Source organism: Paramesorhizobium salinisoli (assembly GCF_003335045.1).
Lineage (GTDB): Bacteria > Pseudomonadota > Alphaproteobacteria > Rhizobiales > Rhizobiaceae > Paramesorhizobium > Paramesorhizobium salinisoli.
In genome coordinates this window covers 225809-283479 of record NZ_QOZG01000006.1, presented here as the reverse complement: position 1 = coordinate 283479, position 57671 = coordinate 225809, and the positions used below count along the sequence as shown (strand labels likewise).

Annotated in this window: 45 protein-coding genes and 1 pseudogene (2 of these 46 running past the window's edge); 18 read left to right on the top strand and 28 right to left on the bottom strand. The window is 60.4% G+C overall.

The window, feature by feature from the left end:
- Both DUT91_RS16065 and DUT91_RS16060 read left to right on the top strand, forming a co-directional pair.
- Positions 1–865 carry the 3' portion of a GAF domain-containing sensor histidine kinase gene (locus DUT91_RS16065; protein WP_114441530.1) on the top strand. Its footprint begins 359 nt before the window's first position, so 865 of the gene's 1224 nt are visible here — the last part of the coding sequence; the start codon falls outside the window, past its left edge; its stop codon occupies positions 863–865.
- A 22-nt stretch (positions 866–887) separates the two neighbouring features.
- A complete protein-coding gene (locus DUT91_RS16060) occupies positions 888–1622 on the top strand; it encodes a response regulator transcription factor (RefSeq protein ID WP_114441529.1) in 735 nt (244 codons plus the stop codon).
- A 7-nt stretch (positions 1623–1629) separates the two neighbouring features.
- On the opposite strand, the gene DUT91_RS16055 is transcribed toward DUT91_RS16060, so the two are convergent.
- The 5 genes from DUT91_RS16055 to DUT91_RS16035 form a co-directional block, all read right to left on the bottom strand.
- Positions 1630–2364, bottom strand: coding sequence for an aspartate/glutamate racemase family protein (locus DUT91_RS16055; RefSeq protein ID WP_114441528.1), 735 nt, complete (start codon positions 2362–2364; stop codon positions 1630–1632).
- A gap of 9 nt (positions 2365–2373) precedes the next feature.
- Positions 2374–3195 carry an ABC transporter permease gene (locus tag DUT91_RS16050; RefSeq protein ID WP_114441527.1) on the bottom strand — a complete coding sequence of 274 codons (822 nt, stop codon included), beginning with the start codon at positions 3193–3195 and terminating at the stop codon, positions 2374–2376.
- Position 3196: 1 nt separating this feature from the next.
- The gene (locus DUT91_RS16045) at positions 3197–4087 is read right to left on the bottom strand and encodes an ABC transporter permease (RefSeq protein WP_245419760.1); all 891 of its coding nucleotides are present in this window, start codon (positions 4085–4087) and stop codon (positions 3197–3199) included.
- Positions 4088–4186: 99 nt separating this feature from the next.
- A complete protein-coding gene (locus DUT91_RS16040) occupies positions 4187–5485 on the bottom strand; it encodes an ABC transporter substrate-binding protein (protein WP_114441525.1) in 1299 nt (432 codons plus the stop codon).
- Positions 5486–5525: 40 nt separating this feature from the next.
- Positions 5526–6614, bottom strand: a complete 1089-nt coding sequence (locus tag DUT91_RS16035; protein ID WP_114441524.1) for an ABC transporter ATP-binding protein — start codon at positions 6612–6614, stop codon at positions 5526–5528.
- Positions 6615–6877: 263 nt separating this feature from the next.
- Between DUT91_RS16035 and DUT91_RS16030 the strand changes: the two genes are divergently transcribed.
- Complete coding sequence (locus DUT91_RS16030; RefSeq protein ID WP_245419753.1) at positions 6878–7594, top strand: GntR family transcriptional regulator; 717 nt, start codon at positions 6878–6880, stop codon at positions 7592–7594.
- Positions 7595–7633: 39 nt separating this feature from the next.
- On the opposite strand, the gene DUT91_RS16025 is transcribed toward DUT91_RS16030, so the two are convergent.
- The 3 genes from DUT91_RS16025 to DUT91_RS16015 form a co-directional block, all read right to left on the bottom strand.
- Positions 7634–8659 carry a glycoside hydrolase family 25 protein gene (locus DUT91_RS16025; protein WP_114441523.1) on the bottom strand — a complete coding sequence of 342 codons (1026 nt, stop codon included), beginning with the start codon at positions 8657–8659 and terminating at the stop codon, positions 7634–7636.
- Positions 8660–8816: 157 nt separating this feature from the next.
- The gene (locus DUT91_RS16020) at positions 8817–10145 is read right to left on the bottom strand and encodes a four-carbon acid sugar kinase family protein (protein ID WP_114441522.1); all 1329 of its coding nucleotides are present in this window, start codon (positions 10143–10145) and stop codon (positions 8817–8819) included.
- Positions 10142–11398: a ribulose-bisphosphate carboxylase large subunit family protein gene (locus tag DUT91_RS16015; protein ID WP_114441521.1), complete on the bottom strand. Its 1257-nt coding sequence runs from the start codon at positions 11396–11398 to the stop codon at positions 10142–10144. The genes DUT91_RS16020 and DUT91_RS16015 overlap by 4 nt, the downstream gene beginning before the upstream one ends.
- A gap of 190 nt (positions 11399–11588) precedes the next feature.
- Here DUT91_RS16015 and DUT91_RS16010 point away from each other — a divergent pair, with 190 nt between their 5' ends.
- From DUT91_RS16010 to DUT91_RS15970, 9 genes are all read left to right on the top strand, one after another.
- Positions 11589–12413 carry a phosphogluconate dehydrogenase C-terminal domain-containing protein gene (locus DUT91_RS16010; protein ID WP_114441520.1) on the top strand — a complete coding sequence of 275 codons (825 nt, stop codon included), beginning with the start codon at positions 11589–11591 and terminating at the stop codon, positions 12411–12413.
- Positions 12414–12501: 88 nt separating this feature from the next.
- Positions 12502–13443 carry a D-ribose ABC transporter substrate-binding protein gene (locus tag DUT91_RS16005; RefSeq protein ID WP_114441519.1) on the top strand — a complete coding sequence of 314 codons (942 nt, stop codon included), beginning with the start codon at positions 12502–12504 and terminating at the stop codon, positions 13441–13443.
- 70 nt (positions 13444–13513) lie between these two features.
- On the top strand, positions 13514–14191 hold the full coding sequence (locus tag DUT91_RS16000; protein ID WP_114441518.1) for a DUF2291 family protein: 678 nt from the start codon (positions 13514–13516) through the stop codon (positions 14189–14191).
- Complete coding sequence (locus tag DUT91_RS15995; protein WP_114441517.1) at positions 14188–15738, top strand: sugar ABC transporter ATP-binding protein; 1551 nt, start codon at positions 14188–14190, stop codon at positions 15736–15738. The genes DUT91_RS16000 and DUT91_RS15995 overlap by 4 nt, the downstream gene beginning before the upstream one ends.
- Positions 15735–16799, top strand: coding sequence for an ABC transporter permease (locus DUT91_RS15990; protein WP_114441516.1), 1065 nt, complete (start codon positions 15735–15737; stop codon positions 16797–16799). Before DUT91_RS15995 ends, DUT91_RS15990 begins: the two co-directional genes overlap by 4 nt.
- Before the next feature lie 2 nt (positions 16800–16801).
- Entirely contained in the window at positions 16802–17842 is a 1041-nt protein-coding gene (locus DUT91_RS15985) for a Gfo/Idh/MocA family protein (protein WP_425373807.1), read from the top strand.
- Positions 17839–19752, top strand: coding sequence for a D-apionate lactonase (apnL, locus tag DUT91_RS15980; protein ID WP_200834983.1), 1914 nt, complete (start codon positions 17839–17841; stop codon positions 19750–19752). The genes DUT91_RS15985 and apnL overlap by 4 nt, the downstream gene beginning before the upstream one ends.
- A gap of 107 nt (positions 19753–19859) precedes the next feature.
- Entirely contained in the window at positions 19860–20582 is a 723-nt protein-coding gene (locus tag DUT91_RS15975; protein WP_114441514.1) for a transcriptional regulator NanR, read from the top strand.
- A gap of 91 nt (positions 20583–20673) precedes the next feature.
- A complete protein-coding gene (locus tag DUT91_RS15970; protein WP_114441513.1) occupies positions 20674–22668 on the top strand; it encodes a PhoX family protein in 1995 nt (664 codons plus the stop codon).
- A gap of 56 nt (positions 22669–22724) precedes the next feature.
- On the opposite strand, the gene DUT91_RS15965 is transcribed toward DUT91_RS15970, so the two are convergent.
- The 8 genes and pseudogenes from DUT91_RS15965 to DUT91_RS15930 form a co-directional block, all read right to left on the bottom strand.
- Positions 22725–23825 (bottom strand): NAD(P)-dependent oxidoreductase, encoded by a 1101-nt coding sequence (locus DUT91_RS15965; RefSeq protein ID WP_160113662.1) that lies wholly within the window; start codon positions 23823–23825, stop codon positions 22725–22727.
- The gene (locus DUT91_RS15960) at positions 23785–26463 is read right to left on the bottom strand and encodes a nitrate reductase (RefSeq protein WP_114441511.1); all 2679 of its coding nucleotides are present in this window, start codon (positions 26461–26463) and stop codon (positions 23785–23787) included. The genes DUT91_RS15965 and DUT91_RS15960 overlap by 41 nt, the downstream gene beginning before the upstream one ends.
- Positions 26460–26798: a nitrite reductase small subunit NirD gene (gene nirD / locus DUT91_RS15955; RefSeq protein ID WP_114441623.1), complete on the bottom strand. Its 339-nt coding sequence runs from the start codon at positions 26796–26798 to the stop codon at positions 26460–26462. Before nirD ends, DUT91_RS15960 begins: the two co-directional genes overlap by 4 nt.
- A gap of 5 nt (positions 26799–26803) precedes the next feature.
- Positions 26804–29251, bottom strand: a complete 2448-nt coding sequence (gene nirB, locus DUT91_RS15950; protein ID WP_114441510.1) for a nitrite reductase large subunit NirB — start codon at positions 29249–29251, stop codon at positions 26804–26806.
- Positions 29252–29270: 19 nt separating this feature from the next.
- Positions 29271–30512, bottom strand: a complete 1242-nt coding sequence (locus DUT91_RS15945) for an MFS transporter (protein ID WP_114441509.1) — start codon at positions 30510–30512, stop codon at positions 29271–29273.
- Positions 30513–30983: 471 nt separating this feature from the next.
- Entirely contained in the window at positions 30984–32228 is a 1245-nt protein-coding gene (locus DUT91_RS15940) for a CmpA/NrtA family ABC transporter substrate-binding protein (RefSeq protein ID WP_114441508.1), read from the bottom strand.
- A 13-nt stretch (positions 32229–32241) separates the two neighbouring features.
- Entirely contained in the window at positions 32242–32832 is a 591-nt protein-coding gene (locus DUT91_RS15935) for an ANTAR domain-containing response regulator (RefSeq protein ID WP_114441507.1), read from the bottom strand.
- A 127-nt stretch (positions 32833–32959) separates the two neighbouring features.
- A pseudogene (locus DUT91_RS15930) lies at positions 32960–33621 on the bottom strand (ABC transporter ATP-binding protein).
- A gap of 221 nt (positions 33622–33842) precedes the next feature.
- On the opposite strand from DUT91_RS15930, the gene DUT91_RS15925 reads away from it, so the two are divergent.
- On the top strand, positions 33843–34118 hold the full coding sequence (locus DUT91_RS15925) for a DUF982 domain-containing protein (RefSeq protein WP_114441506.1): 276 nt from the start codon (positions 33843–33845) through the stop codon (positions 34116–34118).
- Between the two features lie 66 nt (positions 34119–34184).
- Here the strand turns inward: DUT91_RS15925 and DUT91_RS15920 are convergent, their stop codons facing one another.
- From DUT91_RS15920 to DUT91_RS15895, 6 genes are all read right to left on the bottom strand, one after another.
- A complete protein-coding gene (locus DUT91_RS15920; RefSeq protein ID WP_114441505.1) occupies positions 34185–35459 on the bottom strand; it encodes a TRAP transporter large permease in 1275 nt (424 codons plus the stop codon).
- The gene (locus DUT91_RS15915; protein ID WP_114441504.1) at positions 35456–35926 is read right to left on the bottom strand and encodes a TRAP transporter small permease; all 471 of its coding nucleotides are present in this window, start codon (positions 35924–35926) and stop codon (positions 35456–35458) included. The genes DUT91_RS15920 and DUT91_RS15915 overlap by 4 nt, the downstream gene beginning before the upstream one ends.
- A 77-nt stretch (positions 35927–36003) precedes the next feature.
- Entirely contained in the window at positions 36004–36978 is a 975-nt protein-coding gene (locus DUT91_RS15910; protein ID WP_114441503.1) for a C4-dicarboxylate TRAP transporter substrate-binding protein, read from the bottom strand.
- 91 nt (positions 36979–37069) lie between these two features.
- Entirely contained in the window at positions 37070–38092 is a 1023-nt protein-coding gene (locus DUT91_RS15905) for a zinc-binding alcohol dehydrogenase family protein (RefSeq protein WP_114441502.1), read from the bottom strand.
- A gap of 27 nt (positions 38093–38119) precedes the next feature.
- Positions 38120–39679, bottom strand: a complete 1560-nt coding sequence (locus DUT91_RS15900; protein WP_425373806.1) for a UxaA family hydrolase — start codon at positions 39677–39679, stop codon at positions 38120–38122.
- Positions 39676–40410 carry a FadR/GntR family transcriptional regulator gene (locus DUT91_RS15895; protein ID WP_114441501.1) on the bottom strand — a complete coding sequence of 245 codons (735 nt, stop codon included), beginning with the start codon at positions 40408–40410 and terminating at the stop codon, positions 39676–39678. Before DUT91_RS15895 ends, DUT91_RS15900 begins: the two co-directional genes overlap by 4 nt.
- Positions 40411–40591: 181 nt before the next feature.
- Between DUT91_RS15895 and DUT91_RS15890 the strand changes: the two genes are divergently transcribed.
- Entirely contained in the window at positions 40592–41713 is a 1122-nt protein-coding gene (locus tag DUT91_RS15890; protein WP_114441500.1) for a mannitol dehydrogenase family protein, read from the top strand.
- A 266-nt stretch (positions 41714–41979) separates the two neighbouring features.
- Here DUT91_RS15890 and DUT91_RS15885 read toward each other — a convergent pair whose 3' ends face one another.
- The 3 genes from DUT91_RS15885 to DUT91_RS15875 all read right to left on the bottom strand — a co-directional run bounded on the left by DUT91_RS15885 (position 41980) and on the right by DUT91_RS15875 (position 51679).
- A complete protein-coding gene (locus DUT91_RS15885) occupies positions 41980–45786 on the bottom strand; it encodes an RHS repeat domain-containing protein (RefSeq protein ID WP_245419752.1) in 3807 nt (1268 codons plus the stop codon).
- Positions 45783–50972 carry a CshA/CshB family fibrillar adhesin-related protein gene (locus DUT91_RS15880; RefSeq protein ID WP_114441499.1) on the bottom strand — a complete coding sequence of 1730 codons (5190 nt, stop codon included), beginning with the start codon at positions 50970–50972 and terminating at the stop codon, positions 45783–45785. The genes DUT91_RS15885 and DUT91_RS15880 overlap by 4 nt, the downstream gene beginning before the upstream one ends.
- Before the next feature lie 287 nt (positions 50973–51259).
- On the bottom strand, positions 51260–51679 hold the full coding sequence (locus tag DUT91_RS15875) for a helix-turn-helix domain-containing protein (protein WP_245419751.1): 420 nt from the start codon (positions 51677–51679) through the stop codon (positions 51260–51262).
- Between the two features lie 288 nt (positions 51680–51967).
- Between DUT91_RS15875 and DUT91_RS15870 the strand changes: the two genes are divergently transcribed.
- Positions 51968–52282: a hypothetical protein gene (locus DUT91_RS15870; protein WP_114441498.1), complete on the top strand. Its 315-nt coding sequence runs from the start codon at positions 51968–51970 to the stop codon at positions 52280–52282.
- A 92-nt stretch (positions 52283–52374) separates the two neighbouring features.
- Here DUT91_RS15870 and DUT91_RS15865 read toward each other — a convergent pair whose 3' ends face one another.
- Entirely contained in the window at positions 52375–53586 is a 1212-nt protein-coding gene (locus DUT91_RS15865; RefSeq protein WP_114441497.1) for an MFS transporter, read from the bottom strand.
- Between the two features lie 118 nt (positions 53587–53704).
- Between DUT91_RS15865 and DUT91_RS15860 the strand changes: the two genes are divergently transcribed.
- A complete protein-coding gene (locus DUT91_RS15860; RefSeq protein WP_114441496.1) occupies positions 53705–54310 on the top strand; it encodes a TetR/AcrR family transcriptional regulator in 606 nt (201 codons plus the stop codon).
- Positions 54311–54350: 40 nt separating this feature from the next.
- Here the strand turns inward: DUT91_RS15860 and DUT91_RS15855 are convergent, their stop codons facing one another.
- Positions 54351–55649: a PQQ-dependent sugar dehydrogenase gene (locus tag DUT91_RS15855; RefSeq protein WP_114441495.1), complete on the bottom strand. Its 1299-nt coding sequence runs from the start codon at positions 55647–55649 to the stop codon at positions 54351–54353.
- Between the two features lie 166 nt (positions 55650–55815).
- On the opposite strand from DUT91_RS15855, the gene DUT91_RS15850 reads away from it, so the two are divergent.
- Positions 55816–56232, top strand: a complete 417-nt coding sequence (locus DUT91_RS15850; RefSeq protein ID WP_114441494.1) for a group III truncated hemoglobin — start codon at positions 55816–55818, stop codon at positions 56230–56232.
- On the opposite strand, the gene DUT91_RS15845 is transcribed toward DUT91_RS15850, so the two are convergent.
- Positions 56229–57143: a lipid kinase gene (locus DUT91_RS15845; protein ID WP_200834992.1), complete on the bottom strand. Its 915-nt coding sequence runs from the start codon at positions 57141–57143 to the stop codon at positions 56229–56231. The two genes, DUT91_RS15850 and DUT91_RS15845, sit on opposite strands and share 4 nt — an antisense overlap.
- A gap of 281 nt (positions 57144–57424) precedes the next feature.
- On the opposite strand from DUT91_RS15845, the gene DUT91_RS15840 reads away from it, so the two are divergent.
- Positions 57425–57671: the 5' portion of a carboxymuconolactone decarboxylase family protein gene (locus DUT91_RS15840; protein ID WP_114441492.1), read on the top strand. It continues 212 nt past the right edge of the window; 247 of the gene's 459 nt are visible here — the first part of the coding sequence; the start codon lies at positions 57425–57427; its stop codon lies off the right edge, out of view.

Here is a 57671-nt window from a genome sequence, read left to right as displayed (position 1 = left end):
AAGCCGGTTGCATGTGCCGTTGAAGGTGCAAGGCGATGTCATCGGCGCGCTGAGCTGTTCCAGCCGCGCGGCCGACCTCTATTCCATAGAGGATGTCAACAACGCCCAGTCGATCGCCGATCTGCTGGCGCCGTATTTCTTCGCGCTCAGGGCGGCGGATCAGGCCCAGCGCTCGGCGATCGTCGAGGCGGAAGCGCGGGCCCGCGAGGAAGGTTTGCGCCTCGGCGCGTTGAAACTGACCGAAGCGCTCGAAACGGAAAGACAGCGCATCGGCATGGATCTTCATGATCAGACGCTCGCCGATCTCACCCGGCTGGCGCGGCGGATCGAAAGGCTGACACATCTGCCTGAAGTGACCGGCGAAACGCTTGAGCCATTGTCGCGGGGATTGCAGCAATGCATGCAGGATCTTCGCCAGATCATCGAACAGGCGAAACCTTCGATCCTGCAGCTTTTCGGTTTTGCGCAAGCGGTTGAAAACCATCTCGACCGCTCGGTCAGCGAGAGCGGCGCCGTGATCGATTGGCAATTGACGGACGATACCGGCGGGGCGATCGACAGTCTCGACCAGACCGTCAGCATCGCGCTTTTCCGGATCGTCCAGGAAGCCATCAACAATGCCGTCCGCCATGCCCAGGCGGGTCGGATTTCGGTGCGCCTTCATCTCGTGAAAAGCAATATCGTGATTGAGATCAACGATGATGGACGGGGCCCCGGAATATCCGGCAAGCGAACCGGCAGCGGCCTGGAGAACATGCGTACGCGTGCCCGGCTGATCTCAGCTAAATTCGATATCAGGGAAAATATCGAGGGCGGTGGAACCTGCGTCACGGTCCTGTTCCCGATGATTTCGCGGCCCGCCTGAAGATGAGATATGGGAGATGAAAATGAAGGTTCTGATCGTCGAGGATGATCCGCTGCATCGCTCCTATCTGAACGAGGCCGTACGCGCGGCACTGCCCGAATGCGACGGAGTCATAGAGGCGGAGAACGGGATCGCGGGAGAGCGCATCGCGCGTGAATATAAATCGGCCCATATCGTCATGGACCTGCAGATGAGCACGCGCAACGGCATCGAGGCGGCGCGCACGATCTGGAAGGAGCGACCGGAAACCCGCATCCTGTTCTGGTCGAACTATTCCGACGAGGCCTATGTGCGCGGCGTTTCGCGAATCGTGCCCGACGGCGCGGCCTTCGGCTATGTCTTGAAGTCCGCTTCCGACGACCGGCTCAAGCTCGCGCTCCGCAGCATTTTCATCGAGGCGCAATGCGTCATTGACCGCGAGGTGCGCGGCATGCAGCAAAAGAGCCTTGGCCACACCAATGGCTTCAGTGATTCCGAATATGAGATCCTTGTCGATATCGCGCTTGGCCTCACCGACCGCACCATCGCGCGCCGCCGCAATCTTTCATTGCGCAGCGTGCAGAACCGGCTGCAACATCTCTATGAGAAACTCGATGTCCACCATCCATCGGCAAAGCATGATGGGCCGGAGCACGAGGAAGAGCGGTTCAATCTGCGCTCACGCGCGGTAACGGTGGCCTTTCTCAGGAAACTTTTAAACTATAGCGCGCTGGAGCGCGCCGAGGCGGAGCTTGGCGAATGGTTGCGCGACCGTTGACCCGGCATCAGCCGCCGGGCGCAAATTGCGCGAGTGCGCCTTTGTAGGTCTTGGCGCCAGGCGTCGCATAGGCACCGCGCTTGGCGGTCCTCAGGCCCAGCGTTACCAGCATTTCGGCCTGTTTGACGGCGGCACTGACGCCATCGACAACCGGCAGCCCGTATTCCCCCTGCAGGGTGCGCGCGAGATCGGCCATGCCGGCGCAGCCAAGCACGATCGCCTCCGCCCGGTCCTCGTTAATGGCACTATCGATTTCCTGCTTTAAGCGGTCGATAGCACCGGAGGCGGGGTCTTCGAGGGAGAGAACCGGAATATCGGCGGCCCGCACCTTTGCCCGTCCCTCCATGCCGTAGCGGCGAACCAGTGCCTCGATTGGAATGCGGGAGCGCTCCAATGTGGTGACGATGGTAAAACGCTGGGCAATGAAGGATACAGCCGTAAGCGCGGCCTCGCAGATACCAATGACCGGAATATTGGCCAGCGCGCGCGCCGCGTCGAGGCCGGTATCGTCGAAACAGGCGATGATTGCGGCCTCGGCACCCCGGCTCTCGCCGTCGGCGAGCCGCTCCAAGAGACCGGGCACGGCAAGCGCCTCGTCGTAATAGCCTTCGATCGAGACAGGCCCCATCAGCGAGGTCACCGCTTCGATCTCGGTGTCGCGGCCCGCCACGCCGATAGCAGCCTTGCGGATCGTTTGTGTCATGCTGGCGGTGGTATTGGGATTGATGACGAGAATGCGCAAAATGAATTCCTAAGCCATGCGGGCGTTGCGACGGCGCAGGATCACGATGATCGCCAGCGCCAGAAGAATGATCGTGAAGGAAAAGAGCGTCGTCACCGTGCCGAGCGCATAAAGCACCGGCGTCGTGACATTGGTTGTCATGCCATAGATCTCCAGCGGCAGCGTGTTGTAGCTTCCCGCGGTCATTAGGGTTCGCGCGAATTCGTCATAGGAAAGCGAGAAGCCGAACAGGCCGACGCCGATCAGGCTTGGCGCGATCATCGGCAGGAGGACGTGGCGGAAGGTCTGCCAGGAGCTTGCGCCCAGATCGCGCGCCGCCTCCTCATAGGATGGCGAGAACCGGTTGAAGACGGCGAACATGATCAGAACGCCGAAGGGTAGTGTCCATGTCAGATGCGCGCCGAAGGCGGAGGAATACCAGGCCGGACGCAGACCCAGCTGCTGGAACACAACGCCGATGCCGAGACTGACGATGATCGAGGGTACGACAAGACTGGCGACACTTAAATAGAACAGCGCCGACGCACCCTTGAAGCGGCGGCGGAAGGCCAGGCCGGCCAGGAGCGAAACCGCAACCGTCACCACCATTACCATCACGCCGAGCAGGAATGAGCGTGTGAAGGATGCGCCGAAATCGCCGACGGCCTGGCGCTCGAAAAGATTACCAAACCAGTGCAGCGAAACGCCGTTCAGCGGAAAGGTCAAGCCGCCGTCCGGTCCCTGGAAAGACAGGATGAGGATCGCCGACAGGGGGCCATAGAGGAACAGCACGAAAAGCGTGAAGAAGGCGGCAAGGATATAGAAGCCGAGAGAGCGTTTCTCATGATGCATCTCAAAGCTCCTTGCGGATATCGACGACGCGCAGGATAGCGGCGACCATCATGAGAACGAGAACCAGAAGCACGACGGCATTGGCGGCAGCGGCGGGATATTGCAGCAGCGACATCTGGTTCTTCATCATCAGCGCCACAGATGCGCTCTGGCCGCCCGACATCACCTGTACGGTGGAGAAATCGGCCATCACCAGCGTGACCACGAAAATGGTGCCGATCGCCATGCCAGGCTTTGCCAGCGGGATGACGACATTCCAGAGCGTCTGCCAGCTGGATGCACCGGCATCGCGCGCAGCTTCGATCAATGAGCGGTCGATGCGCATCAGCGTGTTGAAAACAGGCGTCACCATGAACAGCGTATAGAGATGCACCATCGCCAGAACCACGGCGAAATCCGAATAGAGCAGCCATTCTATCGGCGCTGGAATAATCCCCGCCTGAACCAGCGTCGAATTGACGAGGCCGTTGCGGCCGAGGACCGGAATCCAGGAGATCATGCGGATGATATTGGAGGTGAGAAAGGGAACAGTGCAGACGAGAAACAGCACCATCTGCATGGAGGCGGTACGCACGTGAAAGGCGAGGAAATAAGCGACCCAGAAGCCGATCACCAGTGTCAGTGCCCATACGATGGCAGCATATTTGAGCGTATTCAGATAGGTCTTCCAGGTAACCCATGAACCGAGCGTGTCGGTATAGTTCATGGTCATGAAATCCGGATAGATGCCGGCGAAATCATAATCCCAGAAACTGACGATAATGATGGTGAGAATGGGCAGGACGAAGAAGAAGCCGAGGATCAACGTCAGCGGCAGCGCCTGCAGATAGGAAGCGGCAGCAGAGACAAGCCCGCCGATCCTGTCGGTCAGCGGCTTTTTCGTTATTTCCATCTGCGCCTTGTCTTCCATGGTGGCTGCGGTCACGCCATGTTCTCCGTACTTTTGGACGGGCAAGCCCCTCTCTCGATCCAGAGAGAGGGGCCGTTTGCATCAAGCTGCGATGAATTCGTTCCAGCGGCGGACCATGTAGCGGTCCTCGTCCATGACGGAATTCCAGCAGGCGACCTTGCCCATGCGCTCTTCGAACGAGCCGCCGTCGCGCACCGCACCGGCCTTTTCCATGATCTTGCCTTCCGGCGACATGATATCGCCCTGCGCCGGCTTGCCCTCGACCCAGTAACCCCACTCATCGGGCGACATGAATTCCTTGGCCGTCTCCATCGCCGCCGAATAATAACCCTGGCGGTTGAGATAGGCGCCAACCCAGCCCGAGAGATACCAGTTGATATATTCATAGGCCGCATCGAGCTTGGCGCCTTCCAGATGCCTGGCAAGCCCCAGGCCGCCGCCCCAGGCGCGATAGCCCTCCTTCAGCGGCTGGTACTTGCAGGCGATGCCCTTCGAACGCACAGCGGCAACCGCCGGCGACCACATGGACTGGATGACCACTTCGCCCGACGCCATCAGATTGACGCTCTCGTCGAACGACTTCCAGAAGGCGCGGAACTGGCCGTCCTGCTTGGCCTTGATCATGAAATCGATGGTCTTGTCGATTTCTTCCTTCGTCATGTTGCCCTTGTCGGCATATTTGATGTTGCCCATCGCTTCCATGATCATGGCGGCATCCATGATGCCGATGGACGGAATATTGAGGATCGCGGTCTTGCCCTTGAAGGCCGGGTCCATGATGTCGGCCCAACTGGTGATGTCGCGGCCGACGAGATCCGGGCGAATGCCGAGCGTATCGGCATTGTAGATCGTCGGGATCAGCGTCATCCACTTGGTCGGTTCCTTGGCGAAGGTCTTGGCGTCGGGCGTTTCGACGAAGCCGACCGTGTGAGGCGCCGTCCCCTGCGCGATCACGCTGTCCGGCTTGAGCTTGCCGTCGATGAACAGCGGCACGATCTTGTCGTAATATTTGATCTTGCTCACATCCATCGGCTGCATCACGCCCGATGGAAAAATTTTCTTGGCAATCCAGTATTCGATATCGGCGATGTCGTAGGAGTCCCGCTGGGTGACGGCGCGCTGGGCGGCGGCGTCGGAATCGGTGGCCGTCATTTCCAGTGTGATGCCAAGATCTTCCTTGCACTTGTCGGCAATGGCGTTGATGTTGGAAACACCGGTGCCGAACTGGCGCAACGTGATCGGATTTTGCGCCCAGATTGTTGGAAAGCCGGTGATGATGCCCGACCCGGCGGCGAGACCTGCCGCAGCCGCACCCGTCTTCAGCAAGGCGCGGCGGCTGATGCCTGAGCCCTGCGTGTTCATTCCCGTTTTCTTTGTCATGTCCTTTTCCCCTTGATTGATTGGTTTTCGGTGTTGATGGTCATGAATCGAGCCGGCCCAGAACCAACGCATCCCTGGCCGCCCATGACAGCGGAATGGCTTCGCCGATGACAATGGGCCTTGCGAAGAAGGCCGTGTCGTCAGCGATCACCGTGAAGTCCTCGATGCCCGCCCCCGCGGCAGAGATTTTCACTGAAGCACCCTGATATTCGATATTGGAAACGATCCCGGTAAAGCCGAAACCCTCCTGTTCGGGTGCGCCAATGCGCACGCGATCCGTGCGTATGGCGACGTCTACCGCCCTTCCGGCTTCCATCGGCCTGCCGACTGCCGCAAGCTCCGGCCCGCCGGGAACTTCGAACGTCACCAGCCCGTCCCTGTGCCCGGTGACCCGGCCTGAAACCACGTTATGATCGCCCATGAAACGGGCAACGAAGGCTGTCGCCGGACGCTCGAAAACCTCGCGCGGATGCGCCGCCTGCTCAATCCTGCCGTCATTCATCACGACAATCAGATCGGCCAACGCCATTGCCTCGTCCTGGCTATGCGTGACGTGGACAAAGGTAATGCCGAGGTTTTTCTGCAGCCGTTTCAGTTCAGCCCGCATGCGGATCTTCAGGAACGGATCGAGCGCGGAAAGCGGCTCATCGAGAAGCAATGCCTCCGGATCGGTAATGAGCGCACGGGCCAGAGCGACACGCTGCTGCTGGCCGCCGGAAAGCTGGGCAGGACGCCGGGACGCATAGGGCTCCATCTGCATCAGCTTCAGCATGTCCAACGCCCTTGCGCGGCGCTCGCCCTTCTCCACGCCCTTCATCTTCAGGCTGAAGGCGACATTGTCGATCAGGTCCATATGGGGAAACAGCGCATAAGACTGGAACATCATCGCCGTACCGCGCTTTGCCGGCGGAAAATCCGTCACCACCTTGCCGCCCAGGCGGATATCCCCTTGCGAAATGCTCTCATGACCGGCGATCATCCGCAGCGTCGAGCTCTTGCCGCAGCCCGACGGCCCCAACAGGCAGCAATAGGCTCCGGCGGGAATCTTCAGGCTGATGGCATCGACAGCTGTGGTCGGCCCATATTTCTTTGAAACGGATATAATATCGATTTCGGCAGGTTGCGACATCCGGGTCCCCATGTTCGTAACCAGCAAAGCACAATGCGTGCCAATCCCGATTGCCCCTGCTACCTCTTTGATATCCAAGGATATCTTTATCGACACTGCCAAGATCTATGTGGCTCATGCATCCCGCGCTGCACAAAAACTAGCCGTTTGTTTCGCATCATGGACGAAATTGTATGCAATCCATCGCGATATCTGCATTCAAAATATCCGTGCCATGGGAAGCGAATTGAGCTAGAAGGACGAAGCAGGAAACGGGGTCTGATTTGGAAACCGCAGCGATCAAACTGGGAGAAATCCCCGCGAAGGAAGCCGAGCAGCGCGCTGTCGTGATCAGCGACGCGCTGCATGACGCCATCGTCGAGCGCCGCCTGCCACCGGGAATGAAGCTGGTCGAGGCGGAAATCGGCGCGTTGTTCGATGTCAGCCGGACCATCGTCCGGACGGCGCTTCAGGAATTGAGCTTCCTCGGCCTTATCCGCATAGAGCGCAATCGCGGCGCGTTCGTCGCAAAGCCCTCGCCCGAGGAGGCCCGGCAGATCTTCGATGCGCGCCGGCTGGTCGAGCCCGGCATCACGATGGATGCGATCAAGCGCGCCACCAGTGACGATCTGGCACGTCTGAGAAATCACTTGAAACATGAGAGCGAGGCGATGAACCAGCGCGGCCTGAGTGCGCGGCGCATCGAGATCCGCGCCTCAGGCGATTTTCACCTGCTTCTGGCTTCGATTGCCGGAAATTTCATCATGCAGCGCTTCATGAGCGAACTTGTTGCCCGCTCATCCCTGGTCATCTCGTTATATGGGCAGTCGGGTGCATCGAGTTGCGGACATGACGACCATGGCGAGATCGTCGAGGCGATCGCCGCAAAGAATGCTTCAAAGGCGGTAGCGCTGACCCGGCATCATATCGATCATCTGGAAGCGGATTTGAATTATCGCACCGATGAAGCCATCGAGCTTCGACAAGCACTCAGCCTATAAGGGCAGCCTATAAGGCTTGACGGGCCGAGGCCTGAACGATCACCCCGAGGTCGTAGCCACCCATCTGTGCCATGCATCCTCGCTGCCGTGGAAAGCATTGAGGTCAATCCTGCCGTCCACGCCATGCGAGAGGCCGGAGCCGGAATATTGCCAGAACAGCCATTTCCTGCCGGGATAGACCTTTGAGGGGTGCTCTGCCACAGCCCGGAGCCAGAAAGGATAGTCGAGGAATTCGCCGCGCAGATTGTCGCGGTAGAAATCGGGCGCTGTGTAGATGATCGGGCGCTGGCCATAATGTCTTTCCAGCTTATCCATGAAGACCTGCATCTTCTCCAGGACCTTCTTGCGGGAAACGCGCTGGCTGCAACGGGACTCACCGTTCCATTCAACGTCGATGACCGGCGGCAAGGCGCCCTTCACCTTTGGAACGTTGCGGATGAACCAGTCGGCCTGCTCGCCCGCGGTCCGGCACCAGTAAAAGAAATGATAGGCGCCCCGCCTCAGCCCGGCCTCGTGGGCTCGGCGCCAGTTCTTCCTGAACATCGGGTCGAGATGGTCGCCGCCATCCGTCGCCTTGATATAAGCGAAATTCGCCCCCTGCGTGCGTAGCTTTTCCCAATCGATCTCGCCCTGCCAGCGCGAGACGTCTACACCGTGGACGGCCAGCGTCTTGGGAGAGGCGCGGCCGAAATTGATTGGCTTGGCATCGCGAAAGCGGTGGCTGTAGACCTTCCCTCGCGAGAATGTCTTTGCCGATGGCTCCGCTGGCACCACGAGCGCAACCTGCTCTACTTTCGGTGCGCGCATTGCCGGCTTCGTGACCCCTGGCGACAGCGCATTGGGGATAGGGGCCGGCGGCGCCAGCGCCATCACCTGTTGCAACTGTTCTTCATGCGAAGCGTTCGAACCGATCTCTGCTGGCGGCATCACATCCACCGGCGGCGTGATGGAACTCGTCGTCTCCAGCGACGGCTTCGCCAGAAGCTCGTCCACGCCACTGGTCGACGTGCAGCCGACCAAAACCGTGCAGGCGAAGAGGATGGCTGACACGCCTGAAAAACGCATGGGTACCTTTTACGCAAACAGAACAGACCCGCGGCGAAATCCGACGCCGTCGGACCTCCCTTCCGTAACTGCTAACGTTAAATTACCAAGAAAGATTGAATCCAAATTTAACCATAACGGATCAGGGGTTTATGGAAGATCCGGAAATGGCGACGGATTAAAGTTTTCCATTCCGTATTTTCACGAAGAAATCATCCTTCCCCACCTGCCCACCCTTGAGAACGATCTCGAAGCTGCCGGTGCTGTCGGCGAGGTGGGCGAGACAGACCGGTGAGCCGGGCGATTGCGGGATCGGATGGCGCAGTGTCAGCGCGGCGACGCCAAGCGCATCGAGCGCGTGGCTCGACGTATCACCGCCGGCCACGATCACGCGGTTCAATGCCTGTTCGCCGGCGAGTTTCTGCAGCATGGCGCCAAGCCTTTGTCCGACCCGATCGTTATCGAGAGAATGCGGACCGGACTGTCCCGCATCATCGGCGTGACCAAGCGCGGTATAGAGCAAAGGGCTGGCACCTTTACGCAGAACGCCCAGCGCCGCCGCATGAGCCGTCGCTTCCGCCTCATCTCCCCCCTGCCCCGAGGCGAGCGCGATATAATCCACCGCGACAGGTACGAAGCCATTTGCCGATGCATGGCGGATCTGCCGCTCCGTTGTGGGTGAGCAACTGCCCGAGACCACCGCAATACGGGTAGCGGGTTCGAGCGGTTTGTAGCTCCCAGCGACGCCGGCGATGCCCGCCTCTCGCCAAGCTTCAATCAATGCATATTCCACGCCCGACGATCCGATGATGAACGGTCCGATCCGCTGTCGCTCGTTCCACAGAATCTGCCCCACACGCTTCTGGCTCTCCGCATCGGCCACGTCCATCAGCACCGCACGGACGGAACTGGAAAGCACCGCGTCGAGCCTTGCCGCTCCCGATCCCGCATGAATAGCGGGCAGATCGACAAGGCCGATTGGCAGCCCGGTTTGATGGGAAAGGTGGCGACGCAGATCCGCCTCTTTCATGGGCGTCGCCGGATGCCGGCTCATGACCGGGTGGCTGTCGATACGAAAGACCTCCTCGCCGAAACGGGCGAACAATTCGCCGAAAAATGTGTAACGGCCGAGCTGATGCGCACCGACCACAATGGGCGCGACGCTCTGGCCAAATGTTTCCAGACCGATCTCCACCGCACGGCCGATGGAACCCTGATGCGGCGCGCTGTCGAAGGTCGAGCAGATCTTGTAATGGCAAATGGGCGCGCCAAGTCTGGCAAGCCATTTGAATATCGCGGGCAGTTCCGCGTCCATCCATGCCGGCTGCTTGCTGCGGCTATAGCCGGCAAGCCCGATCGCCCGGACATGGGAGAACCGTTTCAGCCATGCCTCGTCCGGCAGCTGAGTGAACAGCACCGTTTCGATGCCGTTGGAACTCAAGGCTTCCATGACATCGGTCGACCCGGTGAAATCGTCGCCGTAATAGGTGATGAGCGGAGCAATCATGCCAGCCTCGAACGGAACGCCCCGATCGCCGCGGCGAGCGCCGGATGGCTCTTTGCGTATTCATCCAGCGATATGCCTTCGGCTGCAGCCTGCCAGCCTTCGCGCAAGGATGCGATGCCGCCTGCGATCCCTTGCGGATGGCCCATGATGCCGCCGCCCGCGCAATAGATGAGATCGGTCGATCGAAGGGCGGCGTAGGTATCCTCAATCTGCTCGGCCGACTGGCCGGAAGAGAAGACCGGCATCGCTACGTAATCCCTGCCGCCATCGAACAGCGGCGCAAGGCACTCTTTGGCCGACGCAATGGACGATGCGCCATCCTCGCTGAACTTGTTGCGAAGACCATTGACGTGGAGATGATCGACACCGGCGATGCGCCAGAATTTCTGCCAGGCGATGAAGCTAATGCCGATATCGGGCGAGCGAGAATAGAGGCCCCAGCCATTGCGATGGCCATGGATGGGGAGATCTGTATGGCGGCGCAGAGCCGCCACGCCCGGCAAGCCGACGCTGTGGATGCCGACCATCACGCAGGTGCCGCCGGCTTCGCGCACAAGATCGGCGCCACGCTTCATCTCGTCGATCTCGCCGGTGATGTTGAAGGCGTACATCGGCTTTTTGCCGGTGCGCTCCGCATGATCGTTGAGAACGCGCATGACCGCCTTGACCCGGGCCTCCAGCGGGCAATGCGGTCCGTTCGCCTGCAATTCATCGTCCTTGATGAAATCGATCCCGCCCTGGCTAAGCTTTTTCACCAGCGCCGCCGTTGCCTCCGGATCAAGGCCCACGCTCGGCTTGATGATGGTTCCGATCAGCGGGCCGCGTTCAACGCCGGCCAGCTTGCGCGTTCCTGCAATCCCGGCGGCGGGACCGGGATAGGCCTTGGCGAAATCATCGGGAAAAGTGATGTCGAGCAGCCGCAACGCCGAAACCTCACGCAGTTCGAACAGGTTTCCGGCAACGGTTGCGAGCGTATTGGGCAACGACGGGCCGATATTCTCCATCGGCCAGGAGAGGCGGATGCGCCCGCGCGTATAGATCTCGCCCTTCATCCGGCACGGCAGCGCCGGTTTATCGGAACGGCCTGTTTCGACAATGGATTCGATGCGCGCGCCATGCGCCACTTTAAGCGCCTCGGTCTCGCCCTCGATTTTCAGGAACGTCCCCGACGATTGCTCGCCCGCGATCACCGCCGCCGTGTGTGGGAGGTCCAATGGGGTTTCGAGTTCATATTCCGCGTAGAGCCTGCTCATTGCATCCGTCCTTCCCGGCATCGCATCCTTGCCTCGTTTCTTATCAGGCGATACATCATCAGATCAACTCATTATACCAGTTGACATGATGATAATTGCTGGACATATTCGCCCCCACGAATTCACCTGTCCTGCCGCCTATGCGGATGTCGGGTGCTCTACCTGACTGCAAATATTCGGAGGATCCTTCATGAAAATCGCATTGCTCGGCGCTGGCGGAAAAATGGGTGTGCGCCTTGCGACCAATCTGAAGGGCTCGCGCTTCGACGTCGCACATGTGGAGATCAGCGAGGCTGGGCAGAAGCGGTTGAAGGAGGTCCTTGGTTTCGATTGCGTGCCCACCGATGAGGCCCTTGCCGGAGCCACGGCGGTTATCCTGGCGGTACCAGATACAGCAATCGGCGCGGTTTCCCGTTCGATCATCGATAAGCTCGATCCCGGCACGATGGTGATCGCGCTCGATGCCGCCGCACCTTTCGCCGGCCATCTGCCTAAGCGCGACGATATCACCTATTTCGTCACCCACCCCTGCCATCCTCCGATCTTCAACGATGAAACCGATCCGGCGGCACGGCGCGATCATTTCGGCGGCGTGGCGGCGGCGCAGTCCATCGTCAGTGCGCTGATGCAGGGGCCGCAGGAAGCCTTTGCGCTGGGCGAGGAAATCGCCAAGACGATCTACCAGCCGATCCTTCGCTCGCACCGTGTGTCCGTCGAGCAGATGGCGATGCTGGAGCCTGGCCTGTCGGAAACCGTCTGCGCAACCCTTCTGGTGGTGATGCGCGAGGCGATGGAGGAAGTCGTCCGCCGTGGCGTGGACCGCGTGGCGGCGCGGGACTTCCTGCTGGGACATATGAATATTCTGGCCGCCGTCGTCATGGGAGAGGTCGACGGCGTCTTCTCGGATGCCTGTAACAAGGCGATCGAGAACGGCAAGCCACGCCTGATGCAGCCCGATTGGCTGGGCGTGTTCGAACCGGCGGAAATCGCCGAAAGCATCCGCCGCATCACCTGACGGGGCGCGCGACTGGATGAAACGAAGCTCGAAAGGGTGAATACCACACTAAAAATTAGAAAAACCGGTCAATTCTGGGAGGAAAATCATGACTGTTTTCAGGAAAATGCTGCTTGCCGGCGTAACCGCCGTTACGCTTGCCGCCACGCCGGTAGTCGCCGGTGCGGCCGATCTGATCGCGATCATCACGCCATCGCATGACAATCCATTCTTCAAGGCGGAAGCCGAGGGCGCCAAGGCGAAGGCCGAGGCGCTTGGCTACGAAACCATCGTGCTGGTGCATGACGACGACGCCAACAAGCAGAACCAGCTCGTTGATACGGCGATTGCGCGCGGCGCCAAGGCGATCATTCTCGACAATGCCGGCTCCGACGCATCCGTCGCCGCCGTGCAGAAAGCCAAGGACGCGAAGATTCCGTCCTTCCTGATCGACCGTGAAATCAATGCCACCGGCATTGCCGTGGCGCAGATCGTCTCGAACAACTACCAAGGCGCAACCCTCGGGGCCGAAAAATTCGTCGAGCTGATGGGGGAAGAAGGCAACTATGTCGAGCTGGTTGGCCGCGAAGCCGATATCAATGCCGGCATCCGCTCCAAGGGCTATCACGATATCATTGATCAATATCCCGACATGAAGATGGTATCGCGCCAGTCCGCCAACTGGAGCCAGACGGAAGCCTTCGCCAAGATGGAATCCATCCTGCAGGCCAATCCCGACATCAAGGGCGTGATCTCGGGCAACGATACCATGGCCATGGGCGCCTGGGCTGCGCTCAAGGCGGCGAAGCGCACCGATGTCATCGTCGTCGGCTTTGACGGCAGCAATGATGTGCGCGACTCCATTCTCGAAGGCGGCATCAAGGCGACTGTTCTCCAGCCAGCCTACCGCCAGGCGGAAATCGCCGTCGAACAGGCGGACAAGTACCTGAAGACAGGCTCGACCGGCGAGGACGAGAAGCAGTTGATGGATTGCGTCCTCATCACCGCTGATAACGCCGGAAAGCTCGAAACCTTCGCGCTCAAGGACTGATCCGATCGGAATATCGGGCCGCCGCCCAAGCGGTGGCCCGATCTGCTTCACAGCCGGAACGGGAATTGTAATGAAAACGCGGATGGGAGTGCTTGTCGCTGTTTCCATGGCCGGCATCTTGCTGGCGGCGGGCGGCTGCAAGATCAAGAAAAATGAGCCCTCCACCAAGAAGGCTGGGGATGGCGTCGAGATCTTTTTCGACAATGGCGGCTTCAATGCAGATGAATTCATCGCCAAGGCCTGGTCTGAAAAGATCGAACCCTATTTCCGCGACAATGCGCATGACTTCGCGCAAGTCCGGGCGGCGATCGCGACGGACGCGCAAGCCGCCGGCAAGAAATACGGCCACAGCGAAAACCCGGTGCAAACGCCGTGGAGTTTCCCGGTCCGCCTTCAGGGCACGGTCATTGACGCCAACACCACGTCTCGCGCGGCATTCATCGCGGTCGATACCGATGGCGACGGCAAGGCCGATGCAAAGGTGCAGCTCGGTCCGGTCATCAAGGGGACAAGCCTGCGCGACGTGCTGCCTTTCATTCCGTTCAGCGCCTTCAAAAACCAGATCGAATACGCCAATGTCGGCCGGGCGCTGAACAAATATGTCTATGAGGCAACCCTCTCGAAGTTCCCGCGCGACAATCTCGTCGGCAAGCAGATTTCAGCGGCGGGCGCATTCACCCTGCCCGCGCCGGGACAGGAAATCACCATCACCCCGGCGGAGATCACGCTTGCCGGAGGCGCGCAATGATTGAGGTCGCGCATGAGACGGTGCTGAGTGTCCGCAAGGTGACCAAGGTCTATCCCGGTACGATCGCGCTCAAATCCGTAGATTTCGATGTGCGCAAGGGCGCCGTCAATGTGCTCGTCGGCGAAAACGGAGCGGGGAAATCGACGCTGATGAAAATCATCGCCGGCGTCGAGCAACCCAGCGAAGGCGAGATCCTCCTCGACGGCAAGCCGATCCGGCTGGCCGGCACGCAGGATGCGATCGGCCATGGCATCGGCATCGTCTTCCAGGAACTGAATCTCTTTCCCAATATGACGGTGGCGGAAAATATCTTCATCACCCGCGAGCGCTGCCGGCTTGGCTTCGACATCGACGCGGCGGCGATGCGCGAGGAAACGCGCAAGCTGATGCAGAGGCTCGAGCACGACATCCCGCCCGACGCCCTCGTCGCCGATTTGCGCATCGGGCAGCAGCAGATTGTCGAGATCGCCAAGACCCTTTCGCAGGACGCGCGCATCCTGATCATGGACGAACCAACTTCCGCACTGAGCGCAACCGAGGTGGAAATCCTGTTCCGCGTCATCAAGGAGCTTAAAGCGCAGGGCGTTGCCATTGTCTACATCTCGCACCGGCTGGAGGAACTGGTGCGGATCGGCGATTACATCACCGTGCTTCGCGACGGCAGCATCACCGGTTCGCGGTCGATGCAGGATGTCGATGTTCCATGGATCGTCAGGAGCATGATCGGCGCGGCGTCGAAGGACTATGCCAAGGCGGACGACCATGTGTTCGGCGACGAGATTTTCCGCGCCGAGGATATCACGCTTGCCCGCCAGGGCGGCGGCTATATGGTCGATCATGTTTCGCTGGCGCTCAAGGCGGGCGAGATCGTCGGCATCTACGGTTTAATGGGCGCCGGGCGCACCGAACTCTTCGACTGCATCATGGGCCGCCATCCCAATGCGGGCGGCAGGATATCCATCGCAGGCAAGGAACTGGCAAAAGCCGATGTGGCGACACGGATCGCCGGCGGCCTCGCGCTCATTCCCGAGGACCGCAAGGCCGAAGGTCTCGTGCAGATCATGTCGATCAGCGACAACATGACTCTGGCGAGCCTGTGGAATTATGTGCGCGGCTTCCATATCGACCGCAACAAGGAACGCTCAGCGGTGCAGCGCTTCGTCAGCGATCTGGCGATCAAGATCTCCAGCCCGGATCACGAGGTCGCGTCGCTTTCGGGCGGAAACCAGCAAAAGGTGGTAATCGGCAAGGCGCTGATGACCGGACCCAAGGTCCTTCTCATGGACGAACCCAGCCGCGGCATCGATGTGGGCGCCAAGGCGGAGGTCTTCCGCACCATGCGCAAGCTCGCCGCAGACGGGCTGGGTATCCTGTTCGTCACCTCCGATCTCGAAGAGGTGATGGCGCTGTCGGACCGCATCATCGTCATGTCCAGCGGCCGGATCACCGGCGAATTCGACCGCGCGCACGCCACCGAAGAAGCCATCGTCGCCGCTTCCAGCATCGGCCATGATTTTACAACCCATAAAATGGAGCTTGCCCAATGAGCGCCACGCTAGCGAGACCGGCCAGCGCCTATAATTCCTCGTCGATGCTGATGATGCTCCTGCATCTGCGCACCTTCATCGCGCTCATCGCCGTCATCATCTTCTTTTCCTTCGCCGCGCCCAATTTCCTCAGCACCGCCAATATGATGATCATGTCCAAGCATGTGGCGCTGAATGCTTTCCTGGCCATCGGCATGACCTTCGTGATCATCACCGGCGGGATCGATCTCTCGGTGGGCTCCATCGTCGGGCTTACCGGCATGGTCGCGGGGGGGCTGATCCTCAACGGCCTCGACCTTGGCATCGGCTATACCGTTTATTTCAACGTCATCGAGATCGTTGCGATCACGCTTTTGCTCGGCATCGCCATAGGCGCCGTCAACGGACTTCTCATCACCCGGCTCAACGTCGCGCCCTTCATCGCGACACTCGGAATCCTTTATGTCGCCCGCGGGCTGGCGCTGCTCTCGTCCGACGGGCGCACATTTCCCAATCTGGTGGGCAATGCCGAACTGGGCACGACCGGATTTCCGATCCTGGGTGCCGGCACGTTTCTTGGGTTTCCGATCTCGATCTGGCTCCTGCTCGTGGTGGGCCTCGGCGCGGCCTATCTCGCGGCGCGCACGCCGCTCGGCCGCCAAATCTATGCCGTGGGCGGTAATGAGCGGGCGGCGGCGCTCTCGGGCGTCCGCGTCAACAGGGTCAAGATGTTCGTCTATATGTTTTCCGGCTTTTGCGCGGCAATCGTCGGATTGATCATTTCCTCCGAACTGGTCGCAGCCCATCCGGCGACCGGCGAGACATTCGAACTCAACGCCATCGCTGCCGCAGTGCTTGGCGGCACATCCATGTCCGGCGGGCGCGGCAAGATCGGCGGGACGATCGTCGGCGCCTTCGTCATCGGCATCCTGTCCGACGGTCTCGTCATGATGGGCGTCAGTTCCTTCTGGCAGATCGTCATCAAGGGCCTTGTCATCATCGCCGCCGTCGTGGTCGATCAGTTCCAGCGCCGCATGCAGCAGCGCATTGCCCTGCAGAGCCAGGCGGCAATGGGAGGATGATCATGCCGGACAAAAAACTGAAAGGCGGACTGATCGGTTGCGGCTTCTTCGCCCACAATCACCTCCATGCATGGGCTGAGATCGAAGGCGCCGAAATCGCCGCCTTGTGCGACCGTGACGAAAAGCGGCTTGAAGAAGCCAGCCAAAAATTCGGCATCGCCAATCTCTATACTGATGCAGCGGAGATGCTCGCAAGCGAGGCGCTGGATTTCGTCGATATCGCCACGACCGTCGCCACGCATCGTCCGCTTGTCGAACTAGCGGCAAAGAAGGGTGTGGCCGTCATCTGCCAGAAGCCTTTCGCACAAACGCTTGAGGATGCGCAGGCCATGGTCAACGCCTGCAAGGCTGCCGGTGTGCCGCTCATGGTGCACGAGAATTTCCGCTGGCAATCACCGATAAGGGCGGTGCGCGCGGTGCTTGATGCCGGTAAGCTGGGAGAGGTCTTCTGGGGCCGGGTCTCGTTTCGCTCCGCCTATGATGTGTTTTCCGGCCAGCCCTATCTGGCCACTGAAGAGCGCTTCATCATCCAGGATCTCGGCATCCATATCCTCGACATCGCCCGCTTTCTGTTCGGTGATGTCACGCATATCAGCGCCGCCACCCGCAGGGTCAACACGAACATTCGCGGCGAGGACGTCGCCACCATCCTGCTGGCGCACGAAAACGGCGCGACCAGCATCTGCGACTGCAGCTATGCGACGCATCTGCCCGAGGAGCTTTTTCCGCAAACGCTTGTCGAGATCGACGGTAGCAGGGGAACGCTGCGTCTTGGCGCAAACTATCAGATGATCGTTCATGCCGATGGCCATACGCAAACGTTCGATGTGTCGCCCAAACTCCACGACTGGGCGAACCGGCCCTGGCACAATATCCAGGAAAGCGTGTTCAACATCGAGCGGCACTGGACCGCTTGCCTCAAGGGAGGTCAACAGCCGGAAACCTCCGGCGCGGACAATCTGAAAACCATGGCGCTGGTCTTCGCGGCTTATGAATCCGCGGCCGCCAATCTGGAAGCCATCGACGTGAGGCTGATGGCATGATGTCCGTCCGCCCGAGTGAAGCAATTGCACTCTACGGCACGGAAGAACCGCCGCAGTCATTCCGAACGCTTCGCGCAGGCGGCTTGTCCGCAGAACTGGTCGATGGGAATCTCCGTTATGTCAGGTTTCGCGGCCACGAGGTTCTGCGCGCCATATCCTATGTGGTGCGTGACGAGAACTGGGGCACCTATGCCCCTAATATAAGCAGCCTCACCATCGATGAGGAGCCGGACCGCTTCACAGTGCGCTACCGCGCCGATTGCGTCGCTCTCACATATGAGGCCTTCATCGCGGGACATGCGGATGGACAGCTCGTCTTCGAAGCCATCGCAACGCCCGCCAAGGATTTCACCACCAACCGCTGCGGCTTTTGTGTTCTGCATCCCATCATCAGTGTCGCCGGTCAGCCGGTGACGGTGGAGCATAATGACGGGTCGTCGCAGGAAACCGTCTTTCCCGATCTGATCGACCCATGGCAGCCCTTTAGGGATATTCGCGCTCTGACGCACCGGGTCGCGCAAGGAATCACCGCCAGTTGCGGCTTTGCCGGCGACACCTTCGAGATGGAGGATCAGCGCAACTGGTCCGACGCCTCCTACAAGACCTATGTTCGACCGCTGGCCCTGCCTTGGCCCTATGTGATGCCGGCGGGCCAGCCAAACCGCCAGGCTGTCAATTTGCGGATTACGGCGCACGAGAATGCAAAAGCCGCTCCCTCGCGCGATGGTCCTGTGAGGATCGAAACCGGCGAGGCTGCACCCGCACGAAAGCATCCCGAAATCGGTTTGCTGATTGATCCTTCCGAGCTTGCCGCAGCGAATGACAGAATTGATGTGCTGCGAGGTCTCGCCCCGCAATTCCTGCTCCTGCATTTCGATCCGGCCACAGGACACGGAGCAAGCGAATTAGCCGCCTTCGCTCGTTTGCAGCGGGACAGCCTGCTTCCGGTCACGCTGGAATATGTGGTTGCCTGTAAGGGCGATCTGGCGAAGGAATTCTCTGGGCTTGCCGAGATGGTGCACGATGCGGGCCTCAATCTCACAGCGCTCGCCGTCTGCCCCGCCGTCGACCGCCAATCGACGCCGCCGGGAAGCCAATGGCCGCCCTGCCCGCCTCTCGCCGATATCTACAAGGCGGCGCGCCTGATATTTCCGGATGTGCCCCTCGGCGGCGGCATGTTCAGCTATTTCACCGAGCTTAACCGCAAGCGTCCGCCGGTGGATCTGCTCGATTTCGTCACCCACGGCACCAACGCAATCGTCCATGCCGCCGGCGATACCAGCGTCATGGAAACGCTGGAGGCGCTGCCGGATATCTTCCGCTCGGCCCGCGCCATCATCGGTCCTGACAAGCCCCATCGCCTCGGCCTGTGCTCCATTGCAATGCGGCAGAACCCCTATGGCGCCCATACGATGGAAAACCCGCTCGACCGGCGCATTGCCATGGCGCGAACCGACCCGCGCCAGTGGGGGCTTTTTGCCGCCGCGTGGACGCTTGGGTTTGCCGCACGCGTCGCCGATCACGACATAGCGTCTGTCGTTCCCGCGGCACTGACCGGCCCGCTCGGTATTCTCGGCGGCAACCGATCCGGAATACTACCGATCCATGCGGTGATCCGGGAGCTTTGCCGATTGTCCGGCAAGACCGCACCCGAATGTCGTTCGTCGGATGCGGCGCGCGTGCTCGCGCTTGCAGCCAATGAAAGCGACCGCGGCCAAACACTGCTTATGGCCAATATCACCCCTGTGGCTCAGGAGGTGGAAATCAGCAATGATCAGGGCTCGAAGCCGGTCTCCATATCGGTGCTCAACGCAGAAAATTTTGGCGCCACGTTTGATGATGCTGAACAAGATTGCGGGACAAATCGTCTGCCGCTGCCACCCTATGCTGTGGCGCGTATCAGGTTTTGAAAACACAGGACAGGGCTATAAGCCATGCCAGCCAGTGTTTATATGATCTGATGATTCATATGGATTGATTCCCAACGGGTTCTCTTGTCGAGGAGGCCGTCGACCCAATGACACAGCACGATGAACGCATAGTCCGGCGAAAGCTCTCCGACGAAGTCTTCGATCGCCTGCGCGATCTGATCGCCGGCGGCGAACTTGGGCCGGGCGATCTCATGCCGTCGGAACGCGATCTCATGGAGCGTTTCGGCGTCGGCAGGCCAGCCATCCGAGAGGCTATGCAGGCGCTGCACAATATGGGGCTGATCGTGGTATCCCATGGCGAGCGGGCCAGGGTCGGCGAACTCACCGCCCGCACCATGTTCAAGCAGATCGACGTGGTGGCGAGAATGCTGATCTCGACCACACCGGAAACGCTCGACCATCTCAAAGAGACACGGCGTTTCTACGAGCGCGGCCTGGTTCGTCTGGCCGCAGAGCGCGCTGGTGACGCGGATATCGGGGAACTGGAGGAAATCCTGGCGCGCCAGGAAAGCCATTTCGGCGATCAGCATTTGTTCATCGCCGATGACATCGCCTTTCATCGCAGGATAGCGGCCATATCAGGCAATCCAATGCTGGAAGCCTTGAGCGAATCCATGCTCCACTGGCTCTTCGAATACCATACAGAGATGCTGATCTGGACGGGCAAGGAAAAGATAACGCTGCACGAGCATACAGCCATCCTCGACTGCATCCGGCAAAGGGACGCCGATGCCGCTGAAAAAGCCATGATCGTCCATATTGATCGCTCCGGAGAGCTTTACGCCTATCCTCCACAGGGTAAGAGATAAGGACCTGAGGCTTCATCTACCTGTTACATCAGACTTCTACAGTTTGAAAACGCTCTAAACTGGGAGCATTTTTGATGTTGAGGATAGCCAAATGAACGAACACCTTTCACAGCAAGCCCTGTTCAGGACAAGCCAGCTGGAAGAAGCCGACAGCGCGCCGCGCAATCCGACCGACAACCCGACCATGGGAGAGATCATAGCCAAGCGGTTTTCGCGGCGCGGCTTTCTCCAGGGTTCGCTTGCGGTTTCCGCTATCGCGGCGACGGTCAGCCCGCTGGCGCTCCTGGCTGCGGGCGACGCCAAGGCCGAGGGTAACGGCTCCGCCTTCTCCTTCAAGGAGGTCGAAGCCGGCGTTGATGCCAAGCATCACGTCGCGGACGGCTATGACGCCGATATTCTCCTCCGCTGGGGCGATCCGCTTTTCGCGGATGCGCCGCAATTCGATCCGGCCAAGCAGACGGCCGAGGCGCAAGCCCGCCAGTTCGGCTACAACAATGATTATGTCGGCTACATCCCTCTCGACGGCTCCCCCACCCATGGCCTTCTCGTCGTCAACCATGAATATACCAACCCGCATCTGATGTTCCCGGGCATTGTCACCGTCGCCGATGGCAAGATCGTGCAGAAGCCGCTCACCAAAGAGCAGGTCGACATCGAGATGGCCGCCCATGGCGGCACGATCGTCGAAATCGAGAAGGTCGACGGCAAATGGCGGCCGGTGCTGGGCAGCAAGTACAATCGCCGCATCACCGTCAACACGGAAATGCAGATCTCCGGTCCCGCTGCCGGTAGCGACCGCCTCAAGACCAGTGCGGACGCGACCGGCACGAAGGTCTTCGGCACCGTCAACAATTGCGCCGGCGGCGTAACGCCCTGGAATACCTACATCATGGCCGAGGAAAACATCCACGGCTATTTCAGCGGCAAACTGCCGGAAGGTCATCGCGAAGCCGCCAATTATGAGCGTCTTGGCATTCCCGAAGGTGCTTATGAGTGGGCCAATTTTTATGACCGCTTCGACCTTTCCAAGGACCCTAACGAGGCCAATCGCTTCGGCTGGGTCGTTGAAGTGGATGCGCTTGATCCCAATGCCGTGCCGAAGAAGCGCACCGCGCTTGGCCGCGTCAAGCACGAAGGCGCGGAATCCATTGTCAGCAAGGACGGCCGTGTCGTGTTCTATCTCGGCGATGACGAACGCTTCGATTATGTCTACAAGTTCGTGACGTCAGGAAAGTTCAATCCTGACGACCGCGCAGCCAACATGAACCTGCTCGATGAAGGCACGCTCTATGTTGCCAAATTCTCCGACGACGGCACGGTCGAATGGATGCCGCTGGTCTTCGGTCAGGGCCCGTTGACGGCTGCAAACGGCTTCGAAAATCAGGCGGACGTGCTGATCGAAACCCGCCGCTCCGCCGATCTTCTCGGCGCCACCAAGATGGACCGTCCCGAGGACATCCAGCCCAACGGCGTGACCGGCACCGTCTATGTCATGCTGACCAACAACACCAAGCGCACCGCCGAACAGGTCGATGCCGCCAATCCGCGTGCCAAGAACGCCTTCGGTCACATCATCGAGATCATGGAAGCCGATGGCGACTTCGCGGCGACCAAAGGCAAATGGGAAGTGCTGCTGAAATGCGGCGATCCCTCGATTGCCGATGTCGGCGCGACCTTCTCGACCGAGACGACGAAGAACGGCTGGTTCGGCATGCCGGACAATTGCGCGGTGGATGCGGCTGGCCGTCTGTGGGTTTCCACCGACGGCAACAGCAACAAGGCAACCGGACGTACGGATGGCCTGTGGGCCGTCGATACGCAGGGCGAGGCCCGCGCCACGTCGAAGCTGTTCTTCCGCGTGCCTGTCGGCGCCGAGATGTGTGGCCCGCTCTTCACGCCGGATGACGAAACCGCGTTCGTTGCGGTTCAGCATCCCGCGGATGGCGGCGAGGATTGGGATGGCCACGGCCGCCCATCCTATTATGAAGACCTCTCCACGCGCTGGCCGGATTTCCGCGACGACATGCCTGTGCGCCCGTCGGTTGTGGCCATCACCAGGCAGGGCGGCGGCAAAATCGCCGTTTAAGGCTGCTTCACGTTTTATGCGCTCCCGCCCTGCGGGGGCGCACTCCCGGCTTGGGGTCAGAAGCGGGAGTTTGCGACGATTCGCCGGTTCTCCTCGGGATCCGGCGCAATGCCGGGAATAATGTCCACCGCGACGCTGGTTCTTCGTAACCAGGCGGCAATCTCATGTCCCGGCCGGAAGGCATCGGATTTGAGCCACACGATCCGCCGGCCAACCTCGTGGTTGCCCGTCATCGGATGCTGTGGCCAACCATTGCCTTCCTTGGGCGCAGTGACGGCCACCCGTTTTGCCTCACGGCGGGCAAGTTGCAGCATATCCGTCGAAATGTTGTCGTCGAACAGGATGATTTCGGCTGCCTGCAGCGCCCTTACCGCTTTCAGCGGCAAAAGCTCCGCGTCATGCGACCTCACTTCGACGATCGTCATATGTGCCGCCTCCGGGCGGCTGCCCCCGGATGACAGCTCTTCGAGAAAAAGCCGCTCGTCGCTGCGGGAAGGCCCTTGTTCCGCGGCAAAGGCACGATCGACGAAACGTTCCCAGAATCGCCGCCTGCCCTCGCCCGGCGCGAGCCGCTCGACCACCGCCCTGCGCAATCGTTGCGCCAAGTCGGCCCAGGCAGAAAGGGATTGCGGCAGCATGGCTTCGATCCTGCGGCGGATCGCCTGTGCCAGAATTGGGGCCGCGCCATCGGTCGAGATGCTGACCACCGCCGGCGACCGGCTGACGATCGAGCCGAACTGGAACTGGCAATAGGCTGGCTTGTCGATGACGTTGAAGGGAACGCCCGCCGCCCTCGCAGCGCTGGCGAAGGTGGCAGCCTCATCATCATTCGCCGCATCCGCGATCGCAAAGGCGAACGCTGGCCAGTCAGCCTGCAGCCAAGGAGAGTTACGATGCACAATCTTGCCGGAACCCTGCACGGCCAGAAGCCCGGTCATCTCTTCACTCAAATCATCTGTCGCATGAACCACCACCCTTGCGCCGCTCATCACCAGCAGCTCCGCCTTCCAGGCAGCCGCCGCTGACCCGCCGGCAATCAGCGCTCGTTTTCCCTTCAGCGATATGAACAGCGGGAGGACGGAAAGCGGGGCGATCCTGGCCCCATCGTTGGCCGTTCTATTCTGCAGCCTGAATCCGATGTTTTCGATGACGCGCATCCAGTATCTCCCTGATTTCGGAGCGGCATGACCCGCAATTGGTTCCGGCCCTGAGCGTCGCGCCGACCTCCTCGACCGAGCCGCACCCGCCATCGATGGCCGCCGTGATCTGGTTGACGCCGATGGAAAAGCACGAGCAGACGATAGCGCCGGGATTCGGCTGATCCATGCCGGGCCGCCCGGCCATCACCGCGATGCGGCGGCGGGCTTCACTATGCGTGAGCCCAAGCTGTGTCACGGCCCAGCTGCGCGAAACGGCCACAGGCCCCCGCGCGGCATAAAAGGCAAGCACAAGCCTGACGCCTTCGAAAAAGGCGACGCGCCTGTCCCCTGTCTCCCGGTCGAAATAGGCGAGCGCGCAAAGCGCATCCGGCAGCTGCCAGGTCTTGCGGCACCAGGCTTCCCAGCTTTCCGGCGCTTCGGCAAAAGCGCATTCCATGCGGAAACCATGCTCGACCTTGGCAAAGGCGAAGTAGTCCGCGCAACCCGGTGCCGGACGGGCCGCCGACACCGCGAAGCCATAGAACTGCGCCCTGTAGGGTTCGACCGATACCGCCACATGCTTCAGCGCCGGCTGGCCCGACGTCGAATCGGTCACGGACGGCACCAGCGCATCGACGCGCCCTCTGGAGGCGAATTGATCCGTCCAGTGCATCGGCACGAACACCGCGCTCCGCGATTGCCGGCCGGTGATCAGCGCACGGACGTGCACTTCGCCATAAGGGCTGGCGATACGCACCAGCGCGGCGTCGGCAATGCCAAGCGCCTTGGCATCCGCCGGATTGATCTCGGCGAAGGGTTCGGCAAAATGGGCGGACAATCGGGCGCTTTTGCCCGTTCGGGTCATCGTGTGCCACTGGTCGCGGATACGGCCGGTGTTGAGGACGAGCGGAAAATCCGGATTGGTGCGTTCCGTTGCGGCGGATTGAACTGCGATGAAGCGCGCTTTGCGATCCGACGTATAGAAACCGCCATTGCCGAAGAAGCGGAAAGTGCCCCCAGGGCAAAGGGGGGTGTTCTGGGCTGGAACTGGCCATTGAAACGGCTTCAACCCATTATAGTCGGCGCCCGAGATTCCTGTATATCCTCCGATATCGAAATCCCGCTCCCCCTCATTTTCAAAACCCGACAGCGCGGCGTGTTCAGCAAAAATCTCCGCCGGGTTCTCGTAGGCAAAGGCTTTCCCGAACCCCATCCGCGTCGCAACACCACCGATAATGCGCCAGTCGGCCCGCGCCTCGCCGGGCGAATCCAGGAACGGCCGCTGGCGGGAAATCCGCCGTTCCGAATTGGTGACCGTGCCGTCCTTTTCGCCCCAGCCCGCAGCCGGCAGCAGCACATGCGCATAACGGGTCGTGTCGGTGTCGCGCATAATGTCGGAAACGACGACGAAGGGACAATTGCGGATCGCATCGGCTACGCCATCTGCATCAGGCATGGAGACCACGGGATTGGTACCCATGATCCAGAGCGCCTTGATCCGCCCATCAGCCACCGCCCTGAACATGTCGACCGCCTTGAGGCCGGGTTTTTCAGCGATGACGGGCGCATTCCAGAAACGTCGTACCCGCTCACGATGGGTTGGATTTTCGATTTCCATATGGGCGGCAAGCATGTTGGCGAGCCCTCCCACTTCTCGCCCGCCCATGGCGTTCGGCTGGCCAGTGAGCGAAAACGGCCCCGTGCCGGGCCGTCCGATGCGCCCGGTCGCCAGGTGGCAGTTGATGATGGCATTTACCTTGTTCGTCCCTGACGAGGACTGGTTGACGCCTTGACTGTAGCAGGTGACAACCTTCTCCGTGGTCTCGAATAGCCGGTAGAAAGCTTCGATTTCCTCAGACGAAAGCCCGGTGAGCGAAGGGATATCAGCCTCGCCCATCTGCGCGGCCGCGAGCGCCTCGGCAAATCCGTTGGCATGATCGCGGATGAAATCGTCATCCAGCGCCGAGGTGCGGGCGAGATACGCCAGCAGGCCATTGAACAAGGCCACATCGCCATCCGGGCGAACGCCCAAATGCATGTCGGCGATATCGCAGGTCATGGTGCGCCTGGGATCGATGAGCACCACCTTCATCTCAGGCCGCTTCTCCCTGGCGGCGGCAATCCGCTGATAGAGAACCGGATGGCACCAGGCTAGATTGGAGCCGGTCAGGATAACAAGATCGGCCTGCTCCAGATCCTCATAGACGCCCGGCACCGTATCCGCGCCGAAAGCCCGCCGGTGCCCGGCCACCGACGAGGCCATGCACAGCCGCGAATTGGTATCGATATTGGCCGAGCCGATGAAGCCTTTCATCAGCTTGTTTGCCACATAATAATCCTCGGTTAGCAATTGACCCGAGACATAGAAGGCGATGGAATCCGGCCCATGCTCCGCGATCGCTGCGGAGAATTTGCGAGCCACGAGGTCGAGTGCTTCGTCCCACCCGACACGTTTGCCGAAAACCTCGGGATAAAGCAGCCGCCCTTCGAGATCGAGCGTTTCGGCAAGCGCCGAGCCCTTCGAACAGAGCCGCCCGAAATTGGCCGGATGCTCAGGGTCGCCGCGTACGCTCACAGCGCCATCTCCGGCAACACTTGCTATGACGCCGCAGCCAACGCCGCAATAGGGGCAGGTCGTCTTGGTTTCCACCATTATTCCGCCGCCGTCAGCATCAGGCTTTCCAGCGCGATGGAGAGCTTGCCCCCCTCGTTCCTCACCGGAATCGTCCGTACCTTCCCCTCATCCGCGCCTTGCGCCTTGCCGGTCTCCAGCGAAATCACCCAATTGTGCAGCGGACAGGTGACGGCGCGGCCATGGACGATGCCCTGACTCAGCGGCCCGCCCTTGTGCGGGCAATGATCCTCGATGGCGAAAACATCATTCTCCGCCGTGCGGAACACCGCGATCTTGCCCTGCGGCGTCTTCACGCAGCGCGCGCCGCGCACCGGGATGTCCGAGAGTTCGCCGATCTCAATCCAGTTCATATCCATCTTCCTCATTCCGCAGCCTGGCTGTATTCCACCGTCGCCATCGGCTTGAATTCGTGTTTGTCCTTGCCCGAGACACGCTCGGACCAGGGATCGACCTGGGCGAATTTCTGGGAGAAGACGAAACGCTCGTAGTAAGCCTTGCGTTTTTCATGATCCTGCACGATCTGGCGGCGGATCTCGTCCAGGCCGACGCGCTTGGCCCATTTGTAGATGCGCTCGAGATAGCGGCCCTGCTCGCGATACATCTGCGTCAGCGCAACAATATGCTCCAGCGCCTCGTCCTCGGTCTTCACCAGGCCGAGCACCTCGGTGCCCTTGATGTCGAGGCCCGCCGCGCCTGCGAAATGGATTTCGAAGCCCGAATCCACGCAGATCACGCCGATGTCCTTGCAGGTCGCTTCGGCGCAATTGCGCGGGCAACCCGAAACCGCCAGCTTCAGCTTGGCGGGCGTCCACGAACCCCACATGAACTTCTCGATGCGAATGCCGAGGCCGGTGGAATCCTGCGTGCCGAAGCGGCACCAGTCGGAGCCGACACAGGTCTTCACTGTTCGCAGGCCCTTGGCATAAGCCTGCCCGGAGACGAAGCCGGCCTGGCCGAGATCCGCCCAGACCGCCGGCAGATCCTCCTTTTCGATACCAAGCAGGTCGATGCGCTGGCCGCCCGTCACCTTGACCATCGGCACGTTGAACTTGTCGACCACATCGGCGATGGCGCGCAATTCCTTCGCGTTTGTCACACCGCCCCACATGCGCGGCACGACGGAATAGGTGCCGTCCTTCTGGATGTTGGCATGAACGCGCTCATTGATGAAGCGCGACTGGTAATCGTCGGCATATTCATCCGGCCAGTCGCAGACGAGATAATAGTTCAATGCGGGGCGGCACTTGGCGCAACCGCAGGAGGTCTTCCATTCAAGTTCCTGCATGACGGCTGGAATAGTCTTGAGCCCCTTGGCCTTGATCAGCCGGCGCACATCGTCATGGCCGAGATCCGTACAGGTGCACATCGGCGTGACGGCGGCGGGGTTGTAGCTGTCGCCAAGCGTCAGTTTCATGAGCTGTTCGACCAGCCCCGTGCACGATCCGCATGAGGCGGACGCCTTGGTATGTGCGCGGACATCGTCGAGCGAGGTCAGGCCCTTTTCATTGATCGTGCCGACGATCTTGCTCTTGCATACGCCGTTACAGCCACAGATTTCCGCATCATCCGGCAAGGCTGCAACGGCCGCCATAGGGTCCAGGGGGGATCCACCCTGATAGGCCTGGCCGAAGATAAGTGTGTCGCGCATTTCGGAAACGTCGGTTCCCTTGCGCAACATGTCGAAAAACCACGCGCCATCACCGGTTTCGCCATAGAGCACGGCGCCGAGGATACGGTTTTCCTTCAGCACCAGCCGCTTGTAGATGCCGGCGCTCGCATCGCGCAGCACAATTTCCTGCCGATCCTCGGCATCGGCGAAATCGCCGGCGGAATAAAGGCTGACGCCGGTGACCTTGAGCTGCGTCGCCGTTTCCACAGGACGGAAGGCTGCGTCCTGCTTGAGCAGCGTCTTCGCAGCCACCTTGGCCATGTCGTAAAGCGGCGCCACGAGACCGTAGCAGATGCGCTCATGCTCGACACACTCGCCGATGGCGAGAATGTCGGGATCGGAGGATACCATCTGGTCGTTGACGACGATGCCGCGCTCGACATAAAGGCTTGCATCATTGGCGATGCGCACCTCGGGACGGATGCCGACCGCCATCACCACGAGGTCCGCCGGGTAAACGGTGCCGTCATCCAGCAGGACGCCTTCGACATGGCTCTGCCCCAGAATGGCCTGGGTCTGCGCCTTGCAATGGACCTTGATGCCGCGCCCCTCCAGATCCTTTTGCAGGAGGTAGCCCGCCGCCGGATCGAGCTGGCGCTCCATCAAATGTCCCATGAGGTGAAGCACGACCACCTCCATGCCGTGAAGCCGCAGCGCCGCCGCCGCCTCCAGGCCCAGAAGCCCGCCGCCGATAACCACCGCTTTGGCGTTGGGCTTGCCCGCCGCCTCCACCATGGCGTTGACGTCGTCGAGGTCGCGGAAGGCGCGCACGCCGGGGAGATCCTTACCCACGATGGGGATGATGAAGGGAGCGGAGCCGGTGGCCACCACGAGCTTGTCATAGGGCGTGTCGCCTTTCGCGGTGACGATGATCTTGGCCTTGCGGTCGATCTTCGTCACCGTCTCGCCGAAGCGGCAGTTCACATTGTGCGATGCATACCAATCGGCATCATGCGTGACGATCTGCTCATAAGTCTTTTCACCCGCCAGCACCGGCGACAGCATGATGCGGTTGTAATTGCCGCGCGGCTCGGCTCCGAAGAGTGTTATGTCGAAGCTGCCGGGCGCGGCCTCGAAAAGACATTCGAGCATACGCCCGGACGCCATGCCGGCACCGATAATGACGAGTTTTTCTGCCATATTTCCAAGTCCTTTGATATTAAGCCGCCACCGGGGAGCCGGGGTGCTGTTGGCGCTGCATTTGCTTGACCGACACATGCATCCAGACGAGAGACGCCGCGACGATTGCGAACAGCAGCATGAAGCAGCTGGACCAAAGGCCGGTCATGTCCTTGAGGAGGCCGAAGACGATCGGAAGGATGAAGCCGCCCAGGCCGCCCATCATGCCGACGATGCCGCCGACCGCGCCGATGCTTTCGGGATAGTAGGCGGGAATGTGCTTGTAGACCGCTGCCTTGCCCAGGCTCATGACGAAGCCGAGAACGAAGATGACGATGATGAAAACGACCGGCGAAATGCTGGCGGCCGGAAGCGACAGGATGAGCGTTGCCACCGCCGACACCGCGAACATGGCGTACATCACACCGCGCGCGCCCTTCTTGTCCGAAAGCATGCCGCCATAGGCGCGGAAGATGCTGCCGGGAATGGAGTAAGCGGCGGCGATCATGCCGGCGACTTCCAGATGGAATCCGTAGACGCCGACCAGATAACGGGGCAGCCACAGCGACAGGGCCACGAAGCCGCCGAAAGCAAAGAAATAATAAAGCGAGAAGCGCCAGACCTGAACGTTCCTGAGCGGCGCGAATTCCTGGGCAAGGGTCTTGGGCGCGACGCGGCCTGAGCGACGGTCGCGAAATGCCGGGTCATCGGTGGTCGTAAACCAGAAGATGATGGCCATGACCACGAGCGCGGCCGCCCATATTTCCGCCACTGCCTGCCATCCCCATGCGATCAGCACGAAGGGCGCGACGAATTTGGTGACGGCTGCGCCGACATTGCCCGCGCCGAAAATACCGAGCGCGGTGCCCTGCTTCCGCGGCGGAAAGAATGGCGCGACATAGGCGACGCCGACCGCGAAGGACCCGCCCGCCAGGCCGACGCCAAGTCCGGCAAGCAGCATCTGGGGATAGGTCGTGGCATAGGAGAGCAGAAAGGTCGCCACCGCCGCCGCCAGCATGGTGAGTGTATAGACCAGACGGCCGCCATAGCGGCTCGTCCATATGCCGAGCACGATGCGTATGACGGAGCCGGTCAATATGGGCGTGCCGACCAGCAATCCGAATTGCGCTTCGGTAAGTCCAAGATCCTGTTTGATGCGAACGCCGATAATCGCGAAGATCGTCCAGACCGCGAAGCAGACCGTGAAAGCGAGCGTCGAGATCCACAAGGCCTTGGCCGCCTCGTCAGCCGGTATCGACTCTAAGTCCTGAGAATTGGTCATGCGCAGGTTTCCCTTTAAGCGTGGAATTCGGGCATAAAAAAACGTCGCGGAGGAATTCGCGTCCGGGCTTGGGAGTCCCCGGGGAGCAAAAACCTTGCGACGTCATTGTCCTTGGCGACCGCCTGTAGGGCGTTCGGCCTCGCCCCCATCGCCGTTGATCGGGGCATTTTTAGAAGAAGCAAGTCACGTGCCAGTTTTCCATAGAGGCTTTAAGTGCTTGAATATTCTGGAAACTTCTAGGAAAATCGAGGTTGCATTAAAAATAAGCAGTATTGTTTTAGCTTATTTTATAGGCCGTTGACTGCGGGGCAACTGGACGCTGCCGATTCATTGAGCAGGTGCAGCATCGGAGATTTGGTGTTCATTCCAGGCTTGCCGACGTCCATCGCCGCCGCCCCGCTGGACGGCTCGTCTTTTGGCGGAATCCCAGGGCGCCCCCTGCGCCCTGCAGCATTCCATCAAAAAAATACTCTAAACCTCCTGCGGCGCGGTAACCCGCCGCCCCTTGACGGGGAAGCTCGCGACATAGTCCTCGATCTTCGCGGGATCGAAGGCGTGGCCGTCGATGAAGCCCGCCTCGACTGTCAATCCGATTTCATCGCCTCCCAAGGCCCGGCGGTAAAGATCGGGCCGGCAGGCGGATGCCGCCGCCTCGGCGCCTTTGCTGGAAAAGGCGCTCTGTCCCCAGCGGATCATCTGGCTGTAGATCCAGAGCGCATGGCTTGGGCGCGGGCAGTTGGCGTGACCGGCGTGGAAGACGAAATAATCCTTGATGACGCGCTGCCTGCCCTGCGGGTCGATGGTGAATTGACCGGCAAGCACGCGTCGCAGAATATCGACCGGTGCCGCCACATAGCGCGGATCGGCGAGCGCTTCCGCGAGCGCGGGATGGTTTTCCGGCTGATCGCACCAGCGCGCGGCGGCATCGAGCGCCACGATCAGCCGCGACACCGTTTCGGGGTTGGTTTCGGCCCATTGCGGACGCATGCCCAACACTTTTTCCGGGGCCGACGGCCATATGTCCCGCTTGGTAGCCACGATGCAGCCGACGCCGCGCTCCGTGGCGACCATGTTCCACGGCGCGCCGACGCAGAAACCGTCGATTGCCCCCGCTGCAAGCGCATCGGAGGTAAGCGGCGGCGGCACCACAACCAGCCGCACATCGCTGTCTGGATCGATGCCGCCCGCGGCAAGCCAGTAGCGGAATTCGTAATTATGCGAGGAGAACGGGTAAGTGACGGCGAGGGTGGGCAGCGGTTCGCCCCTCTCCTTCATGCGGCGGATAACCCGTTCCAGGGCCCGTGCGCATTCAAGGGCATTCTCGGGCTCGGCGAGGCCGCCTTCCGCCTGCATGCGGGCATTAAGCCGCGTCGAAAGCGTGATGGCATTGCCGCCGCGTCCGAGTGAATACGGCGCAATGGTCGCAGAGGGGTTCGACCCGAGCCCCAGCATGGATGCGACCGGCATCGGTGACAACATATGGGCGACATCGAATTGGCGAAATGCAAGCCGGTCGCGGACATTCGCCCAGGACACGTCCTTGACCAGATCGAGCGTTATGCCTTCCCGGTGGGCAAAACCGAATTCAGTAGCCGCGACCAGGACCGCGCTATCCACCAGTGGAATGAAGCCGGCGCGCACGGTGCGCGCTCCCTCGCTTGCGATCTTGCCCGGCAGCGGCATCCCCTGCCCCGCCGCATCGAATATCATGTTCATTTCGGCCTTCCCATCATCGCATGAGCAATCCGGCTGCGGTCACGACGCTTTGGGCAATTTCCGCCAGCTTCTTCTTCTCGTTCATAGCGGTCTGGCGCAAAAGCGCGAACGCCTCTTCTTCCGAAAGGCCGCGCATCCGCATCAAGATGCCCTTGGCGCGCTCGACGATCTTTCGCTCCTCCAATGCCGATTTCGCGTCCGCCAATTCGCGCCGAAGCCGGCTGAACGCATTGAAGCGGCTGACCGCGACATCGAGAATCGGCTTGACGCGCTCCTTCTTGAGCCCATCGACGATATAGGCGGAAACCCCCGCCTCCATGGCGGCCTCGATCGCCGCTGAATCCGCCCGGTCCACGAACATGGCAATCGGCCGGCTCAACGTGCGCGTCAGCTGGAAGAGGTGCTCCATCATATCGCGGTTGGGATTTTCGATATCGATGACGATGACATCGGGCTGCAGCGTCTCAATGATGCGCGCGACGCCATGCACCTCATGGATCACGGTCACTTTCGAATGGCCGGCCTCGCGCAATCCCTCCTCGATAATCGAGGACCGGATGACGTTCTCGTCGATCACCAGGATGGTCAGGTCGCGATGCATCATGGCGCATTCTTGCCGTAGCGCGCCCGATTTCGCAATGCAATAATGCTAATATATTTTGCAAATTATGATTTGCCTATAATATAGGCAGTATTCTTTCGAATCGCCCAAATCATGACCCCACACATGATCAGGCCGCAGGGCGCGCGGTCCCGCCGTCGATCCGGTCGCCTTTCTCATCGAAAAGATGCAGGCGCTCCGGATTGAACCGAACATGCACGTGCTCGCCGCTTGCCGGCATTTTTCGCTCGAGCGAAAATGCCTTGATCTGCGTGCCCTCGAGCCGCAGATGCAGGATAGTCCCGAAGCCGGTCGGCTCCACAAGCTCGACCGTCGCAGGGATGCCGCCGCCATCGCTCTGGTCCAGGAGGATATGCTCGGGGCGCACGCCGACGGTTATGGGAGCGCCCTCGGCGACGCGACAGGCTTGGGAAAGCGGAATGGCGGTGCCGTCGGCGAGCACGGCCTCGACCGCCCCGCCGGACTGCCGATAGTGAGCCTCGAAAACATTCATCGCCGGCGATCCTATGAAGCCCGCGACGAACAGATTGGCCGGTCGGTCGTAAAGATCGAGCGGGCTTCCCACCTGCTGGACGATGCCGCCATTCATGGCCACGATGCGGTCGGCCAGCGTCATCGCCTCGATCTGGTCATGGGTGAGCGTCGATTTTCCACAGCCGGAGGGGCCAACGAGAACGACGAACTCGCCATCGCTATGTCGAGATCGACGCCGTGGAGGACGTTGAAATCGCCGTAGGCCTTGCGGATATCTTCAATATGGATGGATGCCATGGGATAACTCCGTCAGCCGACCCCCCGCCCCCCGAGTTGGGTAGTTGGGCGAGACCGCTGCAATAGTGGAGCGCCACGCGATCAATCAAGCAAATAACATTATAAACAAGTTTGCTTATTTAAGTCCTGCTTAACTTGTCCGGAAATTCTCTGCTAGAATAAATCCTTCATATGCTTATGGTAACCGCATCGTACAGAAACTTTACTTATGGCAGAACGCGATGAAATGGACTTCACCTATAGCAATTCAGGCCCATGATGTTTATCACAGCATCTCCGGCACTAAAGATGCAGAAATTTTCATTCTTGGAAACTGGTGTCTTTTCAAGCATGAAAACCTCAACACTACGATCATGGCGTGCCTTCTAAGCTATGACGGCAATGTTGATCTGGCAGAACGCGCACGGCTTCATTTTATTGAAGCCGTGCGTTCTGCCGGAATTCTGGTATGCGACGGAGAACAGCCGCAGACAGATGCCATGCGAAGGGCAGCGTGAGCCCGGCCGGTTTAGCGGCCGTCGTCATGGGGTGATCTGATCGACCTTGGTGGACGCCGCGTTCCCTTATTGCGCCAGCCAGGTCGAGATGATCGGCACGTAGGTGACGAGCATAAGGAAAGCGAACAAGGCCAGATACATGCTGACCGCTTGCCTGGTGAAATCGCCTACCTGCACCTTGGCGATATTGCAGACCATCAGCATGACCGTTCCGACCGGTGGCGTCAGCGTGCCGATGGAAAGATTGACGATGGTGATGATGCCGAAATGCACCGGATCGATCCCCAGCGCCTTGACGGTCGGAAGAAGCAGCGGCACCAGCACGATCATCAGCGCGGTTCCCTCGATCAGCATACCTAGGAATAGAAACACCACATTGACCGCCAGCAGGAAAATATAAGGATTTTCCGTCAGCGGCGAGATGAACTGCACCAGCGCCTGCCCGGCCTGTTCGAGCGAAAAGACCCAGGCGAGCGCCGATGAAGCCATGATGACCAGCATCACCGATGCGGTGGATTTGGCGGTTTCGACGACTGAATCCACGACATGCGAAATCCGCATTTCGCGATAGACGAAGAAGCCGATGATCAGCACCAGCGTCACCCCCACCGCTCCGGCTTCCGTCGGCGTGAAGATGTTCAGGCGAATACCGCCCAGAATGGCGAGAACCAGCACGACGGCCGGCCATGCGGAGGCCAGCGTGGCGCCGATTTCCTTGCCCGAAAGCTTGTGCTCGCGGCTTGGCTTGTATCCGCGCCGAACCGAGGTGGCGTAGGCGGCGAACATGAGAAGCACTGCGCCGACAATACCGGGCAGGATGCCGGCCATGAACATCTTGCCGATCGAAACATCGGCGATGAGGCCATAGATGATAAGAGCAATGCCCGGCGGAATGATCGGTGTGATCAACGAGCCGGCCGCCGTGACCGCACAGGCAAATGCGCGATTGTAGCCGCGCTTTTCCATCTCCGGCACCATCATGCGGGTCAACATCGCGCTATCGGCAAGATTGGAAGCGCTGATGCCGCCCATCAGCGTTGAAACCATAATATTGGTCAGCGCCATGCCGCCGCGCATGCGCCCGACAAGGAGATCGGCGACCCTGATCATGCGCTCGGCAATGCCGGTGTGCGACATCACGGTTCCCAGCATGATGAAGAACGGAATAGCCAGCAGCGATACGTTCTGCGCCGGGCTGATGAAGCGCTGGACGGCAATCGCGATAGGCATCGGGTTGAAGAAGGTGAAATAAGCGAAGACTGCGACGAGAATGCCGACATAAAGCCGCATGTTCAAAGCGAACAAAGCCAGCATCACCAGCACGATTATGGTCAGGTTCATTTCGCCTCCCCGGAGAAGGCGGCGCGAACATCCTTATAAGCGCTCACACCCATATAAAGAGCGATCGCCACGAAACCGACAGGCACGGCAATGTCGATCCAGTAATAGGAAATACGCAAAATGCTTGTGACCTTGAATTTGGCCGCAACGGCAAGCTTGTAGCCCGCATAGGCGACGTAAAGCAGGAAAATGCTGGTCAGGATGGAAATGGCCCCGTTGAAAACGGCACGGGCCTTTTTGGGCAACAAATCCACCAGCAAGGGAATCGTCAGATGCTGGTTGCCGCGTTCAGCGGAAATGGCGCCGAGCATGACGATCCAGATCATCAAAAGACCGGCGATTTCCTCGGTCCATTGCAAGGGCTGGTTGACCCAGTAGCGCATGACGACGGCGACATTGAACATTGCCAGGAGCCCGAAAAGCGGCACGGCGGCCAGCCAATCGACAAGTTTTCCAATGAATTTCATGAGATTCCCTCAAGCTTGGCAGCTTGCAGTCGCCATGCCGCGGGATTTCCCGCGGCATGGCGACATGTCCGGTGTGATTACTTCAGCTCAGCCTGGATTTTCTCATAAAGGCCCGGCGACCATTCCGGGAACTGGGTGTAGACCTTGTCGGCAAGCGCCTTGAAGGCGGCGCGATCGACATCGATGACCTCGACGCCAGCCGACTTCATCTTCTCGATCATCTCATTGTCTTTTTCGGTCGTCAGCTTCTGGCTGTAGAGCCCTGCGTCATAGGCCGTCTCATGGATGAGCTTTAGCTGATCTTCCGGAAGCTGGGAGAAGAATGCTTCGCCGCCGACAATCAGCGCGACATTTGTCAGATAACCGATCTTGCTGAGAAACTTGGCCTCTTCCTGGAATTTCTGGCCGTACAGAACCGAAATCGGGTTTTCGACGCCGTCGATAACGCCCTGCGCCAGCGCCGGAAATGTTTCGCCGAGCGGCATTGGCGTCGGCGTCGCGCCCATGGCCTCGAACGACTTGATCTGCATGACATTGTTCGGCACGCGGATCTTCATTCCCTTGAGGTCATCAGGTGTGCGAACCGGTTTTTTGGTTATGAGCTGGCGTACGCCGTAGAGATAGTTGGGCATCACAATATGGATACCCTTTGCCTTCAGCTCTTCCGTCTTCTGCTTGAACCAGGGACCGTCATAAACTTTGAAAAGCTTTGCCGGATCGTCGGTCAGGAACGGACCGTAGAGGACACTCAGATCAGGATCATATTCGGCAAGAAAGCCGACATCGGAAATGGTCACCACATTGAGGCCCATCATGGCCTGCTCGGTGACGTCCTTCTTCGAGCCGAGTTGCGAGCTGGGATAAAGCTCCAGCGTGATTTCGCCATTGCTACGCTTGGCGAGATTGTCCTTCCAGTAATGCATGACCTCGTCGAAGGGTTCGCCGGGATTGTTTTCATAGGCGACCTTGATGGTCACATTGGCGGCAAGCGCCGCCATGCTGGCTGCCAGCACCATGCCTGCGGCGATCATGCCTGTGATGAGTCTCTTCATAGTTACCTCCCTTAAAGACAGATGTTGGCCTTGCGGCCGATTTCCTTCGCCAACATTCCGGATATCCAACCCGAAGCGGCAGCGTTGATTTTCAGACCCTCTCGATGACGATCTTCAGGACGTCATTGCGATTGGCATCCCAATAGGGCAGCGCTTCTTCCGCCTCCGTGAACGGGAATATTTTCGAGATCAGGCTGTCGGCCTCGGGCCCGAGTTTTTCCAGATGGCTGATAACCGCTTCGAAATCGGCAAGCGTCGCATTGCGCGAGCCCATGATGTCGAGCTCCTTCAGATTGAAGAACTGCGTCTGATAGGTCACCGGCGCCTTGGAATAGCCGACATAGACGACGCGTCCGGCAAAACAGGCGAGATCGACGGCTTGCGTGAACGTAATTGGCAGACCGACCGCCTCCAAGGCGATATCCACCCCATCGCCGGCGGTGAGTTCCGTCACCGTCTCCACAACATGGTCGCCGCTTGTCAGCACATGCGCCGCCCCGAGCCGCAGGGCGAGTTCGCGTTTCTCCGCGCTTGGATCGATGGCGATCACCTTTGCGCCGCGCGCAACGGCGCCGATCAGCACGCCCATGCCGATCATGCCGCACCCGAGCACCGCGACCGTATCACCTGATCCGACACGGCCGCGCGCAACCGCATGAAAGCCGACCGACAGCGGCTCGACCAGCGCCAGATGGCGCGGTTCAAGCGTGTCGTTGAGGATCAGCTTTTCGGCGGGCAGCACGATCTCATCGGCCAGCCCACCATTTTGCTGCACGCCAAGCGTCTTGTTATAACGGCATGCATTGAGCCGCCCCTTCCGGCAGGCCGTGCATTCACCGCAATTGGTGTAGGGCAGAACGATGACGCGGCGTCCAGCCGCATATCGGGTGGCATCGACCCCCGCGCCGGTCTCCATGATCTCGCCGCCGATCTCATGTCCGGGAATGCGCGGCAGCTGCACCAGCGGATTGAGCCCCTTGAACGTATTCAGATCGCTGCCGCACAATCCGACATGGCGCACCCGCACCCGGACGTGATCCGGCAGCAGGGGCACCTCGTCGATTTCAGCGAAGCGCGTTACATTCTCGCTCTCGATACGCAGAGCCTTGATCATCAAAATATTCCTGTCGATTTGGGATAATCAGGTTACGGCGCCGACCTGCCAGGGCACGAATTCATTGTCGCCATAATCATAGACCTCGCTCACGGTCTTTTCGCCGGAGGCAACCGCGATGATGTGCTCGAAGATGCGGGTGCCGGATTCCTCGATGGTCTCTTCGCCCGTGACGATCCCGCCGCAATTCAGATCCATGTCTTCCTTCATGTGCTCGTACATTTCGGAATTCGTGGCGATCTTGATGCAGGGTGCCGGCTTGAAACCGGAAACAGAGCCCCGGCCCGTCGTGAAACAGATGACGTTGCACCCGCCCGCCACCTGTCCCGTAACCGCCACGGGATCGTAGCCCGGCGTGTCCATGAAGACGAATCCCGGCTCCGTCACGGTTTCCGCGAATTCATAGACCGCCTTGAGCGGCATGGAGCCGCCCTTGGCGACCGCGCCCAGCGATTTTTCCAGAATGGTGGTAAGGCCGCCCAGCTTGTTGCCGTGCGAGGGATTGTTGTTGAGCTCATCGCCATTGCGCGCGGTGTAATCGCGCCACCAGTCGATCCGCTGCAACAGCTTTTCCGCCACCGCCGGGGTCGCCGCGCGCCGCGTCAAAAGATGTTCCGCGCCATAGATTTCAGGCGTTTCCGCAAGAACAGTCGTGCCGCCATTGCGCACGATCAGATCGGATGCATACCCCAGAGCCGGATTGGCGGAAATGCCGGAATAGCCGTCCGAGCCGCCGCATTCGAGCGCCACTTTCAGCTTCGACAGCGGCTGCTTGGTGCGCACCGCTGAATTGACCAGCGGCAGCATCTCCTTGATCTCGGCAATGGCCGCATCGATGGTCTTGCGGGTACCGCCATGCTGCTGGATCGTCATGGTGCGCAAGCGGTCGCCTTCTTCCATGCGATAATGTGCAAGGATCGGCGCGATCTGGTTGGTTTCGCAGCCAAGCCCGATCAACAGCACACCACCGAAATTCGGATGCTTGGCATAGCCCTGGATGGTGCGCGTCAAAAGGCGATATCCCTCGGATTTGGTGTTGAGCGCGCAGCCGCTCCCATGGGTCAGCGCGACCACGCCATCGACATTGGGAAACCCATCCAGACCGCCCATGCGGTTGAAATAATCGGCGATATAGCGCGACACCGTGGCCGAGCAGTTCACCGAGGAAATCACGCCGATGAAGTTGCGCGTTCCCACGCCGCCCGCGCCGCGATCAAAGCCCATGAAATGGCGCCGCTCGGTTTGCGGCAGCATCCCGCGCTCCTCGATATCGACGGAGAACTGATGCTCATGCTCGGAAGGCAGCATGGCGAGATTGTGCAAATGCACATGCTCGCCCGGTGCGATCTCCTGGGTGGCGACGCCGATGATCTGGCCGTATTTCAGGACATGCCCACCCTGAGGGATGGCGCGGATCGCAACCTTGTGCCCGCGTCCGATGAACTCGCGCGCGTTGATCCCCTCAAGCCCGATGGATCCGCCGGCGCGTACCGGTGCCCGCGCCATGGCCACATCATCCGACGGATGCAGCAGGATAACGGGTGCAATCTCCATTGCGGCGGAATCGTGAGCAACAATATCATTCATGCGTCGGACCTCACTTCCAAATCCTCATTCCGAGGCTCATTGTCCATCCAGCGCCGCTTGGATCGCTCCAGATGTGTCGTCATGGCTGCCTGAGCCAGAAGCGGATCCCTCGCTTCCAGCGCCGCATAGACCATCTCATGTTCGGCCAGGGCGGATACCCAGGTGTCGCTATTCTCGAAACGGCTTCTGATTTGTGACGTCAAGGGGCTGTGCCGCTCATCGAACAGATCGCGCACGACGCGCGTCAGCACAGAATTTCCGGCCTGTTCGGCAATCACCAGGTGAAACTGCCGGTCAAGCTCCATCGCCTTGCGATCAGCGCCTATATTGGCGCGCATCGCATCAAGCGTCGCACGAAGCTGGGCCCGCGCGTCACCCGTCATCCGGGCGCAAGCCAGACCGACGAGACTGCCCTCGATGACCTGCCGCGCCTGCATGATCTCAAGCGGACTTTCGCCGATGGAGATGCCCTGCAACGCCGCCCGCGTTTCAGGCTCAAGGGTCACATAAATACCCGATCCCATGCGAATTTCGACATTGCCGGCGATCTCGAGCGCAATCAGCGCTTCGCGCAGCGAGGGACGAGACACGCCGAGTTGCTGTGCCAGTTCGCGCTCGGCGGGCAGCCTGCTTCCAGCTGGAAACCGACCGTCACGGATCAGATGCCGGATCCTGTCGGCAATCTGCTGATAAAGCCTGCGCGGCTCTCCTGCACCGGTATGCTCGTTCATTGAACCTCCCAAATTGGCCTTACCATATTTGTGAGGCAGGTGAATGGCAATACGCTTAAAACTGCGGCAAATCGCGCCATTTGTGCGCAGGGAGGTTATTCGCCGCCCCTGAATCCGTATTTTTGGCTTGACCAATTTATCAAACAACACCTATTTGCTTCCATAAATTCGGGAGGACGTCATGTACGAAAAGCCAGCGATTCTGCAGTTCGGCACCAGCCGTTTTCTGTTGGCCCATGCCGATTTCTTTGTATCGGAAGGGCTTTCCCGGAATGAGGCTATCGGCACCATCGCCGTCGTGCAGACAACATCCAATCCGCAAAGCGCCCGGCGGATCGCCGCGCTGAATGAAGGCATGGGCTATCCGGTCATTATCCGCGGCCTGATCGATGGCAGACCGACCGAGATAGAACACCGCGCACAAGGCGTAAGTGCTGCCTATTCGGCCCAGGATGACTGGCCGGCGATTCTTGAGCTTGGCGCAACGGTGGAGGTGATCCTCTCCAACACCGGCGACAAGGGTTACGAGCTCGATGCAGGCGACGACAGTTCACTGCTCGCCCATCCGGACGCCTTGCCGAAGAGTTTTCCGGCCAAGCTGCTGGTCCTTCTGCATCATCGCTGGAAGAAAAATCCGGAAATGCCCCTTTCCATCTTTCCCTGCGAACTGGTTTCGCGCAATGGCGACATGCTGCGCTCGATCCTGACTGGTCTGCCGCGGGACTGGAAACTATCGGACAATTTTATCCAATGGCTCGAAAGCGTATGTATTTTCGCCAACAGCCTGGTTGACCGCATCGTGTCCGAACCCATTGAACCGGTGGGCGCGGTAGCCGAGCCATACGCACTATGGGCGATCGAAAACGCAGAAGGACTGACCCTTCCCTGCACTCATCCCGATATCGTCTTGACGAATGATCTGGCGCGCTATGAGCGCCTGAAGCTCCATCTGCTTAATCTCGGCCATAGCTTTATTGCGGAGCAGTGGCTCAAGGGTAATCGCCCGAAAGATGAGACCGTATTGGAGGCGATGCAGGACGAAGCGATCCGCACCCGGCTGGAAGCCGTCTGGCGCGAAGAGGTGCTGCCGGTCTTTGCGGCGGACGGCCTTGGCCTGGAAGCGGAAGCCTATGTCGTTTCCGTGCGCGAACGTTTTCTCAATCCGTTCCTCAAGCACCGCATCGCGGACATCGCATCCAATCATGAAGAAAAGAAGCTGCGGCGTTTCGCACCGATCATCGCCCGCGCGACGGAGCTTGACCTGGATCTGCAGCAGCGCCAGTTAAACGCGGCTATCGGCTAGCGGCCGGTCCACAGGCTGGGGCCACAAGCTGGCGTGGTTGCCACCATGCCTGAATGCCTGGCCTGGAAGATGATAAAGACGATCTGCGGGCAATTACCGCAGCACTAGTCAATCGTTTCTGGCTGCGATTGCGGGAAAACCTTTGTCAAAATACCTATTGCCGAAACCGCCACGGAGATGTGTCTCCGTGGCTTGGGTTTATGTGGTGGCGCTGATCGTCTTTGAAACTACCTCGAAAGACGCTTCAGTATCGTGTGCGCGAAACTCTAGAACTTTCCGATAACATTGATGAAGACGCCCTTGTCGTCGAGGGTGAGGTCCCTGAGGTCATCGGAGAAGACGCCAAAATTGTAGCCGGCGCCGACCTTGAAATTTTCGCCGACATGGCGATAGACAGCGACGAGCGCGCCGTAGTCGGTGGTTTTCGCCTCGGGCATGTGCATGACGCGGCCCTCCAGCAGCGCATCCCAGTTTCTGACCACATGCAGGTCGGCGCGAACGATGCCGAGATGGGCGGAAGACGAATACCATTCGGAGAAGCTCTCGCGGTCGCCGTCGAGGAGTCTCTCGCGGACCTGGCCGTAGCGCATGCCGTATTTGCCGCCAATCGACAGCCAGGGCATCAGATCGTAGGTGAAGTCGGCCGACAGGATATGACTGCGCTGCGCCGGGCCGTATTCGGCGCCGGTGATGGCGCTGACCTGGTCCTTGCCTGGCAGATCATAGACCCAGCTGTATTTGAACAGCGCGTTGAGGCGGTCGTTGTCGACGGGGCGATAGGCATAGCCGAGGGAGGCATCGACATAATCGCCGTCGCGGAACGACGTTTCGCCGGAGGTATCGGAGAGCACCGCATCGAGATTGACGAGCAGGCGCCAGTCCTCGCTGGTCTTCCAGGAGAGGCCGGTGGCGAACAGATAGGTGTTGCGGTCGCGGCTGCCGTCGTCGGACTCCTCGAACCGCGCCTCGCCGCGCATGCGGGCGTTGATGCCGCGCTCCTCATCCTTGTAGCCTAGAGAAAGCGAAATCGCCTTGCGGTCGAAGTCGGCGCGCTCGAGCCCGGTACCCGGATCGATGCTGTCGTCCTCGATCGTGCCGGCCTCGAAGCCGCCATCGACGGTCCACATCGCATCCGGGGTATAGACGACACCGTAGGTCTTGGTCAGCGAGTTCCTGCGGCCGAACAGATCGTAATTGTTCTCCGCATAGGTCGACAGCGTGTCGTCGAGCTTGCGGCGCATGCCAAGCACGATGGTGCCCAGGTCATTGCCGTCGAGATCATAGCTGCGATCGAGGTCGAAGCCGCGGTCGGGATCGAGCCGGTAGCCGAAATAGTAATTGTCGGCCTCCGTTGGCGCATAGTTGATGGCAGCGAGACCGCCCACACCGCTATTGCCGTAGGACAACTCGCCTTCCAGGCCGATTGTCTCGGTCAGCTGGTATTTCGAGCCTACGCCGATGCGGTCATTACGCCTGATATCGCCGTCGCGCGACAGCGTGCCCTGGCCGAAGACGTAATATTCCTGGTCGGCGTCGGGGGCATAGGTGAGCCGGGCGCCGGCATCGAGCCTTTCACCATCATAGCCGCCCTTGCCGGAGCGGACGGCGATGGGCGAGCGCAATTCGGTATAGGAGATTCCGAAGGACGCCTTCCAATATTCATTGAGCTGATGGCTAACAGTCGCCTCACCCTTGCGCTTGGTGCGCCCGCCCGTCTCACGGCCGTAGAAGTCGTCGTAATCACGCCCCTCGTGGAAGTCGTCATAGGTGAGCTTGAGGTCGGTATCTTCGGTCAGTTCGAGGTCGGCATGCGCGCCAAAGATGCGCTGGTCCACGGCGATTTGATCTGCAAGCGTCGAGAAACCGGCCTGCTTTTCCTCGTAATAGCCGCCGACGGTTCCCTTGATGCCGCTTTTGCTGATGTCCTCCAGATCGACCTGACCTTTGGTGCGCCAGGCCGTCGCCGCGCGGTTGCGCGAGCCCGTGGTGGCGACATCGCTCAAGGTCAGTCCGCCATCGGCAGAGCGCGACGTGCCGAAGCCCGGTCCCTTGGAATGCGAGACTTCCGCTTCGAGGAAGGTCTTTTCCGAATGGCGGATGGTGATGTCGGCGCCGAGCGCCTGCTGGTCGGCAACGCCGGTGGTCTCGCTCATGCCCGTGACACCGACACGGACCTTATCGTCTAACCAATGCTGGGCGCGGCCGCCATAGACATAGCCGTCCACGTCGCCGGCCGTCGGCGTATATTCGTACTGGGCGATGAGATAGACCCGGTTACCGCCGAGCGCTCCTTCCCGTATCGCCGAGCCGGTGCCGGTCGACGATGACAGCGGGCGCTTGAGGATGATCACGCCCTGTAGATAGTCGAACGTATAATCCTCGCCATAGACGAGCGTCTTGCGCTCCAGCACCTGGCCAGTCACCTGGTCGCGCACCTCCACGCTCAGCGTCTCCGAGCCGGTGGTGATGTCCTGGCGCTTGAGGAAATAGGCCGAGCCGCCGGTGCCAAGGAATTCGTCGCGCTGCGGCAGCGTATCGGGCTGGGCAGCATAGACGTTGACCTCCGTCTGGCGTTCGCCGAACGAGGTCACCGCCTCGGAACGGTAGACACCGCTCGCACCATAAAGCGCACGTTCCGAATGCATGAACTCCGTGCCGGTCACGGACGCCTTGTAATTGCCCCACATCACATGGCTGTCACCACGATCGAGCCTGACATAGAACTTGCCGTTGGTCGGCGCGTCCTCAAGAATGGTCGAGTCGTCGCCATAGACCGGATAATAGGCGTCGGGATCGATGCGGCGAAGCAGGCTGCGCGGATCCCGGTCATCTAGGCCGCGGAACATATCCTTGATGTCGCTTTCGCGGGTATCGGCCGCGGCGGTCAGCAGATATCTGCCCTTGATCTTGCCCTTCACGTAGAAGGCAAGCCGCCCCTTGGTGTAGACCTTGTCGTACTCGCCGGGACGAACGGCTTCGATATTGTCGTCGCCCATGCGCTTGCCCACGGTCAGATCGGCAAGCCCGACATAGAACCAGTCATTGTCGGGAATGTTGACCCGGCGACTGAAGTCGAGTGCACTGCCCTTCATCGAACCCAGAACCGCGACGTCGACATCGTGATCGCCGGGCGGCAGGATGCGCTGCACCACGAAGGCCTGATTGCGGTCGAGCGGCACGATGCCGTCCAGCGCGCGCACCTGATAGCCCTCGGGCACGTTGCGGCCATAGACCGTCACCGCCCCGCCATGGACCTTTATATTGCGCGAGCCGGTATTGTCTTCGCCCATCCCGGGCGCCGGGGCATCGGTGATCCTGGTGTCTTCCTCCGGAAGCTCCTTGTCCGTGCGCGCGATAGCGCGCGGCAGCGTCTCGTCATAGCGGCCCTCGCCATCATAGACGCGCAGCACATATTTGAACCGAGTCTCGTCCTTTTCCGTCTCGGGCATCACCCAACCGGCCTCGCCGTTTACGGCGACAGGAATGACGCTCACAGGTTTGCCGGTCAAAGCCTCGTCGGCCTCGAAGATGCGGATCTCGGAGCGCGCGATGAAAGCCGGATAGTTTGCGGTGGCGAGGAAGCGCACCGGTTCGCCGACATTATAGGCGCGGCGCACCGGCACGGTGGAGACGTTGAGGATCGGCCTTGCGTCGAGCCCGTCGAACTTGACCTGAATATCGACGGCGGCGAGGCCGACATCGGTCTTGCGTTGTTGATTGGCTGGACGCCGATGGTCGGTTTTCGACGCAGCCAGGGACGCCGGCTTTTCGGTCGCTTTCCTCGCCGCATCGTTGCTCTCCACAACCGGCTCACCATCGACGCTGATCGAGAACGGGATGTCCCCGCCCTCACCCGGCCGCTCCTCTTCGACATTGGGCGCTATGACGACATTGCGCACGGCGCTATTGTCCAGCACCTGGCCGCGCAACGGCGCATCCTGGGCCGAAGCGCCGATCGTCGCCGCATGCACCACCGCCAGGGCGCAACCCGCCAGAAGCAGATTGCGCTGTTGGCCAATCACATGACGGAAGGCAGACGAACGCAATATCGAACTCTGGATGATCGTTCTCATTGGACTGCCTCCACGCGGGTCTCGATGTTGAGTTCGTACCGACCCCTGACCGACCTCCATCGTTGCGAGATGTCCTCCTCGATCGCCTTGATACGCCGGCGGGCAAGTTCCGCGTCAGAGGTCGCCCCGTAGCCGATGCGCAGCGTCGATGGCTCGCCCTCGAGCGCCTTGATCAGCTGCTCGATGCCTTCCTGCCATTGCCGTTTGAGAATAGCGGCGCCCGGCTCGAACGCCGCATCCATCAGGTCGAGGCGCACCACGCGACCAATGGAGGCCCCGAAGTTCAACGTCGACATCTTGCCGGCAGTCAGGCGGATGACGCGCGGGTTCTCCGTGGTCAACCGGTAGCCGGCCGGCAGTGTGCGCGGGTCGAGCTTCATGATGAAGTTGGTACCGATGCGGCTGTCCGGCAGGTCGGCGCAGGCGACGTGGAAGCGGCCATGCCGGTCCGTCGTCACCAGCGAACCCCGGACCGTGGCGATACGCACGCCCGGCAGGCCCGGCTCGCCCTGATCCTGATAGCCATTGCGGTTCAGATCGTCGAACACCTTGCCGACGATGTCGCCGCAATCGAACACCGGTTCGATCATGATCTCGATGTCGGCGCGGGCTTCCGGCGCCAGCAGACCGCCGTCGAGGCCGTTGACCGCCGCCTTGTTGGTGTGCTTGCCCGGACCAGCCGAACTCAATGCCAGCATCTGCAGCCGGATGATCACCTCGGCATTGGGGCCGAGCGCCACATTGTCGAAGCGCACCTTTTGGCCGACCACGACGGGTGTCGCCGCCACGCCGTCGATCATCGCCGACCCGTCGATGAAGCGGAAGCCTGAGGGAATAATGTCGGTGACAACAACCGTGCCGGCATTGCGGCTGGAATGGTTGGTTACCTTGATGGTGAACGGCGCCTTCTCGCCCCGCTTGATCTGGCGCAGCCCGGCCTGCTTGACGATGGAGATGTCGGAGGGCTCCACTGCGGGCATCGTCACCTTCGAGGTCGAGGTGTTGGACGGTACCGGAGTACCCCCGACGTTGCCCTTGGCGGTCGCCGCATTCACGATGCCGTCGGTCACACCCGCGGCATTGTCTATGTCCTCCTGCGTCAGCGTGTAAGTGGCGGTGAAGGCTTGCGCCGCCCGAGCGGCCAAGGTCACGCTTGCCGGCGCAAAGGCCGACAGCGTCGCCGTCGCCGGCTTGCCGTTGAACGTCGGCCCGGCATCGACCGGCGCAACATCGCTGATCACCTGCCCGCCGGTGTTCGTCACCGTAAAGCTGTAGCTCATCGTATCGCCAAGGTTGGCATAGCCATTGCCATCAACATCGTTGAACGTGCCGGTCTTCTCGATCGTCAGGCGCGAGATTTCGACTGGCGGCACGACGACCGTGTCCGGCGGGCTTTCCAGCGTTGGAGCGGAGGGCGGCGTGCCAATGCCGGTGGCGGTGTTGGTTACCGAACCCGCCTCGATATCACTTTGCGTCGGCATATAGCTTGCCGTGAAGGTGAAGTCTGCACCCGGCGCAAGCGCCTGCGGCCCCTCGTTGAGAGTCACACCAGCATTGGCGAGCAGTGGATCGTTGACCGTGACGTTGGTCAACGTCACCGTGCCAGTGTTCTTCACCACGAAGGCGTAGGTAATCGTCTCTCCCGGATCGATGAGGTTGTTGCCGTTCTGGTCATTGAGCGTGCCTGTCTTGTCGATGGTAATGCCCGACGTCTGTTCAGGAGGCACCACTACATTGTCGGGCGGGCCTTCGAGCGGCGGGCCCGACGGTGGCGTGCCGGTCGGCGTCGCCGTGTTCTCCACCCGGCCGGCATCGATATGCGCTTGTCTTGGCGTGAAGGTCGCGGTGAAGGTGACGCTGCCGCCAGGCGCCAGCACCTGCGGGCCCGGCATCACCGACACGCCTGCATCGGTCAGCAGCGGATCGTTGACGGTGACCTCGCTCATTGTCACCGTGCCGGTGTTGCGCACCAGAAAGGAATAACTGATCGTCTCGCCAAGATCGATGAGATCGTCGCCGTCGAGATCGTTGAGCGTGCCTGATTTCTCGATGGTCAAGCCAGGCGTCTGTTCCGGCGGCACCACCACCGTGTCAGGCGGGCTTTCCACCGGCGGGCCGGAGGGCGGCGTGCCCGTGCCGGTCGCCGTATTCGACACCTGTCCGGCATCGATCTCACCTTGTGTTGGCGTGTAAGTCCCGTGGAAGGTGAAGCGGCCGCTTGGCGCCAACGTCTGCGGGCCTTCATTGACCGTCACCTTGGCGTCGTTTACCGTGACGGCGGTCAGCGTCACACTTCCGGTATTGGTGACCAGAAACGCATAGCTGATCGTCTCGCCTGGATCGATCAGTCCGTCGCCGTCGAGGTCGTTCAGCGTCCCCGTCTTGTCGATCATCAGTCCGGGCGTTTCGTCCGGCGGCACCACGACCGTGTCGGGCGGGCTTTCCTCTGGTGGACCGGAGGGCGGCGTACCCGTGCCGGTTGCCGTGTTCGACACAGAACCGGAATCGATCTCATCCTGCGTCGGCGTATAGGTCGCGGTGAAGGTGAACGACGCACCTGGCGCCAGCGTCTGCGGACCCTGGTCGAGCGCGACGTTGGCATTGGCCAGCAGTGGATCGCTGACCGTGACATTGGTCAGCGTCACTGCGCCGGTGTTGCGCACTAGGAACGAATAGCTCACCGTCTCACCCGGATCGAGCAGACCGTCGCTGTCGAGGTCGTTCAGCGTCCCCGTCTTGTTGATGGTCATGCCGGACGCCTGTTCCGGCGGTACCACGACCGTGTCTGGCGGGCTTTCCGTCGGCTGCCCGGAAGGCGGCGTGCCGACGCCGGTCGCCGTGTTCGACACCTCACCCGCATCGATCTCGGTCTGTGTTGGCGTGTAGCTGGCGTGGAAAGTGAAGCTGCCACCCGGCGCCAGCGTCTGCGGCGCCTCATCGACTGTCACCTTCGGATCGTTGACCGTGACATTGGTCAGCGTTACCGAGCCGGTGTTGCGGACAAGGAATGCGTAGCTGACGCTCTCGCCCGGATCGAGCAGGCCATCGCCGTCGAGGTCGTTCAGCGTCCCCGTCTTATCGATGGTCAGTCCGGGCGTCTGATCCGGCGGCACCACGACCGTATCGGGCGGACTTTCCGTCGGCGGACCCGACGGCGGCGTGCCGGTACCGGTCGCGGTGTTCGACACCTGCCCCGCATCGATCTCGGCCTGCGTTGGCGTATAGCTAGCGTGGAAAGTGAAGTTGCCACCCGGCGCCAGCGTCTGCGGTGCCTCATCGACCGTGATCTTCGGGTCGTTGACCGTGACATTGGTCAGCGTCACCGTGCCGGTGTTGGTGACCAGGAACGCATAACTGATCGTCTCGCCCGGATCAAGCAGACCGTCGCCGTCAAGATCGCTCAGAGCGCCCGTCTTGTCGATGGTCAGCCCAGGAACGCCCTGAACATCGGTGTCGCTCGCACTGTTGTTTGAGGTCTCTGTCTCAGTCACGCCGGCGGGAGCAGCAACCGTGGCGGTGTTCGTGAGGTCACCGGTGAAATCGGCCGGTACGCTCATCGCGAATTCATAGGTGAGCGAGGCGCCCACCGGCAGATCCGCCGTGGTGTCGATTGCGCCGGTGCCGCTTGCCGCGCCGCATACGGCCCCGGCAGTAACGTCGCCGCAGGTCCAGCTTGCCGTTGTAATGCCCGCGGGCAGCGGATCACTGACTTTAGCGCCGGTCACTGCAGCGGGACCGTTATTGGTGACGACGATGGAATAGGTGACGTTGCCGCCCGGCGCATAGGTGCTTGCGCCGTCATCCTTGGTGATCGCCAGGTCGGCGGGAAGCAACTGGATGTAATAGTCTTCCGTTTCGCCGTCAGATGCGATGGTGGCTGGCTCGGCGATATCGGAAGAATCCGTGGCTGCCCGCAAACGCATGTAACTTGTCGACTGAATTGCGTAGTCGCTTGGCACAATCCAGCTTAGCGTCACACTGCTGCTGCCCGCAGGGCAGTTTACAGTATCGGAACGCTCGCCAGCATCGAACACACCATTGCCGTTGAAATCGATCCATCCAGCGATGGCCGCCGGGCCCCGGCAGACAGCGCCGGTGATCTGATAGGTGGATCCGGGCGTGTTGGAGGGCATCGGTACATCGGCGTAGCCTGCGCCGAGCGGTCCAGTCGTCTTGCGCAGTGCATCGACATCTGGACCGCCAACCGCGTTATTTTCATTCTGGTCGGTTATAATGGCGCTGCCAAGACTAACGCCGAACCCGCGCGTCGCAAGATTGGCCGGATTATTGTAGTTCACGCCGGCAGTCGCCTGCCCTCCGCTCCACACGGGCTCCAGGATGTGACTGGCGACGCCATAGCTGGAAGGAACCGCCTCAGAATATTCAATGTCCAGCATCGCGCCAACGGCAATAGCTGAAACGCCGCCACCTTTCGCGATCACTCGCGCCGACGTGGCGCCCTCCAGATACCCTACCAGTGCTGGTCCGGCACGCCGCGCCGGGTTTGCGTCGTTCTGGCAAGCGGCAGCCGGTCCGGTGAAACGCACTTCGGAGCCGGAAATGGTAACCTGAGTGGATGCCCCGCACTGCGAAATCTGGTCGATCACGCGAAGCGTGCTACCACCTGGCAACTCAGCCCCGACATACTCGTTGGAGCCGCTGCTCTCCGCATCTGCAAAAACAAGGCCTCTAAGAGCAAGCGGGGCCCCGCCCAGGGTAGCCGTACAACTGAAATCGAACTCGACGGTCGCTCCTGACCCTGTCGCCAGTCCGATAGCCAGCGTGTTCGGGTTTGTCCCTCCCCCTGCCTGGTTCCCACCGATATTATATAGCTCGTCCAGGCCATCACCCTGCCAGCCACCGGGCCTGTAGACATTGAGAACAGCGGCCCCTGCCGTGTTTACGGCATTTGACAGCGTACAAGTGAGGTCCACCTGGTTGGCTGAAGTGGCTGGCGAACCAATATTGAAACTTTGTATGACAGAACGGCCCGAGAAGACATTTGTACCGGCAGTTCCCCAGGATACCCAGAAGATGCTGTTTTTATAGAGACCAGTGCCTCCGGTCGCCAACTGGGCATGTGCCGGAGCGGCAAATGCCATGATCGCGAGCCAGACAATTGCTGCACGCGCAAATTGGTCGGCGAAACGGCGCAAATAGTTGCACAGCAAGGCTGAATGAAGCATCGAACAGTACCCCCTCGGATGTGAAACCACCCAGTGAGCGCACTACCCTCGACTAACGCGACCAAAGCGATGCAGCTGATCTAAGTTTGCTGTCGCTTCAATGCCGCGACCTGGGCAGTTGAGCACGGGATAATCTCAACTGAGGGAGCTGTCTGATTTGCGGAGGGATGTATTTCAACATCCTATGGTTAATCAGCGTCTGGAAATTATTTTTTGCGTATGACGCTCGATGCGAGAATGAGCCCCGCGGTTATCGGCAACGTGTTCACAATGTGGCCTGGTGATCGCTATTTACGATTGCGGAAAATAAACGGCGTCGCGCCCCTGATCTTTTTCATTGCCGAGGTCAAATGGCTCTGGCTGGAAAAACCGCTGAGATAGGCCGCCTGCGCGATGGTCATGTCGCGCTCGGCAAGCAGCCTCTCGGCATGGGCAATGCGCAGATTCAGAAGATACCCATAGGGCGCCTGCCCGAAGGTCTGGGTGAAGGCGCTGATGAAATGACTTGAAGAAAGGCCGCAAACCTCCGCCAGATCGGCTACAGTGAGCTTCTTCGCGACATTCTCGCGCATGAACATCTGAACTTTTCTGGCATTGTAGCGTGAGAGCTCCGTCTTGGCTCTTGACGCGTATTTGCCATTCCCGCCCAATGCACTGCCGTGCAGATCCTGAGCGGAAATGCGCGATGCATGATTTGCCGATGTCACTTTGGATCGCCCCAATTGCTTCCATGGGACTGCAATATTGCCTTGCACTGCCCCGAATCCCAACCCGCACGACGAACAATGGGGGAGTGTGAACAAACTGTAAAGTGGTAAAAAAGCGGGGTGGCCTATCGGCTTCTGGCAAAAAAATCGTGACCTGGAAGATCTTGGCGATTTGCTATATTTGAAATAGTAAGGGACATTACGCAATAGCTTAAGGATGGGCTATACTATATTGAAATTCCATGATCTGTTGGTTCAACTTGGCGGGAGTAAACGGGAGAAGCATGCATGAATTATAGCAACCGCGCGGTTACCGATGTTCAGGTGTTCGGGCTGCGGCGTCATGAGGGTTTCGACGGCGCGACGGTAAGCGGTTCGATTCGGCTCCAGCTTTGTGCCCATGATGGGAATGAATTCGGACCCAGCGCCACGATCGAGCTCGCCATGGATCTGGCCGAGCGCTCAACGCTTCCGGAAATCGAGCGCCAGCTTTTGGCGGGCGCGCTGGGCGTTCTGGCTCGCCTTGCTGCTTTGTCCCCTGATGAGGCTTATGCTGAACTTCAGAAAAGCCAGATCAGGGAATATTTGCCCAAAGTGCCGTAAGCCGAGATTGTCAATATCCGTCCCGCGGCTACAAAAATCCCACCCGCTGAAGCGGATGGGATTTCTCTGTATTCTGGTATCAGGCGCAACATCTATGCGAGTGCGGCCTGGGATGCCTGAGTTCGGGCTGGAACCTGCAGCATCCGGTAGCCGATCAGCGCGGTCGTCAACGCGACACCACTTGCCGCCACGGAAATCCAGAAGCCGTTCCGGGCGCCATAGGCATCGATGACATAGCCGGAAGCGAAGGAGCCAATGGCCATTCCGATGCCGATGCCGGTCATCGCCCAGGTAATTCCCTCCGTCAGCTGTGAGGATGGCACCAGACGCTCGATCAGCCCGAAAGCGGTGATGAAGGTCGGCGAAATCGATGCGCCTGCGAGGAACAGCAGGAGCGCCATGCTCCAGATGCTGTCGGCTGCCAGGAGCGGCAGGGCTGTCAGCATCGCAACGACGATGGCGAACAGGAACTGCCGTGACAGTGGCATGGTCAGCCTGAGCGTGCCGAACACCAGCCCCACGAGCAGCGACCCTCCGGCATAACCGGCCAGGATGAAGCTTGCTGCGCCTTTATGGCCCAGTTCCTCGGAGAAGGCGATGACAGTGACTTCCGCCGTGCCGAACATCGTACCGATGGCGATCAGCGTGAAGGTCAGGATCTGCACTGCACCGAGCCTTATGGCCGAGCGCCCACCCCTGGCCTCGACCGGTTGAACCGGAGGCTCCGTGGATTTCTGCGCCACAAAGAGCGCCGTTCCGACGCCTAAGAACAGGGTTGCAAGAAGAGGCCCTGCCTCGGGGAAGAGAGCAACGCTCAGCCCGATGGAAAGCACCGAGCCCATCATATAGATCGCCTCGTCGAGGACGGATTCAAAGGCAAAGGCGGTGTGCAGCTTCGGCGTATCCCGGTAAAGCGCCGTCCAGCGCGCCCGCACCATGGCCGGCATGCTCGGCATGAGCCCTGCAATGAAGGCAAAGAGGAAAAGCAGCCAGTTCTGCCAGCCATAATGCGCGGCGAGGATCAGCCCTGTGAATGCCGCCACGGAGACGGATGTCACCGGGGTGAGGACACGGCTCTGGCCGTATCGGTCCACCAACCTCGAGATCTGTGGCGATACAATGGCGTTGGTGAGTGCGAAGGTGGCGGAAACGGCGCCCGCCAGCCAGTATTCACCATGGGTCTGCGACAGCATGGCCACCGTACCCATGGTGACCATTGCGAGCGGCAGGCGCGCCAGGAAACCGGCCGAGGCGAAAGCCTTGGATCCCGGCGCCTTGAAAATTTCTCGGTAAGGGTTGGACATTGACGGAGTCCTTGATTTCGGTTGCGCGCCTCTGATATACGAGGCGTATGTAAATTAGTTAATGGCATACGTTGCGTATGTCAATTACAATATACGCAGCGTATGTGAAAGAAAGAAAATGGCCCATAAACCACGCAGCGAGATGATCGCCGAAACCCGGGCAAAGCTGGTCGCCGCGGCCCGTCATGCGTTCGGCACAGCAGGTTATGCGGATGCATCGATGGACGATTTCACCGCCGCCGCCGGGCTGACGCGCGGCGCGCTCTATCATCATTTCGGGGACAAGAAGGGATTGCTGGAAGCCGTCATCGCCGAGATCGATGCGGAGATGGGGGCGCGGTTGCACATTGTCGCCGGAAACGCCCCCACCCGCTGGGAGGGCTTTGTCGCTGAGTGCATTGCCTATATCGAAATGGCGCTCGAGCCGGAGATCCAGCGCATCGTCCTGCGCGACGGACCGGCCGTTCTCGGCGACCCGTCGGCGTGGCCGAACCAGAACGCCTGCATCCGCTCCATGGCGGAAAATCTGCAGCGTCTGACCGAGGAGGGAACGATCGTGGCGACCGACCCTGAGGCGGTATCACGGCTCATCAATGGCGCCATGCTTCACGCCTCCTTGTGGATCGCCAACGCACCGGACCCGGAGGCGACGTCAAAGAAGGCCGTCCATGCGTTGAAGACCCTGCTGGAAGGACTTCTGGTGCGGAACCGGAGTCCCGGCTGAGGCCGCCTGCGGCTCGCCACAGGCAGTCCTTCAGCTTTGCTCAGGCGCCTGTCACTCTCCAGATCACATCGCCCACATCGTCGGCAACCAGCAATGAGCCGTCCGGCCCTATGGTGACGCCGACCGGCCGGCCGTAGGATGCCTTTTCATCCGGCGAGAGGAAGCCGGTGAGAATGTCGCGCGGCGGACCAGCCGGGCGTCCGTTTTCGAACGGTACGAAGACGATCCTGTAGCCGCTCAAGGTGCTGCGGTTCCATGAGCCGTGCTGCCCGATGACCATACCATCAGGAAAACCGGGCAACGTGCCGGCGGGCATCCAGCAAAGGCCGAGCGAGGCAGTATGCCCGCCCAGGGCGAAATCCGGCCTAATGGCTTTCGCGACCATGGCGGGATCCTGCGGCACGCGGTCGTCCACGATCTGGCCCCAGTAGCAGTAGGGCCATCCGTAGAACCCGCCGTCCTGAACCGATGTCAGGTAATCGGGCGGTGTCTCGTCTCCCAGGCCGTCGCGCTCGTTGACCACTGTCCACAACATGCCTGTCGTTGGTTCCCATGCCAGCCCTACGGGATTGCGTAGACCCGAGGCGAAGATGCGGCTCTTGCCGCTTTCCAGGTCCAGCTCGTGAATGGCCGCCCGGCCCTCCTCCGCTTCCATGCCCTCATCGGCGATATTGCTGAGCGAGCCGACGCCGATATAGAGCTTTTTGCCATCGGGGCTCGGCAAAAGGCTTCGTGTCCAGTGACCGCCGGGCTTGAGGCTGTTCAGCTTTCGTCCCTTGTCAGTGATGCGGGTGGCGCCGGCTTTATAGGGAAACGCCATCACGCCATCGGTATTGCCGACATAGAATGTGTCGCCCAGCTGCGCCATGCCGAAGGGCTGGTTCAGCCTGTCGAGGAACACTTCACGAGTTTCCGCCACGCCGTCGCGGTTGGTGTCACGCAACAGCGTGATCCGGTTGGGGCTTTCTCCCACGGCGCCCGCACGTTTCATCGTGCTGTACTGGGCGTAGTCGAACACCGACTTGATCCCACCCGGCGTGCTCAGCGCCTCGGCCGCCAATACGTCGCCATTCGGCAGGACATGGATCCAGCGCGGATGCTTCAGGCCAGCGGCGAAGGCGTTCACCTTGAGCCCTGGCGCGGCGATCGGCGTCTGCCCGTCGGCCCATCCTTTCGCGGTCGGCATCTTCAGTGTCGGAATGCCTTGCGGCTTTGCCTGCGGAATCGCTGGCGCGCTGCCGAAGGCAGGCGCCTTCGGCCCGTCTTTGCGGTGCCGCAAGAAGACCGCCATGTTCCCGATGACCGCTACGATGCGCGCGAAGATATCTGACAGACTCATAGTTCCCCCAAATCTGGATGCGCGCGCACTTTATACAAAAATTCCTTCAATGGAATGCAGGCTGCGGTCCTGTTTAAGCGATTGCCGTCCATTTCCACGATCGTATTTACAATGCTTCTCCCAATACCTAACTAGGGGCATCTGCAATACCGTTTCTGGAAAGCTCATGCTCCTCATCCGACCAGGCGAAATGTCGCAAGCGCTTGTCGAAACGCTCGTGCACGAGTTCTATGGTCGCATCCGCGACGATGTCGTCCTGGCCTCGATCTTCGAGCGGCGGATCGGGCACCGCTGGAGCGAACACCTGGCCACCATGGTCGATTTCTGGTCCTCCATCGCGCTGGCGAGCGGCCGCTACAGCGGCAGGCCGCACGCGGCGCATCATGATCTTGGTTTGACGCCCGAGCACTTCCAGCGCTGGCTGGCGCTGTTCGAGGCGACCGTGAACGATGTCTGCGAAGGGCAGCCCGCAGCCTTCTTCATCGACCGCGCCCACCGCATCGCCGACAGCCTGCAAATCGGCCTGAATATCGGGCCCAACGCATTGCCCCTGCCGCCGGCTGGAGCAAAAACAGGGGGCTAAAGCTCTTCACGGCTTGCACGCGGTCCGCTCTGCTTTGCGGTTGCCGGCGCGAATACGGATATCGCTTTGGGGTGAACCTTGAAATGTGCCGGTGTGGATGTGACAATTTCGCCGTCTGTATTGACCGGCATCGGCTTTCGCGTTTCGATATCGAATTCGACGCATCTGGCGGTGCGGACCTCGTTCCAGGCTCCATGGGTGCCCGAGCGAAAAGAGCGCAGCATCAGGGCCAGTTTCCAGAGATTGTTCATCTCAAGACTGTAGAGATCGAGATGGCCATCATCGATCTGCGCGGTTTCCTCGACGACGTTACCGCCGCCATAATGCCGGCCGTTGCCGACGGCGATCTGGTAGGTCTCGACCTCGATCGTCGTACCCTTCTCTTTAATCGTGGCGCGAAAACGGCTGGCCCTGGCCATGACCTTGATAGCCGCCAAGGCGTAGCCGAACCTGCCGAAACGCTTTTTCAGCGCAGGATCGAGGCCTTGCGCAAGCTCGGTGCTGAGCCCCATGCTGGCAACGTTGAAGAAAGCATGCCCGTTGACCGTGCCGACATCGATCCGGCGTTGGTGGCCCTGCACGATCACGTCGGCGGCCTGCAACAGGTCCATCGGGATGTGAAGCGTGCGCGCAAGGTCGTTCGCCGTTCCCATCGGCATGATGCCCATCGGCAGACCGCTTTCCATGACCGCGACCGCCGCCGAAGAAACCGAGCCGTCCCCGCCGCACAGGATGATGAGATCGGCGCTGTGACGAAGCCGCACAATATCACGCGCAATGTCCGGCAACGCCTCGAACGGTTCGACGGTCACCGTCATGCCGCCGCTCTTGAGCCGCTCGATGACGGGTGCAGCCGATTCCTGGCCGCGTCGTGCCTTGGGATTGACGAGAAGAAGCGCGCGTCTGGTGATGATTTCATTCCTTCGGTGCAGGCAGGATCAGGTGCTCGGAGAGGCACTATATAGGTGCACCTTGCCTCGTATTTCCACCATTTGCCTCTGATTCATCCTCGAATCATCGCAATCCAGGCGGCAAAAAATAGAAGATTCCATCGATCCCGCCTTTTCCGACCGCTGAAGAGCCCTGCGGGCGGGCGGCCGCAGACTGTTAATGCATCAAAAAATCGGCGCGCATGTCACACAGGCAGATCCTCGCTCGTCATGATATCGTCACCAACACAAGGAAACGAACCATGACAACCAAGCTTGATCCTTTCGCCGCCTCCCCCTCGCTCATGAAGAGCTGGACTGCCACATCGATTGCCATTACCGCAGGCCTGGAGTCCAGCCTCATCGAGCTCGTGAAGATCCGTGCTTCCCAGATAAATGCCTGCGCCAATTGCATCCATATGCACACCGCGGAGGCCCGCGCGAAGGGAGAGACCGAACAGCGCATCTACCTCTTGTCGGCCTGGCGCGAGGCGCCTTGCTATAGCGCCC

Coding starts and splice junctions, on each gene's coding strand:
- DUT91_RS16060 (WP_114441529.1), top strand. CDS start 888: ATGAAGGTTCTGATCGTCGAGGATGATCCGCTGCATCGCTCCTATCTG.
- DUT91_RS16050 (WP_114441527.1), bottom strand. CDS start 3,195: ATGCATCATGAGAAACGCTCTCTCGGCTTCTATATCCTTGCCGCCTTC.
- DUT91_RS16045 (WP_245419760.1), bottom strand. CDS start 4,087: ATGGAAATAACGAAAAAGCCGCTGACCGACAGGATCGGCGGGCTTGTC.
- DUT91_RS16040 (WP_114441525.1), bottom strand. CDS start 5,485: ATGACAAAGAAAACGGGAATGAACACGCAGGGCTCAGGCATCAGCCGC.
- DUT91_RS16035 (WP_114441524.1), bottom strand. CDS start 6,614: ATGTCGCAACCTGCCGAAATCGATATTATATCCGTTTCAAAGAAATAT.
- DUT91_RS16025 (WP_114441523.1), bottom strand. CDS start 8,659: ATGCGTTTTTCAGGCGTGTCAGCCATCCTCTTCGCCTGCACGGTTTTG.
- DUT91_RS16020 (WP_114441522.1), bottom strand. CDS start 10,145: ATGATTGCTCCGCTCATCACCTATTACGGCGACGATTTCACCGGGTCG.
- DUT91_RS16015 (WP_114441521.1), bottom strand. CDS start 11,398: ATGAGCAGGCTCTACGCGGAATATGAACTCGAAACCCCATTGGACCTC.
- DUT91_RS16010 (WP_114441520.1), top strand. CDS start 11,589: ATGAAAATCGCATTGCTCGGCGCTGGCGGAAAAATGGGTGTGCGCCTT.
- DUT91_RS16005 (WP_114441519.1), top strand. CDS start 12,502: ATGACTGTTTTCAGGAAAATGCTGCTTGCCGGCGTAACCGCCGTTACG.
- DUT91_RS16000 (WP_114441518.1), top strand. CDS start 13,514: ATGAAAACGCGGATGGGAGTGCTTGTCGCTGTTTCCATGGCCGGCATC.
- DUT91_RS15995 (WP_114441517.1), top strand. CDS start 14,188: ATGATTGAGGTCGCGCATGAGACGGTGCTGAGTGTCCGCAAGGTGACC.
- DUT91_RS15990 (WP_114441516.1), top strand. CDS start 15,735: ATGAGCGCCACGCTAGCGAGACCGGCCAGCGCCTATAATTCCTCGTCG.
- DUT91_RS15985 (WP_425373807.1), top strand. CDS start 16,802: ATGCCGGACAAAAAACTGAAAGGCGGACTGATCGGTTGCGGCTTCTTC.
- apnL (WP_200834983.1), top strand. CDS start 17,839: ATGATGTCCGTCCGCCCGAGTGAAGCAATTGCACTCTACGGCACGGAA.
- DUT91_RS15975 (WP_114441514.1), top strand. CDS start 19,860: ATGACACAGCACGATGAACGCATAGTCCGGCGAAAGCTCTCCGACGAA.
- DUT91_RS15970 (WP_114441513.1), top strand. CDS start 20,674: ATGAACGAACACCTTTCACAGCAAGCCCTGTTCAGGACAAGCCAGCTG.
- DUT91_RS15965 (WP_160113662.1), bottom strand. CDS start 23,825: ATGCGCGTCATCGAAAACATCGGATTCAGGCTGCAGAATAGAACGGCC.
- nirD (WP_114441623.1), bottom strand. CDS start 26,798: ATGGATATGAACTGGATTGAGATCGGCGAACTCTCGGACATCCCGGTG.
- nirB (WP_114441510.1), bottom strand. CDS start 29,251: ATGGCAGAAAAACTCGTCATTATCGGTGCCGGCATGGCGTCCGGGCGT.
- DUT91_RS15945 (WP_114441509.1), bottom strand. CDS start 30,512: ATGACCAATTCTCAGGACTTAGAGTCGATACCGGCTGACGAGGCGGCC.
- DUT91_RS15940 (WP_114441508.1), bottom strand. CDS start 32,228: ATGAACATGATATTCGATGCGGCGGGGCAGGGGATGCCGCTGCCGGGC.
- DUT91_RS15935 (WP_114441507.1), bottom strand. CDS start 32,832: ATGATGCATCGCGACCTGACCATCCTGGTGATCGACGAGAACGTCATC.
- DUT91_RS15925 (WP_114441506.1), top strand. CDS start 33,843: ATGAAATGGACTTCACCTATAGCAATTCAGGCCCATGATGTTTATCAC.
- DUT91_RS15920 (WP_114441505.1), bottom strand. CDS start 35,459: ATGAACCTGACCATAATCGTGCTGGTGATGCTGGCTTTGTTCGCTTTG.
- DUT91_RS15915 (WP_114441504.1), bottom strand. CDS start 35,926: ATGAAATTCATTGGAAAACTTGTCGATTGGCTGGCCGCCGTGCCGCTT.
- DUT91_RS15910 (WP_114441503.1), bottom strand. CDS start 36,978: ATGAAGAGACTCATCACAGGCATGATCGCCGCAGGCATGGTGCTGGCA.
- DUT91_RS15905 (WP_114441502.1), bottom strand. CDS start 38,092: ATGATCAAGGCTCTGCGTATCGAGAGCGAGAATGTAACGCGCTTCGCT.
- DUT91_RS15900 (WP_425373806.1), bottom strand. CDS start 39,679: ATGAATGATATTGTTGCTCACGATTCCGCCGCAATGGAGATTGCACCC.
- DUT91_RS15895 (WP_114441501.1), bottom strand. CDS start 40,410: ATGAACGAGCATACCGGTGCAGGAGAGCCGCGCAGGCTTTATCAGCAG.
- DUT91_RS15890 (WP_114441500.1), top strand. CDS start 40,592: ATGTACGAAAAGCCAGCGATTCTGCAGTTCGGCACCAGCCGTTTTCTG.
- DUT91_RS15885 (WP_245419752.1), bottom strand. CDS start 45,786: ATGAGAACGATCATCCAGAGTTCGATATTGCGTTCGTCTGCCTTCCGT.
- DUT91_RS15880 (WP_114441499.1), bottom strand. CDS start 50,972: ATGCTTCATTCAGCCTTGCTGTGCAACTATTTGCGCCGTTTCGCCGAC.
- DUT91_RS15870 (WP_114441498.1), top strand. CDS start 51,968: ATGAATTATAGCAACCGCGCGGTTACCGATGTTCAGGTGTTCGGGCTG.
- DUT91_RS15865 (WP_114441497.1), bottom strand. CDS start 53,586: ATGTCCAACCCTTACCGAGAAATTTTCAAGGCGCCGGGATCCAAGGCT.
- DUT91_RS15860 (WP_114441496.1), top strand. CDS start 53,705: ATGGCCCATAAACCACGCAGCGAGATGATCGCCGAAACCCGGGCAAAG.
- DUT91_RS15855 (WP_114441495.1), bottom strand. CDS start 55,649: ATGAGTCTGTCAGATATCTTCGCGCGCATCGTAGCGGTCATCGGGAAC.
- DUT91_RS15850 (WP_114441494.1), top strand. CDS start 55,816: ATGCTCCTCATCCGACCAGGCGAAATGTCGCAAGCGCTTGTCGAAACG.